Consider the following 55,614-nt stretch of genomic DNA (forward strand, 5'->3'; position numbering starts at 1 on the left):
ACCTACAGTAGCACACGCACCAGGAATCGGCTAACATGCAATCAACCAACCCCGGTTCCCTAACATTTCACTTGGTCTACAAAACGGGGGCCGCCCAACTTCAACACATGAACTCCCAAAACCAACCCACGCAACCCAATCCAGCTCCCCCCACGACACACCCGACACACCCGACAGACCCGATAGACCCGACAGCCCCGACAGACCCGATCCCCATCCCCTCCGCGGAACCCGGAACCCGGACCCCGGAACCCGAATCCCGCTCCCCAAATCGTCATACCGCCCTCGGCTCCCCCTGCTCCCCCGCCTGGGACGCTGCCCACGTCGCCAAGGTCGAAGCCGTCGAGGCCCGGCTCAACCGACGCATCTGCGGCGCGCGCAACCTCGCCGGCCAGCCCTGCACCGTTGATCCCAGCCACGAAAACGGCCGCTGTCGCTTTCACGGCGGCTTCAACCTCACCGGCGCGCAACCCGGCAACCGCAACGGCGTCATCCATGGCCTCTACGCGCGCTCCATCCAGACCTGCGGCGAACATTGCCCCATGTGGAAGTCCTGTCCCTGCGCCGGACCCGACGTGGTAAAGCTCGAGGCGCGCGAGCGCCCGCGCTCGCCCGTGTCGACGAGATGCCCCAGGCCGGCCAGATGACGCGGTACGCCGCGCACCACGTCGCGATGCTGCAGGTGATGACCATGCGCGCCGCCGGCGCCATGGCGGTCAACCCCATGGTCGACATGCAACTCGTCACCGCCAAAGACTACCGCAAGACCGACCCGAAGGTGAGCATCTACATCCAGGCCTACCTGCGTCTGTCCGCCGAACTGCGCCGGTTCATTAAGTCCCTCGAGACCAAGACCACGACCCGCGTCGAACTTCCGAAACAACATGACCACCTGCGCCGCGCCTCGCACGACACCTCCCTCCTGCCCGAAGACCAGGCGGAAATCCATGAACACCGTCTGCCGACGATGCAGCGCGCATTCCCGGTCCTTCGGGACGCGTCCTACGAGGCCCGAAACGGATCGAAGAAAAAAGCGCGTGAGCTGCTGGACAAAGCGAAACAGATCGACACGAGCTACATCGCGAATCTTCTGGATCCCCTCGGCCCCTTCTGGGACACCACCTATGAATCGCTACTACCCCTCACTAAAGGACCGTGACCCTGTGGAATACGGCGGAGCGGCTAACAGCCCGTGGCAAAAGTCCAAATACCGCAATTTGTCGCGTCCCGCTCTCTGTGGCGGGCGCGAATTTGGGCCGAACTTGGCCTCTCCGCGTTTCGCCCGGCGCGGAGACCGGGCGCTACAGGACTTTTGCCACGGGCTGCTAAACTGAGAACTCCGCTTCAGCCAATTACGTACGTGGACGACCCCCGGAATCGCCCGCTCCAATTGGAATCCCCGGCGTGGATTCGTAATATGAGTGGGGTTTGCGCGATCCAACCATAAAGACGCACGCGCGACGTGCATGAGGGAGACGTAGCGATGTCGAAGAAGCAGGATGTGACCCGCAGAGATTTCATTCGGGGGGCGGCAAAGGCGGCAGCAGGCGTGACGGCGGGAGCCGCCGCGGCGCAGACGGCGCAGGCGTCGCCGGAGGTGTTCAAACGGATTCTGCCGCAGACGATTATCGGCGCGAACGAAAAAATCCGTACGGGCCACATTGGCGTGGGCGGCATGGGCACGCGCAACCTGCAAATCGTCATGAACCGCGACGCGCAGGACATCCAGCCGATTATGGTGTGCGATCTGTTCCCGACCTATACGAAGCGCGCAGTACAGTTGGTGTCGAAGGGCGTGGGCAAGGGCGGGTTCGATCCGCCCACCGAAACCGCCAAGTTCGAGGAGGTCATTGCGAACAAGGACGTGGACGCCGTGGTCGTCGTGACGCCGGACCATTGGCACACCATCCCGACGTTGATGGCGATTGATGCGGGCAAGGACGTGTATTGCGAGAAGCCGTTGTGCGCGACGATTGAAGAAGCCATCGCCGTGCGCGACAAGGTGAAGAACTCTAAGCAGGTCTATCAGTCGGGCACGATTCAGCGCAGCGGCAAGTACTTTCAGGAAGCCGTCGAGATGATCAAGAGCGGCTACATCGGCAAAGTGGGCCGCGTCGAATGTTGGAACCACGACGAGAGCACCATCGAGGGTATCGGCAACCCGACGGATCCAAAACCCGAATGGCTCGATTGGGACAGGTATATCGGCTGGACGCCGAAAGTCGAGTACAACAAGAACCGGTACATCTACAATTTCCGCTGGTTCACCGATTACTCCGGCGGAAAAATCACGGACTGGGGCACGCACCTGCTCGATATTGCCATCTGGGCGATGGGACAGGACAAGCAGCCGAAGAACGTCACGGCGTCGAGCGGTAACCTCATCCTCGCGGACAACCGCACAACACCGGACACGCTCGACGTGTTCTGGGAGTTCGACGATTACATCCTCAGTTTCTCGAATCGCGCGTGGAGCCCGGATTGGTGGTACGACCAGGTGGGCGAGAAGAAGGTGCCGAGCCCGGGCCACGGAATCTTTTTCCACGGCACGCTGGGCACGATGCGCGTGGATCGTCTCGGCTACGCGGTCTATCCGTTCGGCGCGAACAGCAAGCTCGGCAAGGCCGAGCCGAAATCCGTGCGCGACGCGCTCGAGGGCGACATGAATGTCGCGCATTGGCAGAACTTCGCGGACTGCGTGCGCTCGCGCCAGTCTCCGATCTGCAATATTGATGTTGCGTTCCAGACCGCGGTCATTTGCCTTACGGGCAAGTGCGCCTATCTCGCGAACCAGAAATTGCAGTGGGACGCGAACGCGCTGAAGTTCGCCGGGAAGGATGCGGACGCGGTGAAGGTGGCGAATGAGTGGGCGTACCGGCCGTATCAGAACGGGTGGAGTTTGAAGGCGCCGTATATGGCGTAGATATGGGAATCTCAAATTTGAAATTTGAAATTTGAAATTAGAGATTTGAGATTTGAGAGCTTGGGGGTGCGCATCGCACGCCATGAGCGTGCACGGAAAGGCAGGGCCATGTTGAAGGTGACGTTCGGAATTGCAGTCGCGCTGATCGTTTCGCTCGCGGCGTTCGCGGAAACGCCCGCGCCGGCGGAGGCGACGGGAAAGATGTCGGCTGAGGAACAGGCGGACGGGTTCAAGCCGTTGTTCAACGGCAAGGATCTCGACGGCTGGTGGATTCGCGGGACGAACAAGGACGCGTATCAGGTGAAGGACGGGAACCTGCTCGTGACGGGCGCGGAAGGCGGGGACTGGATCTTCACGAACGACGAGTACGGCGACTTCGTGCTGCGCTACGAGTATCGTTGCGTCAGCGGCGAGGGGAATTCGGGAGTGTGTATCCGCGCACCGAAGGAAGGCAACCCTGCGTTCGCCGGCATCGAGATTCAGGTGTTGCGTCCGGGTTGGGAAGTCCCGTACCAGCGCTCCGGCTCCCTGTACCACACCGTCGCGCCGACGGTCGAGGCGGACAAGAAGTTTGGCGAATGGAACAGCGTCGAGGTGTATGCGAACGGCGCGAACATCCGCACGACTATGAACGGCACGGTGATCTACGATGTGCAGATTACCGACTTCACGAAGGAAAAACTCGAGAAGGAAGCCGTACCCGACGATTGGCGCAAGCCGCTCGACGATCGGCCGCTGAAAGGATACATCGGCTTGCAGGACCATTCCGATTCGGTCGAGTTCCGCAACATGCGCGTGAAGTCGCTCGACAAGGGCACGGTCAAGGACAAGAAGAAGGACTAACCGGGGATGCTTCATCGGGTCCAACGAGAAACTTCGCGGCTATCGCGGCGCGCTTTCTTAGGCGCGGCGGCGATTGGCTCGGCGGCCATCGGTGTTGGCGCACGCGCGGCGATCCCCACGGAACGCCGTTGGGCCGCGGTGCGCGGCGTCGTCGCAAGCGGGATAATTGGCTCGGTGCGCGTAGCCAGCGCCATCGTCCCGCTGGATGGCGACGCGGGCCTGCATGACGCGCAGCGCGAATGGCACGGGAAGCAGTTGCCGGCGGCGGTCGCCGAGTGCCTTGACGGTTTGTTCGGCGCGCTCGCACTGCAACGTCCGGCGGCGATGAACACGGCCGCCTACGCCGGCACGTTCTCGATAACGTGCGTTACGGAGGACGGGCGCCGGGTCGCAATTGCCGGGGTGGCGTCATCGCCATTCTCGATGACGGTCCGCGGGACCGCAGGCTCGCTGCGTACGAGCAATCGCAGAATCCAGATCGAATCGCAGGGACGCTGGCGGGAAGTACGGTTTTGATCGCACGACTCGCGCAGCTCGATTATTCGCAATACACAATGCTCGAGCGATCGGCCGGTTGACGATGGAAAAGCGCGTACTGCTCGATATTCTTCCGCAGCCGGACGAGACAACCTGCGGCCCGACGTGTCTCCACGCTATCTACGGGTTCTACGACGACCGCATCAAGCTGCCGGCGGTCATCAAGGAAACGACCATGCTCGAGGAAGGGGGCACGCTTGCGGCCTATCTTGCGAGGCACGCGCTCGAACGCGGGTATGACGCGGCGATCTATACGTACAACCTGCGCGTGTTCGATCCGACCTGGTTCACCGGTTCGCGGGAACAACTCATCGAGAAACTGGAGGCGCGGCTCGAATACAAACGCTCCGCCCGCAAACTGCAGCGCGCCATCCAAGCGTACATTGACGTGCTCCAACTCGGCGCCGAGATTCGTTTCGAGGACCTGACGGTGGAACTCATCGTGTCGTTTCTGAACCGATCCATCCCTATCATCACCGGGCTGAGTTCGACGTTTCTGTACCGGTGCGCGCGCGAGATGCCGGACGGCGATTACGACGACGTGCGGGGGCATTCGCAGGGGCATTTCGTAGTGCTGTGCGGCTACGATCGAAAGAAGAACGAGGTGCTGGTCGCCGATCCGCTCGAACCGAACCCGATGGGGACGGAGCGCACGTACAGTATCGACGCCGATCGCGTCATCAACTCGATTCTGCTCGGCGTGCTCACGTACGACGCAAACCTGCTTGCCATCGAACCCAAGAAGAAGCGTGGACGCTGATTCATGTCGGTACTCATAGTGGTCAACCGGCCGCAGAACTGGCCGCTCGATATCAAGGTCGGCGAAGTCGTCGCCGCGCGCGATTATCTGACCAATCCGAAGTTTTACCGCCTGCGCGGCGCGCGCGTGTTCAACCTGTGCCGGTCGTACCGCTATCAGAGCACGGGATACTACGTGTCGCTGCTGGCGACGGCGCGCGGGCACAAACCGCTGCCGAGCATCGAAACGATCCAGGACATGAAATCCGCGGCGATCATCCGCCTTGCATCCGACGAACTGGAGGAACTGATTCAGTCGAGTTTGAAGCCGATTCATTCGCGCGAGTTTACGTTGAGCATCTACTTCGGCCGCAACATGGCCAAGCGCTACGACAAATTGTGCGGGTACGTTTTCCGCCACTTCCAGTCGCCCTTTATGCGCGCGAAGTTTGTGCTTGATGACGAAGACGGCTGGCAGCTCTCCAGCCTTCGCACGATTTCCGCCAATGAAATCCCCGAGGACCATCACGATTTCGTCGTCGAGGTGACCCAGGACTATTTCGAGAACTCCCGCGTCATCGCGCCTTGGCGATCGGCCGCGCGCTACGACATCGCGATTCTTCACAATCCGGCCGAGCTTGACCCGCCGTCGAACGAGCGCGCGCTGGAGAAATTCGTCAAGGCCGCGAAACGACTCGATATGGACGCGGAACTGGTCGAGAAGGAAGACTACGGGACGCTGCCGCAGTTCGACGGACTGTTCATTCGCGAGACGACGAGTGTAGACCATCACACGTACCGCTGGTCGCGGCGCGCGCACGCGGAGGGCCTCGTCGTCATCGACGATCCGGACTCGATCGTGAAGTGCGGCAATAAGGTCTACCTCGCCGAACTTATGGATCTGCACCACGTACGCGTGCCGAAGACGCTGATTGCGCACAAGGGAAATCAGGAGGAGGTGCTCACGGAAATCGGCCTGCCGTGCATACTCAAGCAACCGGACAGCTCCTTTTCCCAGGGCGTCCACAAGGCCACGACCGAAGAGCAGCTTCACGAGATACTGGAGAGCCTTCTCGACGAATCCGACCTGGTCATCGCGCAGGAATTTCTGCCGACGGACTATGACTGGCGCATCGGCGTGCTGGACGGCAAAGCCCTCTACGCGTGCCGCTATCACATGGCGGAGAAGCACTGGCAAATCCAGCGCCGCGACGACAAAGGGAAGACGCATTACGGCAAGGTCGACACGTTGCCCATCGAGGACGCGCCGGACCACGTCGTGCATACGGCGCTGCGCGCGAGCAAGTTGATCGGCAACGGATTCTACGGCGTCGACCTGAAACAAAGCGGGAGGCGCACGTACGTCATCGAGGTCAACGACAACCCCAGCATCGAGGCGGGATTCGAGGACCGTGTCCTCAAGGACGATCTCTACCTGCGCGTCATGGAGGTGTTTCTCGCGCGCATCGAGGCGCAGAAGGAAGCGCGCGAAGACAAATGACGCATCCGCCGTCCTTCCATTTGTTCGAGCGCTACGGCGTCGAACTCGAGTACATGATCGTCGATGCCGAAACGCTCGACGTGAAACCAATTACGGACGAAGTGCTGAAAGCCGTAGCGGGGCGGTACACGAACGAGGTCGAGCGCGGCGCGGTGACGTGGTCCAACGAACTGGTCCTGCACGTCATTGAACTGAAATCGACGGTTCCGCTGGAATCGATTGACGGCGTGTTTCGCGACTACCAGGACAATGTCCGCGACATCAACGCGCTGCTCGCGCCGAGGGGCGCGCGGCTCATGCCCACGGCGATGCATCCGTGGATGGACCCGTTCACGAATACGCGTCTGTGGCCGCACGACAACAATGAGATTTACGACGCGTTCAACAAGGTTTTCGACTGCCGCGGACACGGGTGGTCAAACCTGCAGAGCGTGCATTTGAACCTGCCTTTCGCGAATGACGACGAATTCGCGCGGTTGCACGCGGCAATCCGGTTTCTCATGCCGATCATGCCCGCGCTCGCGGCGAGCTCGCCGATCATCGAGCTGCGCGCGACGGGCCTGCTCGACAACCGGATGGACGTATACCAGACGAACTGCAAGCGCATCCCGGCCGTCACGGGACTCGTAATTCCCGAGCCGGTGTATTCGCCGGAGGAGTACGAGCGCGAAATCCTGCAGCAGATGTACGGGGAGATTGCGCCGTTCGACCCGGACGGCATCCTGCAGGACGAGTGGCTCAACGCGCGCGGGGCGATCGCGCGATTCGAACGGAACACGATCGAGGTGCGCGTGCTCGATGTTCAGGAGTGTCCCGCCGCCGATCTCGCGGTTGTGTGCGCATTGACGGGGGTGTTGCGGGGGTTGTGCGAGGAGAAGTGGGTCGCGTTCGAGGACCAGAAGCGCTGGCCGACCGAAGCGCTGCACGAGATGCTGGTCGGTGTGATTCGCGGCGGCGAACGCGCGCCGATTGCGAGCCCAGATTACGGCAGGGTCTTTGGCGTGGGCGCCGGCGCGACGGTGGGCGATCTGTGGCGCACGCTGGCGGACGATTCGGCGGCGTATCGGAAAGGTATCGCGCCGGACGATTTGTCGCGCATCGGTGTCGCGCGTGTGTATGGGAGGTTGTGCGAGTGCCTCGAGCAGGGGGCGATGTTTTTGTAGGGGTGACGCGGAATTGGCTGCGCCAAAGCAGAGCTTTTCAAGAGCGCATTCCCAACTGGAAAGTTGGGAACAAGAATAAAAAATCCGGGAACGAGAAGATCGATTACGATTACGAGCACGATTACGAGCACGAGCACGATAAAGAGTGCGTGCACGGGAGATAAGTCCAATTTGAACTGATCTACTTTGGATGGCGCGGGGACAGGGAGCGGATTTCGTCTACGCTTTGCCGGGCTTCGGCGAGGGCGCTGCGTTCCGGGATGAAGGCGTAACCGCCGGTGAGCAGGGCGGTGCGGAGCGCGCGGGTTGCGCTGCGGCGCGCGGACCACGCGAAGAGGCGCGCACAGAGCGACATCGCGAACAGTTCGATTCCCAGAATGATGGCGAGCACGGCGCCGGCGTGGACGAAGTAATTGGCCGGCAACGTAACGCCGGTGAAGTAGTCGTTGACGATTCGGTAGCCGGCATAGACCAAGAAGGCGATCGGTGGCGAATCCGCGAGCAAGGTCATCGGCCAACTGGCGAGCAGTCGCGCGCGGCTGACGATGCGATCGCGCGCGGGGCCTCGAAGCAACTCCGCGAGGCGCGTTTGAACGCCATCCACGAAACGCGTGAAGCCCGATTCGTCATGCGGCAGGTCAAAGCCCACCTGCGCGAAGGCGAGCGCGACGTGGCTGTGATGGTTCGCGTAGGCCGCGCGGATCGCGTCGCTGGCAATGTCGATTTCCTCGGCGAACAGCGGCTGCTCGGTCAACAGCGCCGCCGCCTGTTTGCCGGTGGTGAAGCGAGCGCCCCAGGAGAACCATTTCGCGGCGCGCGCGGGTAGCGTGCGGACGGCTTCGAGGATGCGGTAGAGCGTGCCGACGATGCCCTTCGCGCGCAGGCCGACTTCGCGGCCCAATGCGAAGTTCCACAAATGCGGCTCCGCGAAGATTCGTCCGCTCAGGTTGTCGCACACTTCGCGTGCGACCGATTTATCGCGCTCGTCCAGAACCTCTGCAAGCTCGTCGAGTTCCGCGGAGCGCATCGCCACGCGTTCGGTCAGGGATTCGAGCGTTTTGGACAGCAGGCCATACGCGTTGGACCGTTTGATGCGCCGCGCCTGTTCGACGTTCAGCTCGTCGTGCAGAAACGATTCGAGCCGCGGAAAATCGAACTCGCTCTCCGCCGCGCCGCGCCCCGTCAGTTTTCGATCGAGGGTACGGCGCGGGCTGACGCGGAAGAACTGCGACACGGCGAATCCCTGATCGCGCATGCGGCCGAGCCAATGTTCGCGGATGGACTCGGTCTCGATGTCCGCCTTGGTTTCGACGCAGACCATGGTCCGCTCGCCCTGCAAGGGGCGCAGCAACGACCACGTCGCTTCGTCGAGATATTTTTCGGGGCTTCCGCACACGAGGACGACATCGGCCTGTTTCAATGCGGCGATGACGCTGTCGCGATGGTGCCGCACGACGGTGTCGGAATCCGGCGTATCGATAACGATCAAGTGTTCGAGCGCGGACCCGTAAATGCGCGTCCATCCGTCCAGGCCGAACGACGAACCGGGCGGCTGATACACGGTCGGCGCGGACGTACACGGGCGATACTCCGAGGTTGGCGCGAGCTGATCGCCCGCGAGCGCGTTGAGCAACGTCGATTTGCCGACGCCGGAACCGCCGACGAGCGCGACGACCAGCATGCCGTCGAGCCGTTCTTCGCGCTCGCGCAATTCGGAAATTCGCGTGCGCAACAACGGGGTTTCGTCGCGCAAGGGACGCCACGGCCCGGCGTACGCAGCGAGCGTATCGAGCCGCGAAAGGACGCTGTTCATGCTGTCGAACACTGCGCGTGAAGTCTCCGTAACTCGGCCATGATATCACCGTCGAACACGGCAAGATATTCGTTGAGGCGCGCGAGCGCGGGCCGCGTGATGTGGTCGAGCAGCGCATTCTCGAGGAGCGCGCGCTGCTCCTTGCGCCACGGCGACAGGAAATCGAACAGGGCATCGCCGAACTGATACTCGATCACCCGCGCGGCGAACTGCTCCGCCATCGGACCGCCGACGGCCAGCGCCACGTCCACGCCCATGCCCGCGGTGTGCGCGGCCATTGCGCCGGCGATCGCGGCCGGCGTGACGGCGAGGATACCGTCGAGCGTTTGGAGCGTGATGCGTTTGCCGCGATGATCGGTCCACCACGTTTCGAGTGTGCGGCACGCGTACTGCCGGAATTCGTCGGAGACGTTGTCGCTCCGCAACGTGGCCTCGCGAACGGCGCGCGCGGCGCTGTCGACTTCAATCCGTTTTAATCCATCTCGAACCAGATGTGCGGCGGGTTCGCGCAGGTTTCGCGCGGACTCGTGATAACCGGCGGCAAGATCGCGCGCAATGCGTTCGATGGTCTCGCCATGCATTTTGTTCAGCGTGGCGTCCGTGACGGGTTCGGGCGCTTCGAGGGCGGCGCGGCGCACGACGGCGCCGGAAATGGCGCGGCCTACGGATGAAACGGCATTCACAAACGCGCGGCTCACGTTTCCCATTACCTTGAACGGGAACCCGCGCTTGGACTGGACGAACTCGTGAAACAATCCGCCGACCGCCGCGCCCGGCGTGGGGTTGTATTGCATCGAGACGTGCTCCGCGCGCGCCTGGAACTCGCGCGCGGCCGCGCGAAGCCCGAGCGCGACGTCGTTCGCGTTTTCGAGGAATTCCGCCGCGCGCTGCGCCACGTGCGCGACGGTGCCCGCGTAGACGCGGCGCTTGATCTCCGGCACGTCGAGGGAATCGATGTAGTCGATCAGGGTCAGCTCTTCGTCCAGCGCTTTGATTGGCTCGATTTTCAGTTTAAAGTCGTGCGGCACGACGAAACTCGGCGTATCCGTGCCGATCAGTTCGCGGAACTCGCCCAACTGCTTGCGCGCGACCTCGTAGTGGCGATCCGGGTTCGCCTTGTTCATCACCGGCACGACGACGCGCCCCGATGCGAGCGCCTGCCGGAAGAACGCGACGACGCGGTCGTCCTTGTACTTCTCGCCCGTCAACACCGCGATCAGCACGTCGCCCGTCGCACGGATTGCGTCCGCCACCGCCCAATGCTCGCGTTCGATCGAATCCACGTCCGGCGTATCGAGCAGTGTAAGCCGGTCGGGCAAGGCGTCGTGTGTCGCGACGTAGAGCGCGTTTTTCGGGGACGTCCGTTCGGTCACGTCGTGCGCGTCGTGCAGGGGGAGCGCATCGAGTTCGGGGACAAGCTTGCCGTCGAGGCACTGTTGCGCGCGCTCGGCGTTCGCGGCGATCAACGGCCGCGCCGTCGCAGCGGCTGTTGCTACCACCGGGCTGACGGAGCGGCCCAACAGCATGTTGAACACGGTCGATTTGCCGGTATTTGTGCCGCCGGTGACCGCGACGATCAGGCAGCCCTCGCCGGCGAGGTGCGGGACAAGTTTGTGCGACAGGAGATTGGTCCACTCGTCGGCGCCGCCGAATACCGCTTCGGAAAGTTGCGCGTCGCCGGAAAGCGCCGCGCGGAATTGGCGGAGGGTTGAATCGAATTGGGATAGCATGGTGCCGATCGAATCTGGGTCGCGGCGGGGATCATTTGAGAAAGTGGTCATCATCCAAGATACTACAGGTTAGTACTCGTCCAAGCCATCGTTGAGTGTAGAATCCCACGGTGCTCGCTCCTCAAGTTCTTCGCTCCAGGCCGTCCGGTTGTGCCGCAACTTTGCGTAGGCTGCGTTCGTAGCCTCGATCAGAGATTTTCGGTCGATTTCTTGAAGATCTTTGCGCAGTATTCGATTATCAATCTTGGAGTCGCCGACTCGTTTCTTCTTTCTCGTACGGCTCTTTCTGAATTGTGACATATATTTTAGGTTCCGTCGTGGGGTAGGATATATTAGGTACGTACACAGGTCGCCACATCCTTGGCATTTCTCATGGTAGCGTTAGGACGCTCTAAACTGCGATTTGGCCTTGTCGCCGCCCTGCTGTTGGCCAGTTGTGGTAAACCCGATTTTCGGGATGTGCGCGTCTACGCCACGGATTCAGTATTGGCGCAAAAGGCACCATCGGATCTTCGCGGCACGTTTGTTTGGCCAGCAGAAAAGGAATTGGATCCGTACGAAATCGCACAGTTGGCCGCACCGTTGATTGATTCCAATCCGTCTTGGGGCGCGTACGTTGGTGTAAGTCAATCTTCCGAGAATGGAGGCGCACTCGATAACTGTTTGACTGTAGATTTAGTTTCAATAGAATCAGTTCCCCGTTTCGTCAAATTCTGCAACGGGCTGGGGTACGAGAAAGGTGTTATCCTCATTTTCACAAAGGATGAAGCCTCATTCTCTAATTGTAGGTTGACGGACATCGTAGGAGTGTACAAGGAATTGCAGAACTATCGAATGAATTGACGAGTGGAACAGTGTTAAGTTTTGGTGAAGTAAACCTTCGAGAAAGTCACTCTATGAGAAACAAAACCATCGGGTTCCTGATCGCAGTCATTCTCTTTGCCGGTTGCCAGCCGAGCGTACCTTCCGCGCCGCCGCAGCAAACGGGGGCGCCACCGAGCGAAACCGTAGCAGCTCCGGGCACAACGCCGCAGGCGGGCGGCAAACTGAAATTCGCCGTAGTGCCGAAGGGACTCACACACCAGTTCTGGTTGACGGTCAAGGCGGGCGCGGACGCCGCGGGCAAGGAGTTCGGCATCGAGATCAACTGGATCGGGCCGGAGAAAGAGACAGAGGTCGTCAAACAGATCAATTTGATTGAGGACCAGATCGGCGCGGGGGTGAACGCAATCGTCATGGCGGCGTGCGACCAAGACGCGCTGGTCGATGTCATTCAGAAAGCGCTCGACAAGAAGATTCCCGTCGTCACGATCGACAGCGGGGTAAATTCCGATCTGCCGCATTCGTTCATCGCGACGGACAACGTTGCGGGCGCGGCGGCGGCGGCGCGCGAACTTGCGAAACTCATCGGCAACGAGGGAGAAGTTGGGCTGATTCCGTTTGTGAAGGGCGCGGGTACATCCGAACAGCGCGAGGAAGGGTTCAAGAAAGGCATCGCCGAATTTCCGAATGTCAAAATCGCGGACGTTCAATACAGCCAGAGCGACGTGATTAAGGCGATGAACGTTACCGAGGACATGCTGACACGCAATCCCAATCTCAAGGGCATTTTCGCAGCAAACGAACCCGCCGCCGTCGGCGTGGTGCAGGCACTCGAAGCCGCGGGCAAGGCGGGCCAGGTGAAGCTCGTCGCATTCGACGCGGGCGATGACGAAGTCGCCGCGTTGAAGAAAGGCACGATCCAGGCGCTTATCGTGCAGAACCCGTTCCGCATGGGCTACGACGGCGTGAAAACGGCGCTCGATGTGATCAACGGCAAACAAGTCGAAAAGCGCATTGACACCGGCGTCACGGTCGTCACGATGGAGAACTTCGAGACGCCGGAGGTGCAGAAGCTGCTGAACCCGCTGGGGTAATCGGTAGAGCCGGATTGGAGTTCGGTTCCAAATCGCGCGCGTACGGGTGGGGCGAGGCTCCGTCCGGGCTGCCTGCGAAATCCGTCACATTGCGGCTCGGACGGAGCCTCGCCCCACCCCTTGCCTGAATATCGGCAAGTGCAGGTAGTGTGCGTCACATTGCGGCTCGGACAGAGCCTCGCCCCAACCCCTCACCTGAATATCGGCAAGTGCAGGTAGTGTGCGTCACGTTGCGGCTCGGACGGAGCCTCGCCCCACCCCTTACTTGAATATCGGCAAGTGCAGGTAGTGTGCGTTACGGCAGCGTCACATTCACCGATGCTTCGCCGCTTTCCGGAACGGACACCGACGCCGTTGCGTGTTTGAATGTTTGGCCGCCGGACTGTGGATCGAACGCGACGACGATGGCTGTGTATTCGCCCGGTTGTGCGCCTTCGATGGTGAATGAACCGTCCGCCTGCGCCTGTGCGCCGCCGGCCATGCGATCGGTCAGGCCCTGATACATCTCCTGCAGGTTCGCATCCGCCGGGATCTCCACAGCGCCCGTCACCAGCATTACGCTCGTCATCCAGCCCTGCGGCGCTCCGGTGACCTTTCCGTTCACGCGCGCGCCGGAATCCAGGTCGGCGTCGAGCCGCGTCGTCTCGTCGTTCACCAACTCGACGCGGAAACTGCGCGTCCGTTGCCCTGACGGTCCTCCGACGTTCTCATGGATCATCACGTTTGCCATTCCTGGCGGCAACCCTTCAAACCGGAACGAGCCGTTGGCGCCGGACTGCACGCCCGATGCTTCGTTCGTGTCACCTTCCGTTCTGATGTTCACATTCACCCACGCGCCGGAAACCGCCTGGCCAGCGCGTGTGACGCTGCCTTCGAGCACGGCGTTTCCACTGACCATATCGAAATCGACGGTGGTCGTCTGATCCGCGACGATTTCCGCCTGCTTCGATACATTTCGGTTCGTGCCGCCGCGATTGCTATACACGGTTAACGAAACCGACCCTTCCGGCAGACCGGTGAAGCTGTACTCGCCGTTGCTTCCGACATTCACGTTGTTTTGATGGCCGCCGTCCTGCGCCCAAATCGACACGCCGTAGCCGCTCGCCGGTTTTCCGTCTACGCGCACGACGCCCTTCACGGTGCCGCCGCTGCCCAGGACGATCTGAACGGACGCGGGCGCACCGCCTGCCGATGGCGTGGCGGTCGCGGTCGCCGAAGCATAGCTTTCGTGCAGCGCGTACAGCCGCACTTCTTGCGCGGGGAGCGAATCGATCCGGAACGCGCCATTCGCGTCCGTCGTCGCGGCGGAGGGCCGCTCGCGGCGCTCCCAATCGCCCATCGGCGCGCGGCCGGTGTAGATGCGCGCACCCGCGACGCGTTCGCCGGTCTTGGTGATGACGGTGCCTTCGATCGCGCCGCCCGAATCGAGACGAATATCGACGCCGGACTTGGTCTGGCCCTCCTTCGCATCGGGAATCTTGTGCGTCGCGGGGGCGTAGCCCTGCGCTTGAACGTACAGCGTCGCGCCGCCGTCGTCCGCGCGAATCTCGAACTCTCCCTGATCGCTTACAAACGTTTGCCCGCTGTTGCCCCAGTAATTGCCGGGGTCAACCCGATCGACCTGGCCCGACATCGTCATGATCGAAAACGTGCGAACGGGCTGGCCGGACCGCGCCTCCAAAACACGGCCTTTGATCGTCGCCTTGCCGCGAAGCGTGATGTTGAAGTTCGGGTTTGGCGCCTCGACCTGCTCTTGCCGGAATTGCGTGTAGTTATTGTGGTAGACATTCACCCAATGCGCGCCAGGTTGCAGGCCGACGATTTCGTACTTTCCGTCGTCATCGGATTCGTCGTTGCCGCCACCGCCACCGGTCGGCATATACGCGTTCACATTCGCGCCTTTGATCGGCTTGCCCGCGGAATCGACGACTCGGCCCGCGATCTTGGAGCCCGAATCGAAATCGACGACGACTTTGACGCCGGTCACGTTTTCGCCCTTCGCGACCTGCACGTCGTTGCCCGTCGGCGTGGGCTGGCCCCACGACCGCGGCGGGCGCGCCTGCAGTTTGTATGCGCCTTCGCTGAGCCCCTGCACTTTGAACTTTCCGCCGTCGCGGCTCCACGCGGTCTGCTGGCGCTGATCCGGCGACGCCGGGTTCGATGCGACCGCCGTGACGTACACGTCGTCCAGCGGGTTGCCTTCCTTATCGACGACGACGCCCGCGATACTCGCGCCCGCGTCCATCACGATTTCGATGTCCGTGAGTTCGTGATCGGGGATCGTGACGTTCTCCATCGGCGGCGCGGAATAGCCCGCCTTCGACGCGGTGATCGTGACGACCGTTCCGGGCGAGAAGCCGCGATGTACCCAGCGGCCTTTTTCGTCGGTCACCATCGTTTCGCCTTCGTTGTTCGTCGCGTCGGCGCTTGTCACGTTCACCATGGGAATTGGTTCGCCGGTCTTGTCCACGACGCGCCCGCGCATGGTGAGGCCGGGCGGCACGGCGAAATCGATGCCGGTCACTTCCTCGCCCAGTCCGACCGTCGCCGACTTGTCTTCACGGTCTTCTCCGTGCCGGTATCCCGCCATCCACATGCGGCGCACGGTGTACTGGCCCGCTTGCAGCCCTTCCAGCTTGAAGACGCCGTCCTCATCCGTTTCCGCGCGGATCATACCGCCCGAACCGCCGCGCGCGCTGAACTGCATTCCAACGATCGGAGCTCCGGTCTCCGCATCCGTTGCACGCCCGGAGATCGATCCGCCCATCACGACGTTCAATTGGATGTTCTCGATGCTCTTCGCGCCTTCTATGGTAATTGGCGGGACTTGGCCGGAAATCACATACGGTTGCTTGTCGAGCGCCAGTCCATAGGCGCCGTCCGCCAGATCGGGGAACACGAACTTTCCGTCGGCGTCGGTGGAGACTTTCTGTGTGCCGAGCCGGTTGTAGCGCCCGCCGGCGAGGGAAAGGATGAGACTTACATTCGGAACGGGTTTCGTCGTGTCCACCGACACGACACTGCCGGAAAGGCTCGCGCCTTTCTTCATCACGATCTCGACGTTTTCGGAATTCAGCGCGACGTCATTGACTTCGGCGACGGCGTATCCCTCCGCCTTGGCATTGATCGTCCACGTGCCGTCGTCGACAAAATTCAGCGTGAAGGATCCGTCCGGCGCGGATTTCGTCTGCGTGTTGCCGCCGTAGATGTCGCGCTGGCCGCGTTTGCCCTGGCCGAGCGCGATTAGGGCGCCCGGTATCGGCTCGCGCTGCTCATTGATCACGTTTCCGGAGATGACGCCGGAGGCGCGGAGCGACAGGTTGACGATATTGTCTTCGGGCTCGCGCGCGTTAATCGCGGTGCCGCTCACACCGGCGAGATCGTCCTTCGTCGCGATGACGATGTACTGGCTGGGCGGTAGTTTATCGACGCGATAGAACCCCTTTACGTTCGTGCGGGCGCGCCACACGTTATCGTCGTCGTAGGTTTGGATCGCCGCATCTTTGTCGGTCCAGTAGATCGAGACCTCCGCGCCCTCGACGGGTGACTCGTCCTCCTGCAAAACGACCTGGCCGCTGATCGCGTAGTTGCCGATCTTCTTGGAGGTGGTCATCTCGCGCGGCGCGGAAGGACGCGACGCTGTTGCCGTCAATCGGCTTTCGCGGCGGGTGGACGTAACGGTGGGCGCTTCGGCCGCGTCGCGCGTGGCCGGTGTTTCCGCCTTTGACGCGACTGGCGCGGAGTCCTTTGTATCGCCTTTGTCATTGCCGCGGATGAAGTAGAACAACCCGCCGACAACGACGAGTACGGCTGCGATCAGTGCGTAAAAGCGTAGGTTCTGGTTCATTGCACCCCCGCACGAATGGTTGGTTCGAATGTGTCGGCCCTTACCATTTTAATATGGCGGATGGTGCGAGGACCGATCAAGGAACAAATTCGTAGGTTGGAGTACGATCGTGAAATGGTGCTGCGGGACGCATGTTTTCGTTGAATCGTGCGGAAATTCTCGATTGCCGTTCGCGGTTTACAGTGGCGTGCCGAAAAACCGCTTCGGTTTGACCGTAGCGAGTCGCGGCGGGTATGCTATTTATCGCGTACGATGGCGAGTCGCGCGCAGAACACGAGGTAACGAAATGGCCCGTTTTTCGCAATGGATGACGGTGAGCGCGGGCGTTGCCGCATCGCTAATCGCCTTTTCCTGCAACCCATCCGGCGGGGTCGAGCAAATCGCCGAAACCCGCACCCTGGTCACGCCCAAGGAAGCCCCGAAGGAGGAGGTTAGCTCCGCAGAGCGCTTCGGAATGACTGGCGGTGGAGCGATGGCTTCGGCGACCCAGCCCGGGTTCACGTGGACGACCCCCGAGGGCTGGGACGAGTTGCCGTCTAAACAGTTCCGAAACATTAACTTACGTCCTGCCGGCGACCCCAAGGCCGAATGTTATGTAAGCACCGCTCGCGGCAGCCTTGCCGAGAACATCAACCGCTGGCGCTCGCAGATGGCGCTCGAGCCGGTGGACGAAGCGGCCATTTCGGCGCTTCCCAAGAAACCGCTGCTCGGTGGCCAAGCCGCATACGTGGAACTCGACGGCAATTTCAAAGGCATGGGCGGCGATCAGGACAATCCGGATTTCCGCATGGTCGGGCTTGTGCTCGAGCGTGTGGGCGGCGAATCGGTGTTTGTGAAGATGACCGGGCCGAAGGCGATAGTCGAACAGGAAATGGCCAAGTTTGACGCGTTTTGCGCGTCGATCGCGCCGGGTGCGTCCGATCCGCACGCGGGTATGGTCGCCTCTGCTTCGTCGTCGGACTTACCCGAAGGCCATCCCCCTATCGGCGCCGCGGCGCAGGGCGCAGCCGGTTCAAGTTCCGGCAACCTGCCCAATGATCATCCGCCCATTGGCGCGAGTGTCCCGGGTTCGGGTGCGCCGGTGGCCGCGGGCACCATGTTGAGTTGGACGGCGCCCGAGGGGTGGACGCAGAGCGCGCCGCGCGCGATGCGCGAGGTTACGTTCACGGCCGGGGCCAACGGCGAGTCGGAATGTTACGTCGCGAAACTGTCAAACCGCGGCGGCGGCGTGGAAGCCAATTTGAATCGGTGGGCGGGCCAGATGGGTCTCGATGCGCTGACTGCAGAGGCGATCGCGGCACTCCCGAAGATCAAGGTCTTGGGCAACGATTGCTCCGTGGTGGAATTCAAGGGTACGTACACCGACATGCAGGGCGCGCCGCACGCCGATTTCCTTATGCTGGGCACGATCGCCGAAGTCGGCACGGACGCATATTTCATCAAGATGGTCGGGCCGGCCGCGGACATGGAAGCGCAAAGGGCGAACTTCGCAGCGTTTTGCGAATCGTTAAAGCTGTAATTCAATGAAAGCCTTGCTGAAGCAATCGTTCGATTTCATCGCGTCGTACGGGTTCGCGTGCATCATCTTCATCCTTCTGCTCATCCTGACGTTTTTCGGCACGCTCGAGCAGGTGCACCAGGGCCTGTATGAAGTGCAGAAGAAGTACTTTGAATCCATGTTCGTGGTGCACTGGATGCCGGTCTTCGGGGACTTTTCGCTGCCGATACCGTTGCCCGGGGTGTACTTGCTCATGGTGCTGTTCACCGTCAACCTGATAGCGGGTGGCGTCGTGCGCATCCGCAAGAACAAGAACACGGTGGGGAACCTCATCACCCACCTTGGCATGCTGGTGATGGTGTTTGCGGCGTTCGTGAACTACACGTTCGCCGAAGACGGCCACATGACGCTTGCGGAAAACGAGCAGGCCTCCGAGTTCGTCAGCTACTACTTGTGGGAAATCGCCATCGCGCAGCCGGAAGAGGGCCAGGTCGCGCGGGAAATGATAGTGCCGCACGACTCGTTCGCGTACGTTTCGTACGACGACAGCCCGAAGACGTTTGCAAACGCCACGCTGCCCTTCGATTTGTCGATCACCGCGTTCTATCCGAACAGCGTTCCCGTTGGCGCGGGGCCGTTCGTTCAGCAGACGATGAAAGTCGTGGATGGGTTTGCGTTGCAGGAAATGGACCTCGACAAGGAGGCCGAGCGCAACGTCGCGGGCGCGTACGTTCTCGTGAAGGAGAAGCAAAGCGGAGCGACGCACGAAGGCATTCTGTGGGGCCTTGCGGACGCGCCGTGGAGCGTGACGATTGACGGCAAGAAGTACACTGTCGATCTGCGGCGCAAGCGCTATCCGTTGCCGTTCACGATAGCGCTCGACAAGTTCCACCAAGAGAACCACCCGGGCACGGGCATGGCGCGCATGTTCATGAGCGAAGTGACGAAGATTGAAGAAAGCGGCGCCAGGACCCCGGTGAAAATCCAGATGAACGAACCGCTGCGCCACCTTGGGTACACGTTCTATCAGGCGTCGTGGCAGCCGGCAGACCCCGTACGCGGAACGCCGGTGCGCTCGACGCTCGCCGTCGTGAAGAATCCGTCTGACCAGTGGCCGCTGTATTCGTGCATCATCATTACCATCGGCCTGACGATTCATTTTGCCGGGAAACTAGCGAAATACATCCGGTCCGAAAACCGCAAGCTGGCCACAAGGAAAGCCACATGAGCACTGCTTACTCGATCCGCGCCGCGGCCCTGACGTTGGCGATCGCCGTTGCGGCGTTTGCGCAGCAGGGCACGCCCACGCCGCTGCCGCCGCAAGAGTGGACGCCGGAAGCGATCGAATTGTTCTCGACGTTGCCGGTGCAACACGAAGGCCGGGTCAAGCCGCTGAGCACGATGGCCGGTTTTGTGATGCTCAAGCTGCACGGGTCGCGATCGATCGAAGTGCCCGCCGCGCCGAAGGACCGCACGCTTGGCCCGATGGAGTGGATGCTGGACACGATGTTCTATCCCGACGCGGCCAGGCAGTACAAGATATTCCTCATCCAATCCTCGGAAGTGGTCGACGCGATCGGCGTCAAGCACGACGACAAGAAGAAGCGCGACCGCTATTCGTACGCGGAACTCGAGCCGGGCATCGAGAGACTTTTCCAACTCGCGCAGCAATACAACATGGAATCGCAGGGCGAAACGAAGAACCTTACGCCGGTACAGGGCCAGATCGTGAGCCTCGCGAATTCGGTATTCGAGTATCAGAAGATTACCCACTACCTGGATTTCGCGCGTTACGATTTCCACATCGAGCCCGGCAGTATTCTTTCGGAGATTATTCCGGTCCCACGGTTGACCGCGGTTTTTGCGCGCGAAACGCAGCTTGGGGTGACGGCGCTGGCGCTCGAACGCGGAATCGAAGAAATCGAGAAGAACCTGACGCCCGAGCAGTCCGAGCAATTGCGCAATGCGCTGCCCGCGGCCGTGATGCAGTTGGACGCCGACGCGCGCGCGAAGGCCGCCGGCGAAATCAATACGCTCGTGCGGGACGCGCGCGCCTTGAGCGGCCGGGCGATGGGCCTTGCTCTGTTCCCGCCGCACGGCACGCCGGAGGACCATCCCGAGTGGTTCACCGTTGCAGATGCGGTCGATCACATGTCGCACGGCGACCACGTGGATGCGGAGTTGGCGGGCCAACTGGTCGATCTCGAAGAACTTGTCGTGCAGCGCGACAACCCGCCCGCGTTCCTCACGCAGTTGAACAAATTCCACGACGAAATGGTGTCCGCGGCGACGGCCCGGGGCGAATACGGCAAGATTCCGCTCGAGGTCAGCTACTACAATTGGGACTTCTTTTACAGGGCGCTCATTCTCTACGTCCTCGCGTTCGTGGCAGTGGCTTTCTCGTGGATGGCGCCCGCGAAGCGTTGGCTCGCGTATATCGGAACCTTCCTTCTCTTTCCGCCGACAATCCTGCTCGTAACGGGCATCGTCTACCGCTGCATCATCCGCGAACGCCCACCCGTAAGCACGCTGTATGAAGTCATTCTCTTCGTCACGGCGGTGTCCTGCATCGTCGCGATATTCATCGAGCTAGTGAACCGGCAGCGCGTGGCGATGTCGGTTGGCGCGTTGATCGGCGCGATGGGACTGTTCATCGCGTTCCGGTTCGAGGCGCAACAGGGCGTCGACACGATGCCGCAACTCGTGGCCGTGCTCGACACGAATTTCTGGCTCGCGACACACGTCACGACCGTAACGATGGGTTACGCCGCGGGGCTGCTCGCCGCGGCTATCGCGCACGTTTACATTATCGGCAGGTTGTTCAATTTGAAGAAAGACGATCCTCAGTTCTACAAGAACATCTACCGCATGATTTACGGTGTGATTTGTTTCGGCCTCCTCTTCTCCGTTGTCGGCACGGTGCTGGGGGGCATCTGGGCGAACGACAGTTGGGGACGGTTCTGGGGATGGGACCCGAAGGAGAACGGCGCGCTCATGATCGTGCTGTGGGAGCTGGCCATTCTTCATGGCCGCCTGGCGGGATACGTCCGCGATCTTGGGGTCGCGATGGCGGCGACGTTCAACGCGATTATTGTCGCGTTTTCGTTGTGGGGCGTGAACCTGCTCGGCGTGGGCCTTCACAGCTACGGGTTCACCAGCGGCATCATGCCGTGGCTCCTGACGTTTTACATTATCGAGTTGATCGTAGTGTTCCTGGGCGCCGTGGTGTGGTACCGCCAGAGATTCGCTGCGCCAACGCCGGCGCCGGTTGCCGGCGGCGCCGCGGCCCCGACGCGAAAGAAGCAACTTCCGGCGAAAGCGCATAAACAGTAACGGCGTTGTATTGAAGTAGGGCCGAATTCCAATTCGGCCCTGCTTTGTTTTTTGCGCCGATCCGTTTTTGAACGCGCCACCCGCGGGATTCCGGTTGAGAAATCGCGCGGTTTGCCGTAGAATTTCGCCGTCTTGGTTGTGTCCAGCACGTTACGCAGAGGGGTTAACGGAGAGAGTCACGCTCACCGGTATCGAGGGGAGCGACGCGCCGCACCAGCCGTCTGCATTACATCGAGGAGGAACTTGAATGTTGAGGTCCGAACCAGTACGCGCAATGTCAGCCGCGCTGTGCATCGTGCTTGCCATCGCGCTTGTCACCCCCGCGCAGGCGGGAATCCTGAAGAAGATCAAGGGCGGGGGTTCGTCCGAATCGTCGTCCACCGAGGCGGCGCCACCTCCCGCGGAGAAGGCCGCCCCCGCGCCCTCCGGTCCGAAAATCATTGTGTGCGTGGACGATTTTGAAGGCGCGGGCAAGCTGGGTTGGGACGAAGGCCCCGTGATGGGCGCGATGCTTTCCGACGCGCTGATGCAGAGCGGCCGGTTCCTTGTCGTCGAACGGCCGAAACTCGATAATGCAATCAGAGAGCAGGACCTCAGCGCGGCGGGCCGAATCAACCAGCAGACGGCGCGGCAGATCGGCCAGATTGTCGGCGCGCAGTTCCTAATCCAGGGCACCGTGACGCAGTTCGAGCCGGGCGAATCCGGGCAGAGCGGCCGCATCGGCGTTCCCATCGGCGGGTTCGGAAGCGTCGGAATCGGCGGCAGCAAAGTCACGTCGAAGATCGCCATGACGCTGCGAATCATCGACCTCACCACGACGGTTGTGCTCTCGACGCACAAGGCGGAAGAGACCGCCACGCACAAGTCGATCGGCGCGGACGTTTACGCGAAAGGCTTCAGCGCCGGCGGCGATCAGTTCAAGAAGACGCCACTGGGCGAGACTGCCGAGAAGTGCATCAGCAAGTGTGTTGACCACATTACCGCGACGCTCGGCAACCAGCCGTTCCGTGTCCGCGTGGCCGACTTTGACGGCAAGACCATTATTATTAACGCCGGCACGAACCGCGGCGTCGAAGTGGGCATGACCCTCAAAGCGCTCAAAGAAGGCAAGACGATCGTCGATCCGGACACCGGCCTTCCGCTTGAGGTGTCCTTCACCGAGACCGGTACCGTCAAGGTCGACTCGGTCTCCGAGAAGATTGCACGCTGCTCGCTGGTGGACGGGAAGATGCCCGCCAAGGGGGATTCGTTGGTATTACCGAAGTAACGGCTTACACAAGGTGACTTGCCGGGAGCGTCCCGTGGATGGGGCGCTCCCGTTTTTTTTTGCGGGCCCGGCCAACCCCATTCCGGCACGCGCTGCTGATAGAATTACCCAATGAGCAATTCGGGCGGTAACGGTATGCGATTCGGCGGGCTGACGAGTCGAGTGCTCGTCTGGATGATGCTGCTCGCCTTCGTGCCGATGGCGATCATGACGGGCCAGGGTTATCACTGCGCGCGTGAGGCGATTCTGGAGGAGACCAACGAGCATCTGCTGTCGTTGGCGACGTCGCGGAGCGCGTTGGTTTCGACGTGGTTTGCGCAACGCTTCAGCGAGATCGACGTCATCGCGTCGTCTCCATCGGTCGCGCGCTGCTGCGCCCACTTTGCCAACCTCTCTGAGGAAGATATTGACCGGGAAGCCACCGTCATGCTTCGCGCGGTGCTTGGCCGGGTTGACAGCTACGACGGGATCGCGGTGCTTGGCGCGGACGGGGCGGTTGTCGCACGCGTGTCGCGTGATGGGACGGATACAGGCGACGCGGGCGCATACGTTCGGACAGGCGGTATTCTTGCCGCCGACGGCGAGATCGAGATGCTGCGCCCCGAACTGGACGGTAACGGCAATGTCGTTCTGTTTATCGGCCGCCACATACAATCGGGCGGATCGCGGCAGGGACTTGTGGTTGCGAAACTGAACCTCACACGCGGCCTCGAACCGCTGCTGCACGATCGGGCCGGATTGGGAGAGACTGGACGCACGTACCTGGCTTGGGTCGATCGTTCGGCGTCTTCGCGCGCGGAGTCAAAGGACGCCGCGCATTCGGTCCAAATTCTGACGGAGCCGTTGCCGAATATGGACCGAGTTGCGATGCGGAGGCCCCTGCCCGACGCGATCGCCGCGCGCGGTCTTCCCGGCCAGGTCGAACACGTCGAGTACACGGACGAACGCGGTAAAGCCGTATGGGCCCGGCTCGCCGCCGTTGCATTGTTCCCGATGGAGGTCATTGTCGAACAGGACGTGGACGAGGCGTTGGCATGGATCGACGTGCTTCTGCGCCGCGTTGCCGTGACGGGCGCCGTCACGTTTCTGGTAATCCTGGTGGTGGCAGTGTGGACATCGCGCAAACTGGGTGAACCCCTACGCGTGCTCGCCCGCGTCGCGCAGAACGTGACCACGGGCAACGCACAGGATCGCGTCGGGCCACTGAGCGGCACGGAAGCGGAAGACGTGCGCAAGGCATTTAATACGATGCTCGACGAGCTGGCCGCGCAACAGCGCGAGCTGGTCCGCACGGCGACCTTGGCGTCGGTCGGCGAACTGAGTTCCAGCATCGTCCATGAGATGCGCAACCCGTTGTCGTCGATCAAAATGAACCTGCAATCGCTGCTTCGGACGGTCGAGTCCGATCCCGGGTACCGCGAACTCGCCGATATTGCGATTGCGCAGGTAGCACGCCTCGAACGTATGTTGAACGATTTGTTGCAGTACGGGCGTCCGGTGGAAATCCGCCGTCAGCCGATGCGCTTCGATGACCTGGCGCGTTCGGCGATCTCCTTGACCGTTGACCAGGCGTCGAAGAACCGGGTCCGTGTCGTGGTGGAAGACGAATTGAACGACACGGCGCTTTTCGTCGATTCCGAACTCATGTGCAGGGCCTTGACCAATCTCGTGCTTAACGGCATCGAGGCGGCGCCTCAAGGCGGGTTGGTCACGGTGCGGGGCCGCAGAGACGCGGACGAGCGCGCGATCGTAGAAGTCATTGACACGGGCAGCGGAATATCCAGCGAAACGCTCGATCAGGTGTTTCAGCCGTTTTTTACGACCAAACCGGCGGGAACGGGGCTTGGCTTGGCGAACGTCAGGAAGATCGTCGAGCTTCACGGCGGGTCGGTAACTGCCGGCAACGGGAACGGCGGCGGCGCCGTGTTTGCTATTCGCTTACCCCTGACAAGGGAAAACATCGCATGAAGATACTCGTCATCGACGACGACGCGGCGTTGTGCCGATCGCTCCAGATTCATCTCGAGCGGGACGGTCATTTTGTACGATCGTGCCATACCGCGCGCGAAGGAATGTCGCTACATGCCGAAGGCGGGTTCGATCTAACATTCGTCGACTTGAAGCTCCCGGACGGCTCGGGCTTGGACGTGCTGAAGGCCATTCGGGACGCCGAATCGCCCGGTCTGGCGGTGATGATAACGGGCACGCAGGACATGAAGGCCACGATCGAGGCCGTGCGACTGGGCGCGTTCGATTACATCCGAAAGCCGCTCGATCTCGAGGCCGTACTGATCGCCGTGGAGAAGGCGGCCCAGGAACAGATTCGGGCCAAGTCGAAACGCCGCGTCCCCCTCGAACAGGCGTTTCATCCGCGGGAGATCGTCGGCGCGAGCCGCTCGATCGTCGAGGTCATCAAGCAAGTTGGCGTGCTGAGCCAGAACCGAATCCCGGTGCTAATCGAGGGTGAAAGCGGCACCGGGAAGGAGCTTGTCGCCCGCGCCTTACACGAGGCCACGTCGCCCGGCAAACCGTTTGTGGCGATCAATTGCAGTTCCGTGGTCCCGACGTTACTGGAGAGCGAACTGTTTGGGCACGTGCGCGGCGCATTCACGGGCGCAGACCACGACAAGGTGGGCCGGCTCGAGCATGCCGGCGAGGGCACGGTGTTCTTCGACGAGATTGGCGATATGGCCGTCGATCTTCAGGCGAAACTGTTGCGGGCGATCCAGGAGCGAAGCTTCGAACCTGTTGGAGGCGTGAAGTGCATTCCGCTGCGCGCGCGAATCGTCGCGGCGACCCACCGCGACGTCGAGTCCATGGTTGCGTCTGGCGCGTTTCGCGGAGACTTGTACTACAGGCTTGGAGTATCCACGATCCGTGTCCCTCCGCTGCGCGAGCGGCGCGACGACATTCCGCTATTGACGTCGCATGTGCTGGCCCGCGTGAGCCAGGAACTGCATCGCTGCGTGTCGCACGTTGACGACAAGGCGATGCGCTGCCTGCAAGCCTACGACTGGCCGGGAAACGTGCGCGAACTGGAGAATGTGCTCACGCGGGCGGTGCTGCTCGCCCGCACCGATACGCTGCTCGAGGACAATGTGGCCGCTTCCATCGGCGACCGGCCCGCGGCATACGCTGGTCCGGAAGCGCCGGTGAAGACACTTCGCGACGCGGAACGCGATCACGTCGAAAGGGCCTTGCGCTCGACCGGCTGGAACGTGACGCAGACGGCGGCATTGCTCGATATATCGCCGACGACGTTGCGAAAGAAAATCCACGACTACGAATTGAACGCTCCGGCGGACAAATAGCGAATCGAAAATCCGGTTGCCCTGCAAGTACGAAGACCGATCGATCTTTTGTGCTCGTGCTACTCTTGAAGCAATCGATCTCGTCCCTCGTCGTCTTCGATCTTTGGCCTCCGCCAATTCCAATCCGCGCGCACGGGCCACCGGATAAATCGCGCAACCGCAGAGCAGGGACGCTTTTGCGTCCCTGCTCTATTGTGGAATTCGACGTTGCGATTGTAAGAGCATATTAAGAAACGTCGTCCGGTATGTCCCGTAGATTTCGGTGCAAATCGAGTGTGCGATTACGAGCACGAGAATATAGAGTATTTCAAGGTCGGCTGCACCGCGTGCTCGTGCTCCTGCTCATCATCGTACTCGATCTTATCGAGGATCGAGTGCGAGTACGATGACGACTCACGAGCAGGAGCACGAAACAGACGGTGTGCTCAAACTTGAATTGCTCTAGCTACGCAATAGCTCCGATTGCTTTAATTTGGGAAGACATGCTTGTGTTTGTAGTGGTCAACGACGCGCGTGCGCGATGCCGTTGTTGCCCGCGGCGACGCGGAGGGCTTGGCGGACTCGTCGTTGTAGATCTTCGTCACGAACCGCCCGTGGCGGACATACTTGCCGAGGTCGCCCTTGTCGTAGATGACGCGGGTGTCTTTCGCCGCCGTACTTGTGCTTCCGTGCGTTGGGTCGAGGTCGCCGGACACCGCACGCCACACGAAGCGCCCTTTTCTTACGAGGTCGCCGCTGTCCGCGAAGGCGCTCGATGAAACGAACATAATCGCGAGCAATGCCGCGCCGATTACCGCTGTCCGATGCTTGAAGGTGATGTACATGGTTTCGATCTCCTGTTGAGCCGGATTTGTCCATCGCGGTAATGGCGGCTCCTGCCATTACGCGCTCTTTGTCGGCGTCCGCGGTGTATGCCCGGCCGCGGGTCGTTTCCGACGTCGTCCGCCACCTAAAGAGCATCCGGCGTGCCGAGTGGCCACGCTGCTCACAGTCATGGACTTACGACAAAACAGGGGGAGTCGAGCCAATGAATGTTCGCCAGAAACCCGCGCGTATCCGGTCAGGTTCTGGTTGGTCGCCGCCCGGTCCAAAAGGGGCGTTGATTGAACAGGATTGTCCCGCCTGCGAGGGGCCGCCGCGTTGCCGGGCACGGCGCCCGCGTGCTATCCTTTTTCGTTCGCAAGCACGATTCTGGGCTGGCGTCACGCATGCGCGGCAGGCCGCGTCCGACGCCAAAGGAGTAGAGGTGTCCGTTTCATGATCCAAGACGCGATGCGCAAGCACAAGCGCCTGATGCTCGGTATTCTGTTGGTCCTGATTATCGGGCCGTTTGTGTTGTGGGGCGGCAGCTTCGGATACGGTTCGGATCCGTCCATGGTTGAAGGGGGCGGTGCCGTAGCGGTCGTGGGGGATACGCCGATTTCGGCGGAATTGTACCGGCGGGACCTCCAGATGCAGCGCCAGCAGATGGCGCAATTCGGCGGGCAACCTCCCAGCCCCGAGCAGATGCTGAGGGATGGCACGGCGATGCGCGTGCTTGACATTCTCGTCGGCCGGGAACTGCTGGCGAGCCAGGCGAAGAGCGGGGACTACCAGTTCGACCGTGAGTATCTCGTCGAGAAGATTAAAGAATGGCCCGCATTTCAGGACGAGGCGGGCAATTTCGACGCGAAACGCTGGAACGAGGTCGTCCGCCAACGGCAAAACTGGAACGTGTTTTACGAACAGGAACGCTTGGATACGGCCTATCAACTGGTCGTGCAGCGCGCCGCTGCCTCGGCCCGCGTGCTGGACGAGGACATCCGAAAGCAATTCGAGGAGCAGAATACGTCGTACGAACTGAAGTACGTCGCGGTCGCCCCGAAGATCGAACCGTCGGAAGAGCAGATTAAGGAGACGTACGACCAGAACACGGAAGCGTACGCCTTGCCGGAAAAGCGGAAGGCGGAGTTTGTCGCGTTTTCGCTCGTCCCGCCGATGCCGCAATTGGCCAACGACCTCGTGACGCGCGCGCGCGGCGGCGAAGACTTCGGGAAACTTGCCACCGAGAATTCCACGGCGCCGAGCAAGGACAAAGGCGGCGATCTCGATTGGTTGACGGAGGGCCCGGTGGTGAGCCCGCATCGCAAGCCCTTGTTTGCGCTGCAAAAGGGGCAGGTGAGCGATCCCGCCTACGGCCCGAACGGATACTACATTTACAAAGTCGAGGACGAACGCACCGATCCGACAACGAACGCGCGCGAAGTGAAGGCGCGCGAGATTCTCGTTTCCGCGGTGTTGTCCGAGGAAGAGTATAAGGCGGCGCAGGACAAGGCGAAGCAGCTTCAGGAGAAGGCCAAGTCGAATGGCGACTTGCGCGCGGCAGCCTTGGAGGCGGGCCTCGAGGTGCAGACGACCGGCCAGTTCTCCATCGAATCGCTCAATATCGAAAACCTGCCGGACTCGGACGCGCGGCAGTTCCGGTCGCGCCTCGCGACGGTGGCGCTGAACGAAGTCGCGGAGCCGCTCGAAGCGCAGCGCAACATCTACGTCGCGAAGGTAATCGAACTCGAGGCGGCGGTGCCGCAACCGCTCGAGGCGGTACGCGAAAAGGTCGTGCAAGACACGATCGCGCGCATCGGCGGTTCGCCGGAGTACCGCAAGCAGACGGAAGACCTGGCGCGATCAATTTTGGAATCGGCGAAGTCGCTGCAGGACGTCGTGACGCAGCACCCGGAGCTCAACGCAATAATCGAGACGATTCCGTCGTTCACCACGAAGACGTACGACTTCCAGAAAGGCCCGATGTGGAACCCGCGCGACGTGTTGGAGACCGCCAAGACGAAGGAGCCGGGCGCGTTTTTCGGGCCAATTACGGACTTCATGGGAAAGACGTACTTCGTCGAACTCGTGAGCAAGACGCCGCCCGACGAAAAAGCGTGGGCGGAACAATGGCCGAAGGAAGAGAAGGCCCTGCGTGAGCAGGCCCTGATGCAGGAACAGCGCCGGCGCTTGGATGACTACGTCGCGTACCTTCGCGAAGATTTGGTCGCGAAAGGACACTACCAGATCGATACAGCGGCGTTTAATCGCGCGCTTGGGATCGAACAGGAAACGCCCGCCGAAGCGGCGCCGGAATCGACGGCGCCAGTTGATGCGGCCGCGCCGGCAACCGAGGGCGCCGCTACGGATGCTGCCGCTGCGCCTGCGCCTGCGGAACCGGCCCCAGCGACTGCCGAGTCAACCCCGGCGCCGAGCGAACCCGCTGCGGCCCCTGCGGAAACTCCAGCGCCCGCGCAGTAGCCTGCGTACGACGGACTACGGCACGCGCTGTTGCCCAAGCACAACCGCGATCGCGCCGGCATCGTTGCCGTATCGCGCGTTCGCATACACGCGATACCATTGGGCCAGATCGGGTTGGCGTTCCTGATCCGCGCGATCCGCGAACCGGTTCAGCGTTTCGCTCGGGCCGCGCGACAACCCCAGCTTCGCCGCTTTCCGGTCCATCGCGCGCAACCGCCGGTTCATCGCCAGGGCGGTTGGATCGGTCCCCAACGCGGCGACCGCCGCGCGACGTTTCGCGGCAATTCGCTTGATCAAGATTGCGGCGACGCCAACGAGTACGATTGCGCCGATCCACGGCGACCAGCGGATCAGGAGTCGTACGGCTGCATTGGCCAGTTCGCGCGCGTTCATATTTCGAATCGCGGCAATCGCGGACTTCGTCCTGTGTACGGCGTATTCCCAGAATTCCGCCAACTTCTGTTTCTGTTCGCGTTGGGGTACGCCGTCCGCCGGAGTCGCTTCGACGATCGTCCACCCGCTCCCTTCGATGTACGCCTCGACCCACGCGTGCGCGTCTTTATTGCGCGCCACCCAATACTCGCCGTAGCTGTTTTGCTCGCCCGCGACGAAACCGGTGACGTACCGGCATGGCACGCCCGCGCACCGCAACAGCATCGCCGCGGATGTGGCGAACAGTTCGCAGTGTCCCGCGCGGCTCTCGAGGAGAAACGCCGAAAGCGGATTGTCGGATACGACCGGCGGCGGATTGAGGCTATACGTACAGGTAGCGTTCAAGTAGGCCACAACCGCGTGCATTCGCGCTTCGTCGTCGGCGCAATTGCGCGTGATCGCGTACGCGATGGCGCGTATTTTGGGATCGACGCCGTTCGGCACGATGGTCAAGCTTTCCCGCTCATCGGCGGTCAGCGGCGCGTCCGCCGCGCGAACACCCGCCACCCGGTATGGCGCTCCAGGTTCGATTTGTCCGGCTTCGACAATGCGATGCGCGTCGACGGACAACGTGCGCCGCGGAATTCCCACGCGCGCCGATTCCAATTGCGTGAAGACCGCGCCGCGTAAGGAGGAAACGGGTTCCACGAGCATATGTTCCGAATCGCCATTCTCCCCGCCCGGCGCTAGTGGAAACCACGTCGTGTCGTTTTCGCGGCCGTCGGCCATTTTTATGGGTTGTACGTCCTGCGACGGCGCCACGCTCGACCAGCGGCGTCCGTCAAACGTATCGAACGCCTTCCCTCGCAGATATCCGGGCATGGCCGCGCTCGTAACGTGCAGTGCAATTGCGTTGCTGTTCATACTCTTGAATTGATTGACGCGGTCGAGGTGCCCTTCGCCGGAAAAGCCCGGCGACGTTGGCAGGCTGCGGTCGCGCATGAGGTCGACCAGCAACAGGTCGAGGTCCTGTCCGCGACTCTGCAGCAGCCTTCCCAATCCCCACCCGAGCGACAGCACGATTGCCAAGACGAGGATATACGCGTTTCGCCGCGCGCGCCGCGCGTGTTGTGGCTCGACGTAGCGCGATTGTGCATGAACAACGAAATACGCTCCACTCGTCAACGCTAATGCCAGCGCCGCGGTCTGGTATGCGGCGCCGCTCCACGCGCCCAACGCTCGTGGGGGCATCGTTCCGGCGAGAATAACGACAAGGGACGGATACAGTGGCAAGGTGAACGGAAGCGCGCCGCCGCGCCGCAGAAAAAGCAGCAGCACCATCCAGAACAGCAGCGCCTGCGCGATGGGATAGGCTTGCGCGTAGTCCAGAATGCCAATCGAAATGAACTGCACGCGAGCCGACCCGAACGCCGGTGCGGGAAGCAGCCACCGCAGCGCAAACAGGACCGCTACGCCGGCCGCGAGTCGTGATTCCGCTTTCCTGGAAACCGTAATTCGATACCGTTCCGTCCACCCGACGACGGCGGCCAGGCAGATTGCGGCCGGATACAGGATCTGCATCGACATCATGCCGAGCGTGCCGGACGCAATCAGGCACAACATCACGGCAAGTATCCGCGTCGCATTCGTCATAGCGAATCGATCGCCCCTGCCGTCACATCGGCCGATGAAAACACAAGCGCGGGCGTGTTGGCGATTGCATCGGCCCGCGAAATCGGTGCGGTGGTAGCCGAATCGCGAACGATAATCACCTTCACTGCACACCCCGAGTCGACGGCAGCGCGCACGAGTCGCTCGCGCGTCTCGTCCCAATCGAGAAACACGCAGATAACCGTCGAGATTCGCGCGAGTTCGTCGGTCAATGCCGGCGCGATGGTGTCAAACGGATTGGTGCGGCACTCGTCGACGCACGCAAGAATCTCGAGCACATTCTCGAAATGCGCGATGCTCCGTCCCGAGCGAAACACGTACAGTTCCGGCCCTGCGGCAAAGATGTCTATCAGGTACTCGCCCCGCGCCAACGCATCGGCAATCGCGGCGGCCATACTGACCGCCGCTTCGAACTCCGGGAACCCCGTCGCGGGCCGCCAGCGCCGTCCGGGGACGTAGGTGTCCAACACGAGCGCGATGCGGCAGTAAAATTCCTCCTGGTATTCGCGCACAACGGGCCGCGCGAGCCGTGCCCACGAACGAAAGTCGATCCGCCGTGGTGGGTCGCCGGCGCGATACTCGCGATTGCCGATGTATTCCGGCGATTCGCCGACGTCCGACGTCAGGGAAATTCCCCCGGGCTGATGGCGCCGCGATGCGGGCACATCGATGGACGCGAGCGGGTGAAACCGCGGCGCAACGAGCAACGGCCCGCCGAGCGGCGCTGAGCGTCCGCTGCGGCAGATCGAAAACGGAAACGTCGTGAACACGCGCACGGGCGGGAGGCGATACAGCCCGCGCCGGTTCGGCATAATCGTGATCGGCAACGACGCGTGCGCGCCGGGAGCAAGCTGCGTACGCGCCCCTCGCGAGTCAATCACGCGCAGCGAGCGGCCAATGCCGATCAGGCTTGCGTCAAGTTCGAGGATGGACCAGCGCCCGGTGTTGCCAACGCGAAACCAGCCTGTCACCGCCTGACCCGCGCAGGCGAGTTGCGGAAAACTGCCGCTGATGGTGAGCCTCGGACGCAACGCCGAGTTCACAACCAGCGCCGTAAAGCCCAGCGCAAACAACGAGCACAGCGTATAGAAGATCGGCAGCTCGAGTGTATAACCGAGCAGACCGGCAACCAGCCCGAGGACGATTAGCGAACGCCCCGCGCTGGTCAGCTTGTACTGCAAGAGATAGCGCGCGAACCGCTCGAAGTCGCTCGGTCCCCGCCGCTTCACGTCGGCACCCTGATGGAAGCAATCACCTCCGTAATCACTTCCGCCTTGCCATTGCCGCCGTATTTGGCCTTCGACGTAAGCACAACACGATGCGCCAGCACGGGGACCGCGAGCCGCTGCACGTCGTCGGGCAACACGTAGTCGCGGCCCGCGCAGAACGCGCACGCCTGCGCCCCGCGGAACAGCATCAGCGATCCGCGCGGACTGACGCCCACTTTCAGCCGCTCGTCGTTTCGCGTCGCATTGACGATCTGCACGATGTAGCGCGACACGGGTTCGCTGACGGTTACGCCGCGGATGCGCGCCTGCAGTTCGACGATCTCGTCGCGCGCGACGACCGGCGACAACGAATCCACCGGGTGCGATTGCGCCTGCGCATGGAGTATCGCCACTTCCGCGTCCGGCGGCGGGTATCCCAGATTGATTTGCATCAGGAACCGATCCAACTGCGCTTCGGGCAAGGGATATGTGCCATGAAACTCGATAGGGTTTTGGGTCGCGATGACGAGGAAGGGCTGCGGCAACGCGTGCCGCTCGCCTTCGATGGTCGCCTGCCACTCGTTCATCGCTTCGAGCAGCGCCGATTGCGTACGCGGCGACGCGCGGTTGATTTCGTCCGCCAACAGCACATTGCAGAATATTGGGCCTTTGCGAAACTGAAACGAGCCGTCCTTCGGGTTGTACACCGACGCGCCCAGAATGTCCGCAGGCAGCAAGTCGGGCGTGAACTGCACGCGGTTCATTTCGGCGTCGATCGATCGGGCGAGCGCCTTCGCCAGCGTTGTCTTCCCCACGCCCGGCACGTCCTCCATCAGGACGGAGCCGTTCGCGGCGAGTGCCATCACCAGGAGGTCGATGCTCTCCTGCTTGCCCTGAATCACGCGTCCAAGATTGGATTTCAACTGATCGATAAGCGTAGCGAGCGGCTTCGGGTCCGGCATTCGGGCCTCCTGTTTCTATCGCGTACGATGTAACCGCGAACCTGTGACTATCGTAAACGGAAGACGAAAAGAAGTGTAACCGGACGGAGAACGCCGGTATCATTCGCGGGAAGCGCCACCACGATGCGACGGATGGAGACTTGTGTCATGAAACGCAGTTACACCCTGGCGTTCCCGCTGATCGCGTGCCTGGCAACCGGATTCACGTCCACGGGTCAGGAGCCTGCCGGAGAGAGCGGACCGGATATCATCGTGATCGCGGAGGGGACAACTCCGAAACCCGATACGCTGCCCGCCATTCGGGTCGTGAAAGAAAAACTGTGGGGGAAGTACTACCCCATGGTGTCGATGCGGTTTCCGAACGTGCCCGATTTCCAGTGCGACGCGTGGTGCTACGAGGCCGCGGTGGAATTCGTCGATGCGCGGCCGCTCGATGACGGCGTCGTGGAGATGCGCCATCGCGATCAAGCCAATCCGCAGGAACTGGTGATAACGACAATCACGCCGCGCCAAGGATCGGTCGAGATTGTGGCGCGCGTCGCGCTGGATGCGGAAAACCACGCCGGCAAGGAGTTGCCCGGATCGCCGCCGGGGCTGAATCTCTGCTGGCAGTTGCGCCATGCGCCCGCGTTCGCGAGTGCGCCCGATCGCTATCCTCAGTTTGTCGAGCGCTGCTTCATATTCACGAACGACGGCTTCACGTACTTGAAGGACACGCAACGCACAAAGATTCCGGTACAACCGCCGGACCACGAATACAACTCGCCGCCCTGGGTGCAGAGCTACATGGCGGCTTCGTTGTACGTGCCGGTCACGCAGCCGACGGCATGGGCGGGCTACAGTACGGACCGCTATCTCACACCCGTCATCGGCGCGGTATCGCGCGACAGGAAATATCTCACCGCGATTGCGAATGACTCAACCCTGTCCATGGCGCAGGCTTGGCACGATTGCATGCACAACAATCCGCTGTGGCTCCCCGCGGACGCGCCGGTCACGGACCAACGCTGGCGCATGGTCGTGTATGCGATGGAAAACGACGCGAAAACGTTGATGGAGCGCGTATCCGCGGACTTTCCAAAGGAGAAGCGCGTTGCCGCGGCGGCGAATCCGCCCGCGCCGCGCGATGGTTGGAAGCGGCACGCCACGCGCGCGGGCTGGATCGAAGTGCCCGACTGCGTTACGTGGCGCAACGATCTCCCGCTCGGACCGTTCGTGCGCACGGGCGATGGCGGCGTGCTCGGGATTCACGACAACACCGCCATTATCAGCCGCGACGAAGGCGCTACGTGGGAAGCGCATTCACTGACCGCGAATGCGGGGCGCGCGTTTGTCGTTCGGCCCGAACGCGCGATGATTCGCACGGCGGCCGGCGCGATTGTGCTCGCGTTCATGGACGATACGCAGCAGCAGTGGAAATGGAACGCGGAAAAGCGGCTTCCCGAGCCGGACGCGCACCTGCCAACCTGCTCGATCCGCAGCCTGGATGACGGAAAGACGTGGACCGATTTCCAGATCATGTACGATGGTTACAGCGGCGATATCCACAGCATGATCCAGACGCGCGCGGGCACGATCGTCGCGCCGGTGCAGGAGTTGATGTACGAGGACGGCCGCCACGCGTTGCGCCCGCGCCACTCGACGGACGATGGCAAGACGTGGCAGCGATCGAATCTGCTCGATATCGGCGGACGCGGCCACCACGACGGCCTGATCGAGGGCACGCTCGCGGAACTCGAGGACAGGCGCGTCTGGTTGCTGTGCCGCACCAACCTCGGCAAATTCTGGTCCGCGTACTCCGACAACGACGGCGAAGACTTTCGCGAGTTGCGGCCTTCGTCCATCGACGCCAGCAGCGCGCCGGGCACGTTGACGCGCACCGCGAGCGGACGCCTTATGCTCGCGTGGAACCGGCTGTATCCCGACGGCGAGACCACCGCGCCGGACGAGGTCTATGTTGGCGGCGACGGCCAATGGTCCGACGTGCGCGCGAACAACTACCGCGCGGAGTTGTCGATTGCGTTCTCGACCGACAACGGCGCGACTTGGACCAAGCCGTTCGTTGTCGCGCGCCGCGTCGATGGCGTCGGCGCGTCGCTTGCCTACACGTACGTCTTCGAACACAAGCCGGGCGAGTTCTGGCTGACCACCATGCAGGGCGATCTGCGGCTCGCGTTTCGCGAAGGAGATGTCGCCGGGTGACTGCCGTACCATGGCTCCTGTTGCTGGTGGGCCTTGCGATTCTGACCGCCGGGGCCGAATGTCTCGTCCGCGGCTCGTCGAAACTCGCTGCCGCCGCCGGCATTTCGCCGCTGGTTATCGGGCTCACGGTCGTCGCCTACGGCACAAGCACGCCCGAATTCGCCGTAAGCGTGAAGTCCGCGTGGGCCGGTCAATCGGACATTGCCATCGGCAACGTCGTCGGCAGCAACATCTGCAACGTTCTGCTCATCCTCGGCGCGTGTGCCGCGTTGTTTCCGCTTCGCGTCAATGTTCAACTCATTCGCCTCGATGTGCCCATCATGATCGGCGCGGCGCTGCTCGTTCCTGCGCTGGGATACGACGGCCGCATCGGACGAATCGAGGGTTTGATATTGTTCGGGATGATGGCCGCGTACACCGCGTTCGTAATTCGCAAGAGCCGTAAGGAGACCCGGGCCGCACAGGAGAAGTTCGCGGCGGAGTTCGCCGCGCCGGAACGGGTGACGGCCGGTTTCGTTCTTGCCAACGCCGCGCTCGTTGCGCTGTCCCTGGTGCTGCTCGTTTACGGTGCGCGCACGTTCGTGAATGCCGCCGTCGAACTCGCGCACGCGTTCGGCGTCAGCGAACTCGTCATCGGTCTCACCATCGTCGCCGTCGGCACCTCGCTCCCCGAAGTCGCCACGTCCATCGTCGCCACGATTCGCGGCGAGCGCGACATCGCGATCGGCAACGTGGTCGGCAGCAATATTTACAACGTGCTCGCCGTGCTTGGCGCGACGGCCATCGTAAAACCGGTCGCGGTCTCGGCCCAGGCGCTCGCGTTCGACATACCAATCATGGTCGCAATCATGGTCGCGTGCCTGCCAATTTTCTTTACGGGACTGGCCATCAGCCGGTGGGAAGGCGGGCTCTTCCTGGGGTACTACGCGGCGTACACCGCGTACCTCGTGATGCAGTCGCAACTGCCCCAGGTGCCGCCGGGATTCAGAACGGCAATGCTCTACTTCATCATGCCGCTCACCGCCGTAACCATCGTCGTCCTGTCGATGTGGGAACTGCGGCGGCTGCGCAGGGACCGTATGTAGCGCCGGATTGCGCGTCTCACGGCCGGCTGCGCCGCGTGCTCGTGCTTCTGCTCGTCATCGTACTCGATCGTTTCGAGTATCGAGTGCGAGTACGATGACGAAGCACGAGCACGAGCACGTAAAAGACGGTGCGCTCGATGGTTTACTCGTGAGCGTTTTCCGCCGCACCGAAGGATTTTACTTCCACCGCGGCGTCGTGGGGCGGCGGGAAATGCGGGATTGCGCCGGGCAATCGCAAATCCGAAACGGCGTTACGCCGGTGGACTGGATTCGCTCGCGAGCTTCGCATGCAGGCGTTCCGCGTCACGGCGAATGAAAAACAATGCGCCCAGCATCAGGATCACGCCCGCGGCGATATATACGCCCGACGTCAGCGCAATCGCATAGCCCAAATCGTACTGGTCCGCAATTCGGCCCACGATGATTGGCGCCGTGCCTGCGCCCGCGAGCCAGCCTATGCAGTTCATAAGGCCCGCCGCGGTACCGCGCGCGTTGGCCGGGATGACGTCGTAGATGGACGCAAAGATGTTCGCGTCGTACAGGCCCTTACAGAATCCCCAGCACGCCATGACAACGACCAGCGTGGAGAGCGTAGAGGTGGTGCCCGTTGCATACACAAACGGCGCTCCGAGGAATACGCCGGTCGCTTGCACGAACATGCGGCCGCCAAAGAACCTCCCACGCAGATTGTCCGCCAGCCATCCTCCCAACGGCGACGCACACATGCTCGCCACCTGCAAATAGACGACCGCCTCGAACCCGGCGCGCGTGAGGCTCAGATTGAATTTCTCATGTAACAGCGAGGGCATCCACGAAAGCATGACCGCCGCAACGAAGTTTGCGCACAGAAAGGCGCCCAGAAGAAACAAGGTCGTCGGCGTCGAGAAGATCAACTGAGCCGTGTCCAACACCGACATGCCTTGCACCGGCCCCTTCGTCTTGACACCCGAATCCGCGAAGTCCGCCGCGCCGCGTTGGGGTTCCACAACCAGACGATGCAGGACAATGCCGAGCAGAATGCCCAGTCCGCCAAATATGATGAACGACCATCTCCATCCGTAGTACTCGCCGATCATGCCCGCGAAGAATCCGCCGCCAATAGTCCCCGCGTATACGCTTGTTTGATGTAGTCCCATTGCTCGCGACCGTGTTCTTTTGCCGTGATAGTCGCTCACAAGTGACATGGATGCCGGAAAATAGAAGGTCTCTCCCACGCCTTCCGCTGCGCGAAAGAATATGAGGTGCGAAAGTTTTGTGGACATTGCCGTCGCCATGCAGATTACGCTCCACGCGTACAGCCCTGCGAGAATCGCTGTTTTGCGCTTGACGCGGTCGACTATGTAGCCGGCAAACGGCGCGCCAAGCCCGTACACCCACGCAAAAGCGGCGACAATAAAGCCTTGCTGCTCCTTATTGAGGCTGAACTCTTTTTCGATGAGCGGCAATACTGACGCAAGGGCCTGACGGTCGGCATAGTTGAAGAACGCCATGAACCACAGCATCCCCACGATGTACCACTTGTAGTTCGGCGACCTGGAAAACGCAGGACGTCCGTCGTCGGTTTGCATGATTGCTTCTCCAGCCCATAGCCGCAGTGAGGGAAGCGGTATAATTCCGAATTCGTGCGGCGAAATGCAAGGCCCACGTCCGCTTCAACCGGCGCGGCCGCCCACGGGCATACGAAACAGGCTATTGGAGAATTGCCATGAAGACGATCGTGATCAGCGCGCTTGTGGGTTTTGCCGCGGCGATACTCGTCGGCAATGCGGGGATTGCATCAGGCCCAGCCATCGTCGACCTCGCCGAGCCTGGAGAAGCGCTCTTGATTCGGCTCAACGGAAAACCCGCGGGTGGTCTCCGCGTGGACGCGCAAGGCAGGCTCGGAATCTTCGGTCCAAACCACACTTCAACGATCGTCACCATCGACGCACGGGACCGCGTGCAGATCGACCCCCATCCGGTCGATTCGCCTGCGCCGCGGCTGACCATCGATCAAGACGTTTGGCTTACCGGCGTCCTTCGCGTCGGGCGCGCGGACGCCTTCGGCGACGCGCCATTCGACCCGAATGGCGCGGTTCAGGTGGGACGCAACCTGCCTACCGCGCAGCCGATGGCCCTTCTCCGCGCCTTCGCCCAAGGCAAGGAGTCCTTCCGCCTCGGCGCAGACGCCGACGGAAACGGGTACTGGAGCGATGGCGCGCACGATACGCCACTGGTGACGTTTCAGCCCTCTGCCGCCGGTAACCCCAAATCTGGCAAGGTTTTGGTTTACGGAGCGCCAATTAATTATTGAAATATCATCTGTGTATGATGATATTTCAATAATTATTTGATATACTTTCCTCATGATCGCCCGGCCCGCAGACTCCCAACGACTTAGGTGGCTACTGGGCGCCTTCCCAGTCACCGCGATTCTCGGTCCCCGCCAATCGGGCAAGACTACGCTTGCGCGGGAACTCGCCTCCGACCATTTTTTTGACCTCGAAAACCCGCGTGACGTGGCGCTCCTCGCCCAGCCGCAGCTCGCGCTTGAACCCTTGTCGGGCCTGATAGTGATCGACGAAATCCAGCGCGCGCCGGAAATCTTTCCGCTGATTCGTCACTTGGTCGATACGCGCACGGAACAGCGTTACCTGATTCTCGGCAGTGCATCGCGAGACCTAATCCAGCAATCGTCGGAATCGTTGGCCGGACGCATTGCCTACCATGAACTTGGTGGGTTCCGGCCGGATGACGTTGGCCGGGAGAATTGGCGCGCGCTTTGGCTGCGCGGCGGCCTCCCGCGGTCGTACGTTGCGTCCTCGGACAAGTTAAGCCAAGTATGGCGCGAACAATACATAGCGACGTTTCTCGAGCGCGACATCCCGCAGTTGGGAATCTCGATTCCAGCCAATACGCTGCGCCGATTCTGGACGATGCTTTGTCACTACCACGGCCAGATAATCAACTACGCCGAATTCGGCCGTTCGTTCGGCATATCGGACATGACGGTTCGCCGGTATCTTGACATACTCGAAGGCACATTCATGGTGCGTTTGCTGCAACCGTGGCATGCGAACACTCGAAAACGGATCGTCAAACGACCGAAGATTTACATTCGCGATTCCGGGCTGTTGCATACGCTGTTGTCGATTCAATCCGATCGCGATCTCGCCGTACACAACAAACTGGGCGCATCATGGGAAGGGTTCGCGTTGGAATGTGCCGCGCGCGCTATCGGGAAGCGCAACGAGGAACTTGCGTTTTGGGCCACTCACTCGAGCGCTGAAGTCGATCTCATCTGGCAGGAACACGGCAAGAATTGGGCGATTGAAGCGAAATACACCGACGCCCCTAAGCTTACGCGGTCGATGACCAGCGCGTTGAACGATCTCGATCTGGCCCATTTGTGGGTGCTGTATCCCGGGGATCGAGCGTATCCCATTGCGCGCGGCGTAAGCGCGCTGCCCCTGGCAAGCATGGGCGCCAACTGGAGCTATCCAAACGATTGAGCCGCTCCGGCGGCGGTCCGGCCACTACTTTGGTAATAGCACGACGTACAGCGGCAGGCCCACGTATTCAAAATTGGCCAGCACGTCTTTCGCGGGGGACGATTCGGGGTCTTCGGCCTGGTACTTGATCTTGACGAAGTTCTCGAGCCGCTTGAGGACGGCTGGGTCCTTGAATGTGGTTTCGTTCATGTACAGGCAGTTCTTGCACCACGTCGCCCAGAAGTCGATCAGCACCGGTTTCTTTTCGCGCCTGGCCTGTGCGAGGCCTTCGTCGAGCGAGGTGACCCATCCTTCTTCCGCGCTGGTCTGCGCGCTGGCCAGGACCGCGCTCTTGTCCACGAGATAGCGCGCGCTGAACTGTCCGTAGGCCTGATACCCGTAGTACGCCGAGAACAGGAGGATGAACACGCCAAACGCCTGCTTCACGCGCACCATCCACATGCCCGGTTTCGGCAGGTGGGCAAGGCCGGCGCCGGCAAACGGCCACGGCAGCGCCATGCCCACGCCGAGCAGGAACGGCAGCGCCAGCGCGATCGCCGCCCCGCGCGCATACGCATCCTGCGAGTACAGGACGACGGCGATTACGACCGGCGCCACGCAGGCGCCCGCGAGCAGCGCGTTCACCGCGCCCATAATGAACGCGAACAGATAATTGCCGGAATCCTTCCGGATGCCGAGCTTCGATTGGTACTTGGTGAAATCGATGAGAATCACATCGAACATCGCGAGCGCCAGCACGACGAAGACGAGTGCGATTGCCGCGTTGAACCACCATTGCGCGTTCAGTGAACCGAAACTCGCCGCGCCGAGCACCGCGACCAGACCCAGCACGCCGTACAACAGCGCGGTGCCGAGTCCGTACATGCCGCCGAGCAGGAACCCTTTCGTGCGCGATCCGGCCCTTACGCCCGCGCCGATGATCGCGAGGTTCACGGGAATCAGCGGCAGCACGCACGGGGTCAGGTTCAGCGTGATTCCGCCAATCAGCGTCAGCAGAATGACCAGCGGGAGGCCCAATCCCTTCAACGTGAATCCGCCCGTCGCAACGCTGCCCGTCAGACCAAGCAGCCCGCCGGATTGCGGAGCCGCTTCGCCCTTCTCGGAGCGATCAATCCACTTCAAGAATTCTTCCGTGCTGACAAAACCGGATTGACCCGCGATTTCAAACTGCGGCAACAACTCCTGCCACGTTTGGGCCGCGGCAGGTTGCGTTGTCTTTACCGCAGACGCAGACTCAACCACGGCTGGCTTTGCAGTTGCTTCGGCGGGCTTGGTTTCGCTGTACTTGTCGATCGCCGCAAATAACTCGGCTTCCTGCGCTGCTGGCGTTTCGCCGGGAGCGAGGACCTTAATGGGAACCTCAAACTTAATTGTCGACGGCCCCAAACATGACTTGTCGTCGCAGGCCTGGATGCGCAGCGACCCCTTCAGCGTGAGCGTGCCTGTGGCAACGGACTGGGCCACCTCCAGTGGAACGCCGATCGCCGTTTTGCCTTCGTACACCGACACCAGGCCGTCCGAGAATGCGAGTTTGATCTCTTCGCCGGGCGGATAGGCGAATTCGCCCGCGGTGACGCCTTCCAGCGGCTCGAGTTTCAGCACCGTCGCGATAAGGTATTTGTCGAGTGGCTTGTGGCTGTTGGTGTGCCAGCCGTCCTGAATCGCGATGACTACGGCGGCGCGAATCTTACCGCCGGGCAGCACACCGGAATGATCGGTAACGGCCGAAACGGTTACGACGTCGCTGGTCGCTTTCGCGTTTGCCTCGACAGCGGCAAACGCGGCGCACAGCGCCACCGCGCACAATCCCCAACGTGAGAACCGCACCATATCTACTGCGCTACCTTCTTTCCGCCCAGCGCCTTCACGAGGTCTTCGGGCGTTGTCACGGGCATCTGACACGCATAATTTTTGCACACATAGGCCGCGCTTTTCCCGCCGACCGGCGCCTTGTCAACTAACAGCGGAATCCGCTTGCCAATTTCGCCGTCGGCCTTCGCCGTGTCTGCGAGCGCGACGACTTTGTTCGGAACGAACTGCGCGTGCAGCGCCGCGAGTAGCGCGCGGGTTTCGCCGGAACCCGCGGCGCCGGCAATCGCAACCTCTTTCGGGGCGTTCAGTTCGAAATCCACGGCGCACAGCATTTTCATGTACGCGCGCGGCGAGCTTTCCATGTTCGCGCTGTTCGCCTTGAGCACCTGCGCCGCCTTCTCCGCGTACTGCTTGTTGTCGCGCAATTTCGCGAGACGTTGCAGCGCGGTCACCGCCATCGAGTTGCCGGACGGCTCCGCCCCGTCGTACGTCGGTTTTGTGCGCGCGATCAAATGCGCATGGTCATCCGTGGTCGAGTAGAACCCGCCATCGCTTGCGTCCCAGAACATGGCGATCATCCCGCCCGCCAGGTCGTCTGCTGCGTTCAACCACTGCTCGTCGAACGTCGCCTCGTACAGATCGATCAGGCCGATCGCGGTGAACGCGTAATCGTCGAGATACGCGAGCAACCGGCTCTCGCCTTTGCGGTGCGTGCGCAGCAGCTTGCCGTCCTTGCGCATGTCGGTGAGCAAGAATTTCGCCGCGCGTTCCGCCGCGTCGCGATACCGTGCGTCGCCGAGCACCTGGTATCCCTGCGCCAACGCGGAAATCATCAGGCCGTTCCACGACGTGAGAATCTTGTCGTCCAGTCCCGGCCGCACGCGCGCGCCGCGCACCGCAAGCAATTTGGCGCGGCACTCCGCGAGCTTGTTCTCGAAGTCCTCGACGCTCATGCTGAATTCCTTCGCGACAGCGTCCGCGGGCCGCGTCACGTGCAGGATGTTTTGTCCGGCGTGGTATTTTTCGTGCGAACTGAAATTGCCGCCGGGCCGTACGTTGTAATACTGGCAGAACAGGTATCCGTCCGCGTCGCCGAGAATCGACATGATCTCGTCCTGCGTCCAGACATAAAACTTGCCCTCCTGCCCTTCGCTGTCGGCGTCCTCGGTGGAGTGAAATGCGCCGTTCGCGTCCTGCATGTCGCGCAGTTCGTAGTCGAGAATCTCGCGGGCCGCGCGCGCGAACAGTTTTTCGCCCGTCGCCTGATACGCCTCCAGATACACGGGCGCGAGTTGCGCGTTGTCGTACAACATCTTTTCGAAGTGCGGCACAAGCCATTGCGCGTCCACCGAGTACCGATGGAACCCTCCGCCGAGATGGTCGTACATTCCGCCGCAATACATGCGCGTCAGCGTAAACGCCGCCATCTCGAGCGCAATCGTGTCGCCGGTGTTGTAGTGGTGGCGCAACAGCAGCGCAATCGACGGCGCCGATGGAAACTTCGGCGCGCCGCCAAACCCGCCAAACGAGTGATCGTAGCTCGCGCTCAATTCGTCTACGGCATCCTTTATCAAATCGTACGAAAGCGCGCCCGTTTCGCCCATGCGGGCGGACGTGCTCTGCTTCACGTACTGCGTGAGTTGGTCGGCGCTCTTGTCCACGTCGGCGCGCCGTTCATTCCACGCCTGTGCTATTGAATTCAAAACGGTCTTGAAACCAGGTCGCCCGTACGCGTCCTCCGGCGGGTAATACGTGCCGCCGTAGAACGGCTTCAGGTCCGGCGTCAGCCACACCGACATCGGCCACCCCCCGCTCTGCGTCATGATCTGCACAGCGGTCATGTAGATTTCATCGAGGTCGGGGCGCTCCTCGCGATCGACTTTGATGCACACAAAATCTCGATTGAGAATCTCCGCGACACTCTCGCTTTCGAACGATTCCCGCTCCATCACGTGACACCAATGGCACGCCGAATACCCGATGGAAAGGAAGATCGGCTTGTCCTCCGCCCGCGACTTCGCGATTGCTTCGTCCCCCCACGGATACCAATCTACCGGGTTGTGCGCATGCTGCAACAGATACGGACTCGTCTCGTTTGCAAGCCGGTTTGTGTGCTTCGGGACCGCCTCGGAGCGTATGGCCATCAGGGGTTCCTTCTCGGAATGTTTCGGTTCTTGCGCGGTCACGGCGAGCACGACAGTTATCAGGAAAAGTGCTCGAGCCGCGGCGTTCAGTGCGTTCCGTTTCATGTGCCCTTCCAGATACCGAACAGATTACACGCGAGCGGCATTCCGAATCAGCCGCATCGAACACGGCTGGCGCATCATCGAGGTCCGAGTTCAGAAACTGGACAAATCGCAGTCCCGATTCTGGAATCTGGACTCGCCGCGCAGCCGAAACGTCTGTCGTAGTGCGCCAGCCCTTTCGTCGCAACCCTGTTTACCGCATTGGCTTGTGAATGCAGTTTCACGTTTGCGCCTGCTCTGGCACTCTTCTTGTTATGTCCCTATACGTCACTGAGCGGTGTCTATAAGACACAACCCATCGAGTAACGCGAGCAGCCCCGCTTCGCGTGAACCCGAGGCGGGCGCCTGGCACCACACCCAGGCGCCCGCCTTTTACGGGTTTCGACTCCTCTAACTTGATGGCAAATCCAGATACTGAACAATCGGTCGTCCCGATTCTGGAATCGGGACGACACTCCGTGTTCAAACTTGTGATGGATGGTGTAAATCTCGGCTTGTAACGTATCTCGTAGAAATACTTTACGTATGCACATCCCTTTGCCTCTTGTCTTGGCACAGCAAATGCTTTCACCCCAATTGGGATGGGGGTCAAACGCAATCCCCCGCGACGCTCCCACTGGGAGGAACGCTGACCATGAGCACCGCCAGACAGAAAACTCTCACCACGAAGACCAGCTCACTTCGCGCTAAACGCACACTTCGAATCGCGGCGTTCGCGCTTGCCTCATTCGCCGCGACGAAGGCTCTGGCCGAACCCGTCCGCTTTTACTGGTCGGTACCCGAGCCAAGGCACCGCATTTGGACGATCATGGTGCCTGGGCACCAAGTGTGCGAGTCAGGAGATATCGACGGAGACGGCAACCACGATCTAATCGGGTTCCTAAGCGGTTGGCGGAATCGCGAATGGCCTACTTACCCCGCTGAAAAGATCGCGGATGATGCCATCGTGATTGAATATGGCGGCCCCGATCGGCGCGGATTGGCGAATCAAAAGGTTGTTCCAGGAAACCCGGCACTGGATGAGACCCACTTGGCGGAATTCTCGCATGACGACGAGCTTCCGGGTACGGATTACCCTCGCCATCAAATGACCAAGCTGGGCATCGCCGTCGCATGCGATGATATGGATTTGGACGGATTCGACGACGTCATATTCCTGGCAAACGACAGAGACCCCTCACGATATGGCACTGAGCTGTACATTTACTTTGGAGGTCCATGCGCGCGCGGCAAGTTGTTTAGATTTGAGGATGAGAGCGAATCATCTCGTTTCGCGCGAATTATCCTCGACGACCCGGCGTATGGTGAGGATATCGCAACTTGGCCGGGAGACTCATCCGACGTGCCATCGCCAATAAAGCGGGCCGATCTCTGTACCGTAGACTTAAATGCCGACACACTGCCGGATATCGCCGTGACGATGTATCGCACATGGCAGATGCCGGAGATTGTAATCATCTATGGGCAGACAGACTTCCGAGGCACAACACGCGCGATGAGCAGATCTGGAGACCTACAAATCACAAAGATTCTATGTGAGTACCGCGATCCCAAATGGGAATGGGATCGGCCACGAGAGTATCCGTGGACATATCTCCCCGGTGATTATGCACCCTCTCTCTCGAGCGGCGACATGAATGGTGACGGAATTGACGATTTGGTCATTGGCGACGAATCCGTCGATCGCGACATCACGGAGTCCAGCGCTAAACTGAGCGAAGACGGTCATCCTCTTGATCGTCCTGGAGCGGTCTATGTGCTTTATGGGCCGTTAGATTCGTCGATTGCCACACTAGACTTGGCTACGCCCGTTCCAGAGGCAGGCGAAGTGGTGATGTTCGGCGCGCGCGAAGGCTGGCCATATAATGGCGGCAACGCGAATGGGATTGGTCGCACCGTCGCACTGGGTGATGTGAATCAGGACGGCTATGACGAGCTCATGTTCGGAGCGACTTCCCAAAACACGGCATTGGACTGGGCGATTCTGTACCAATTCCCTGGTTCGCCGTTCAAACCCGGAATCCCTACGGGAAACGGATCATTCGTGCACCTCGACCCATTGATCGCGCCTATCGGCTCTTGGAACGAGACCCGCCTTGGTTGGCACGAAGCGCCCACGGATGGAACGCGGAAGGGCGACGCTGCGTGGGGTGACGTTTCGGGTGACGGTCGGGATGACTTTGTCGATAATTTTGCCTACGTCCTTTTAGGCTATATGGGGGGATTTCGCGTAGTTCCCACCCCCGAAATCGCCCCAGGCGAACGTCTTCTACCCCCGACGTTAGTAGAACCGCATTCGCTCGGAGATAGCCTCATAGAAAGTACGGGGGGGAGTGTAGATAAATACATATCGCAACAGGATATTGATGGCGATGGCGAGACTGACGTGGTTTTGTGCAACGGACCGGCACCTGCATGGTTTCTCGTCGCGTTGAGCGACGGCGGTGCACCGTCGGCGATGGCCGTCGAGCGATACACAGGCGGGAAGACGGCAATGCGCGGGTTTGGCGGCAGATTGTCTCCCGTGCTGCGCGTGAACATTGGATTCGAGGACGGTCAAGCGGGCGCGGTAACTGCCACGCTGAACAAGTCCGGGAATGGCATTACAAACATTCCGGAAGTCTATGTTGGCCCTACCGATTGCTACTGGCACCTGACGACGGATCGAGTCGGGTATACGCAGGCCAATCTTCTGTTCCGCTATATCGAGTCAGACCTGCTTGGCCTGCCGGACGATGCGCTTGTCCTGTTAACGGCGCCGACCCTTGCGGGTCCATGGAATCCGGTAGCTCGCCAGCAACTGAATGCGTACGGCCGGCGCGTTTCCGCGCAAGTATCCAGTCTCGGCTACTTCACGCTTGCGTACCTCGCAGCCGACGAAACGGACGCCGGTCCTCGCGTGAAGGAGATTGCCTGCGACACGTGCACGGACAATCCAGATAACCCGGGCGAAGAGACGATGACAGTACGGTTCGCGCAGGCCGTGACGGGTGTGGATGAGAGCGACTTTGCAGTCCACGCGCCCGCAAGCGTGGGCGGAGAGATTCTCGAGGTACATGGAACAGGAAAGGAGTACAAAGTACGCGTTGCGCTGGGTATAGGTGTTGGACCTGTGGTATTCGAGGTGCTCGACGACGATTCGATTCGCGACATTCGCGATCGGCCGCTGGGCGGACCCGGCGCGGGCAACGGTTCCGCTCAACGCGAAACCTGCGCGGAAATCAACATTCCCGTCTCGGTGGATCGCATCGACGCAGACGATCCGAGCCCAAACGCGTTGCCGATCGTTTCGTATACGGTCCATTTCACGGCCCCGGTCAGTGGCGTGGATATCGCCGACTTTGAGTTGGATGTGAATGAGCTGGATCGAGTGTTCTTTGAGAGTATTAGTGGGACGGGCGATACGTATCACGTGGGGGTTTATACCGGGAAGGGTAGCGGCACGATAAGGTTGAGATTGCGAGACGACGACACGATTCTCGACGCGAGCGGCACGCCCTTAGGCGGCCAAGGCACGGGTAACGGCGATGCGCAGGGCCCCACATACGTGATACTGCGTGACGAAACCGACCTTGTTCCACCGACTGTGCGGGGGATCACGCGCGCCAGCGTGAGTCCCACGTCGGCGGTGTCCGTCGACTTCTACGTCGAGTTCACCGAGGATGTTGTCGGCGTAGAACTTTCCGATTTCGAGGTGGTCACGACCGGAGGAATCTCGGGCGCGGCGATCACCGGGATTCGCGGGGACGCGCTGGTCTCAGTTATTACCGTCTCCACCGGCGACGGCGACGGCACGATTCAGCTTCGCCTGCATGATGACGACAGCATTGTCGATCTCGCGAGTAATCCGCTCGGTGGCGCGGGTATCGGCAACGGGGACTTTCTCAACGGCCACGTGTACACCATTTACAAGAGCGACCCCGGTGCGCTGCCGCCCGTTGTTAGCTCCATCACGCGGCTCGATGCGAGTCCGACGGACGCCTTCACGGTGCGGTACCGCGTGCGCTTTAGCGAACCGGTCACCAACGTGGACGCCGGCGATTTCGTTACAACCACGGCCGGATTGCTTGGCTCATCCGTGGACAGCGTCACCGGTGCGGGAGACGACTATACCGTCACGGTGGACACGGGCAATGGCGCGGGAACGCTGCGGCTCGACGTGCGCGATAACGATTCGATCTTCGACGCGGACCGCAATCCGCTCGGCGGTATTGGCAACGACAACGGCCACTTCACTTCCGGCGAGGTTTACGAGATTCTCCGCGAGACGATGATGAGCGTCCGGTCGGTGAAGAATAATGCCACCGTGTTGCCCGGCGGACCGTTGAAGGTCAAGTGGACTTCCGGACCCATAGGCAACCATGTTCGCATCGAGCTGTGGAAGAGCGGAGAACGCGTCGCCATTCTCGAGAAGAAGACCAAGAACGACGGCTCGCAGAACGTAGCCATTCCCGGAAACGTCGCGGAGGGTGGCGGCTACATCATCCGAGTGGTCTCAACGTCCAACTCCGCCTACTTCTCAAACATGAAGAAGCCGTTCACCATCGAGTAACGCGAGCAGCCCCGCTTCGCGTGAACCCGAGGCGGGCGCCTGGCACCACACCCAGGCGCCCGCCTTTTTGGCTCGCTCTGCCGTGTTCAGTCCGTTAACACGGTGTGTTCAGTTACTTAATTCGTAGCGGCCGAATCTTGGGGGTGGTTGTGCGGGCGCGATTTGGCGGGTACGCGTAAGCGGCAGTTGCATCTAGGCTTGCGACAGGGCTGCACGCGTCAAACGTGTTTGGCACTGATCTTGTTCCCCAAGACCCAAGTCCGCCACCTTCTGCAGATGCAAGGAGGTTTGCGGATGCGGTTGTTCGTTGGAGCGAGAAATGTTTCGCGCTGCGATTGCATCCGCGTCGCTTCGCCGTGCAGACACGGGAAGGGGGGCGTACTCCTGACTACGCGGGGCTCCGCCGTCCGCGGTGGACAGGGGCGGGCGCTTGGAACCACACCCAAGCGCCCGCGAATTTCAAATGAAAAGGAGCACGGGCTCGCACCCGTGCTCCTTTCTTAATAAATGGGTCCGGATCGGTTCGCGAGGGATTATACCGCCGCCGCGACCGCGCCCGTCTTGTACAACTTCTTCATGTCGTCGAGCGACATCTGCGAGTAATCGCCGGCGTGGCCCGCCGTGCCGAACGCGACCATGCGCTTGATGTACACCTGCTTGGCGGCTTCGCGCGCGGGCCCGAGCCAGTCGCGCGGATCGAATTTTTCGGGATGTTCGGCGAACACTTTGCGCGCGGCGCCGGTCATTGCGAGGCGGCTGTCGGTATCGACGTTGATCTTGCGCACGCCGTGTTTGATGCCGTCCTGAATCTGTTCGAGCGGAATGCCGTAGGTCCCCGGCATTTTGCCGCCGTATTGGTTGATAACATCGACCAACTCTTGCGGGACGCTCGACGATCCGTGCATCACCATGTGGCAATTCGGCATGCGCTGGTGGATTTCGTGGATGCGATCCATCGCCAGCGCGGGCGGCAGCATCTGGCCGGTCTTCGGGTCTTTGCGCAGCGATTTATACGCGCCGTGGCTCGTGCCGATTGCGACCGCGAGCGCATCGAGACCGGTCTGCGCGACGAAGTCCTCCGCCTGCTCGGGGTCGGTGAGGTGATCGGTGTCGTCCGCGGCGATGCCGGCGCCGTGGCCGTCTTCAATTCCGCCGAGGCAGCCGAGTTCGCCTTCGACCGTCACGCCGAGCGGGTGCGCGAGTTCGACGACCGCGCGCGTGACTTCGACGTTTTTCTCGTAGCTGTTCGGCGTCTTGCCGTCTTCGCCGAGGGAGCCGTCCATCATCACAGACGTGAAGCCCAGTTCGATTGCCTGCTTGCACGTGGCGACGCTGTTGCCGTGATCCAGGTGCAGCGCGACGGGAATGTCGGGATACTCGATCACCGCCGCTTCCATCAGCTTCTTCAGATAAATCATCCGGCTGTACTTCAACGCGCCGCGGCTCGCCTGGATGATCACCGGGCTCTTCGTCTCGTTCGCGGCCTCCATGATCGCCTGAATCTGTTCCATGTTGTTGACGTTGAATGCGCCAACGCCGTAACCGCCCTTGGCGGCCTCGTCGAGAATCTGTCGCATGGGTACAAGTGGCATAAAAGCTCTCCCCTGGTCTATTGCGCTGCGGGCGGCGTTCCGCACAAAAAGCGCCCACGGAGCATGACTGAATAAACAGGCCTAGCATACCATTTCGGCGCACGATGCCGCAAAAAAGCGGCGGCGCGTTTAGCGGCGTTGCCACCGCGTGTGCCCGACGGCCTGGCGGTCACACGCCCGAGTATCTTCATGCGCGGCCGGGACAGGGAAAGCCGTCGCGTCTTGTGGCGGCAGTAGTCCTTCCGTGCGACGGGGACACTCGTCGTCCGGATGATGGCTCCTGTTTATTAGTCCATTGTGTTGCACTCGGCGGGAAGGAGGCAGGAGGTAGGAGACAGGAGTCAGGAGTCTGGAGTCAGGAGCCAGGAGTCAGAAGTCAGAATGCGTCGGAGAATCGTGAGCGGTGGCAAGTGAGAATGAACCACCTCTGTTTGGTTGACAAATTGTGGAGGGGCAAAGCGAAGACCCGGGAAATCGCGGTCGTTGCGTCTTTTGCGAAACGAGGGGTTTTAATGGAAAGGCGCAAAATCATCCGAAGCATGTCAATAAAGAACGTCTAACCACAGATTTCACGGATTACGCAGATTAAAATCCGAAGTCGGGATGGACGGGGAAGGGAGCGGGGCGACGAGTGGTGAAAGCTACACTGAGATAGTGTACACTATATTCGTGTGTATGTTGGGTGCGAGGAACATCATGAGAAACATCACCTTGAGCGCCGACGAGAACGTGATTGAGGCGGCGCGAGAACGGGCCCGTGGAGAGAAGACTACGTTGAACGAGGCGTTTCGGCGCTGGCTTGCATCATACGCCGGTCAGCGGTCACGTGCTTTAGAGGCCAAGATGCTCATTCACGAGCTTCGCTCTCGTGTGCGTACGGGCGGACGAAAGTTCACGCGAGATGAAATGAATGAGCGGTGAGTTTATCGACACCAACGTGTTCATCTACCTGTTCGACGAAACGGCCCCCGATAAGCAGCGGATAGCGGATCAGATCGTATTCGGCGCCCTTGAAACCGCGTCCGCGTGCACCAGTTTCCAGGTGGTTCAGGAAACGCTCAACGTGCTTACGCGAAAAGTTGAGAAGCCCATGTCCGCCGGGGAGGCACGCGATTTTTTGGATGCCGTGCTTGTTCCGTTGTGGCGGGTAATGCCATCGCCAACGTTGTATCGCCGCGGTATCGAGTTGCAGTCGCGCTACCAGCACGGCTTCTACGACGCGCTTATCATCGCCGCCGCACTCGATGGCGGGTGTTCCGTGCTTTACAGCGAGGATTTGCGGCACGAGCAACGGATTGAGGGGTTGACGATACGGAACCCGTTTGTGGACTAGGCGACGCAACGTTACTCGGGCGACCAAAGCAGAGCTTTCCGAGCGCGTTCCCAACTGGAAAGTTGGGAACGAGTTTATGATGGGACCGTTGGGAACGAGTTAACGATGGAGTAGTGAGAGTCACCTGGTATTTGCTCTTACTTCCTACTCACCGTTCAGAATTCCGCGGTCATGGTTGGGCTGGCGTTGGAGACGTTTTGGAACCAGAGCAGCGACCATTCGCCGTTGGAATCGATCAGGAGGCGTTTTGGGTCGGCTGCATCCATCGTAAACAGGGCGCCAAGGGTTGGGTTGTTGTAGAGGTCCGGGTCCTGGTCGGGCAGGTCGGCGTCCACCAACCGCACGTCGTCATGGCCGTCGTTGTAGATCCCTTCCGCGACGTACCACACGGCCAGCCCGTCTTCGGGAAAATCGGCGTCGTAGTTTCCCGCGGATTGTGCGCGGTTCCGGTTTTCGACGACCCAGTACTCGAAGGGCCCGTCGCCCGGATCGTCGTTGAACGGTTTGACCAGGATGAGCGCGGCTTTGCGGTTTTCGGAACTCGGGAAACGAAGCACCTTGCCCAAATGCGCGTTGAGAATCTTCGGTTGTATCCATCCGATCTTGATCTTGTCGTGCATGGTCATGTGCATCCAGTTCCGATCGAGCACCATGATGTCGTACTGCCCGTTCCCGGAATTGGCGTCGTACCGGTCGGGGAAGTTGAAAAAGGCGTGGTTCATTTCGTGGAGAACGGACGAGTGGTACCGGATCGGGTTCGTGGTGCTGTCGACGGCGCCTCTCGCCATCAGACTGAAAAACACGATGGGCCGGGTCCCGAAATCGAAGACGCCGTCCGGTGTCGCGGACCCGCCCAAGATTATGTTGCGGACACTTGCGTAGCCGGTGGTATAGGTGCCGTTTGGAATGAGCAGCACGATCTGCGCTTCCGCGCGCGAAATCGCGTCGTCGCCGTCGGTATCCAACGCGCTCCAATCTACGTTGGCGATGCGCAGGGCCTCGCGCGTGAAGAACGGGTTCGATTCGATGTCCCCGAAATTGGACAGGGGCGCGCCCAACGTGATCCATGCGGGCACTCCGCCCGACGTCGGCTTAAACTGCCCATACGAATTCTCTGCGTAGTACCCGGCAACGGACCTTGCTGGAGGTTTCCTCGGGTCACTCGACCCAAAGAAAATCTCGGTGATGTAGCCGGTCGTCGCGGCAGTATTGCGAAGCCAATCCGTCGTCGCCGCCCGAATGACGACGATCTTTCCCGATGGATAGTCGGGATTCGGCTGGAGTTGGTTCCCGGGGTCGGTCAGTTGGTACTTGCCAATGATGGCGCCCGAATCCCAGAGAATGCGGTTTTTGATGTCCTGTGCCACCGCCGCATCGTTCACGTCGCGCACGTCCATGCTCTCGGTGCCGGGGGTGGGACATCCCATGCAGAACAACGAAACGACCGTCAGCACGGTCGCGCATGTCCCTGTGCGCCAGTTATTGGGACGCCGGGTGTATGTAGTCTTGCGGAACGAATTGGCAACCATAGTGCCTCCGACTTGCCCGCCCCGTAAGTGTTGACCCCCGTGCAGCAGATCGCTTATGTCACTCTACCGAGCACTTCCGAATTCGTTATTCGATCGCGGTCGGATTCCTTTGCAGCAGTTTTCGCGCGCGCCACACCGCCGTCCTCCACGCGCGAACCGCCGAGCGCGCATGCCCACAGCCCTATTGGAGCGTACAGCGCACTACTTATGCGCCCCCACACCTTTACAGTACGATACGCGCAAGTCGGGGAATTGGCAAGAGGCTTTTGGGATTTGATTGGTGGCGCGCGCAGCCGGGGATGACGATACGGGCGATGCGTGGCACGGGAACATGCGTACGCCATCCGCGGGCACGATGCAAATAACAGGTGGCTGTCCCTAGTTAATTCTGCGCCACCGCCGCATCGTTCACGTCGCGCACGTCCATGCTCTCGGTGCCGGGGGTGGGACATCCCATGCAGAACAACGAAACGACAACCAGCAAGGTCTCGCATGTCCCTGTGCGCCACGTTTTGTCACGCAATCGAGCTACCTATTCACAGTTCGTCACTGGCAATGAATATGTCTACTAACCGCCTTGATATGCGGTCATGCTTCTCCGAATACAGCAAATGATAGACCACCTGTTGTCCATCGTCCGAGACGGCTGGCAATATGAGCACACAGCAGTCGAAGGGCTTCATGTTAAAACTAAAGCCCATACCCTGTTCGTGCTTTGCCTCAATGACAAATCGCGTGATTTTTGTTTCCGGTGCGGGTCCCGAAAGAACAGATGCCTCTCTTACGGCAACGTTTTCCATAAGAACCAACCCATCGGTCTTTCTTTGCACGCCCAGTAGCCTGCACTGCGATACATCAATAGTCCATTTGATAGTACTGCGATTCTTTAACTTCACGCACATTGCTGTCGGTCTCGATTGGCTGGACTTGGGTCCGAACAGCATGGAGCCGAAATCCATATCCGGCCCGGGCAAGACTTCCAAGTCTTTATCGCTGAGCTCGTGCCCATCCGAATACTCAGTCAAACTGACCTTGACCGCTCTTATCTTAAGTACGGTCATTTCAGTGCACCCGAGAGACGCAAGGAGTAGCAGTGAAACCGCCGTGAAGGTATGGCGCACAGTAGTCACTCCGTTGCCTAAGAACTACATAGCCCTAGTCTGCCGATACACACGAATATTACGCAGTGACTAGCAATCGCCAGGCCACTGCCGACGGAGCTGATCTTCCGAGCAGACTTGTCCAGTTGCATATAAGCAACTAAATGCGTATAGTATAACCAGTATAACCAGGGACAGCCACCTGTTATTTGCGGTCATTTCGTGGTCTTCTTTATAATCAGGGACAGCCACCTGTTATTTGCGGTCATTTCGTGGTCTTCTTTGCCTTGGCGGGCTTCTTGCGCCAGCCTTTGGGGCGGCCCGGTGGGAGCGCGCGCAGGCGGCGGCCGAGTTTGGTTTCGAGTTTGCTGAGGAAGGTGTCGCCGGCCAAGGGGCGCCCGGTCTGCGTGCGGACGCGTATAACCAGGGACAGCCACCTGTTATTTGCGGTCATTTCGTGGTCTTCTTTGCCTTGGCGGGTTTCTTGCGCCAGCCTTTGGGTCGGCCCGGTGGGAGTGCGCGCAGGCGGCGGCCGAGTTTGGTTTCGAGTTTGCTGAGGAAGGTGTCGCCGGCGAGGGGGCGCCCGGTCTGCGTGCGGACGCGGAGTTGGCGGACCATACCGGGGTCGAGCCGTTCGACGAGCGCGGCCTGCCAGTTTGTCGCGTCCCTCTTGCGCGCCCAGGCGGTCAGGTCGAGCAGGCCCGACGCGTCGCCCTGCCCCAGGTGTGCCGCGGCGCTTGACCACGGGTAGCGCCAC

The 55,614-nt window shown here is 61.0% G+C and carries 37 protein-coding genes; 21 read left to right on the forward strand and 16 right to left on the reverse strand.

The genetic code is table 11. The features are described from left to right. Nucleotides 1–544: 544 nt before the first annotated feature. The 7 genes from HUU46_23620 to HUU46_23650 all read left to right on the forward strand — a co-directional run bounded on the left by HUU46_23620 (nt 545) and on the right by HUU46_23650 (nt 7,705). Complete coding sequence (locus tag HUU46_23620) at nt 545–1,159, forward strand: hypothetical protein (GenBank protein NUM56627.1); 615 nt, start codon at nt 545–547, stop codon at nt 1,157–1,159. 324 nt (nt 1,160–1,483) lie between these two features. Continuing rightward, nucleotides 1,484–2,923: a Gfo/Idh/MocA family oxidoreductase gene (locus tag HUU46_23625; protein NUM56628.1), complete on the forward strand. Its 1,440-nt coding sequence runs from the start codon at nt 1,484–1,486 to the stop codon at nt 2,921–2,923. Nucleotides 2,924–3,031: 108 nt separating this feature from the next. Continuing rightward, nucleotides 3,032–3,766, forward strand: a complete 735-nt coding sequence (locus HUU46_23630; protein ID NUM56629.1) for a DUF1080 domain-containing protein — start codon at nt 3,032–3,034, stop codon at nt 3,764–3,766. A gap of 6 nt (nt 3,767–3,772) precedes the next feature. Then, the gene (locus HUU46_23635) at nt 3,773–4,282 is read left to right on the forward strand and encodes a twin-arginine translocation signal domain-containing protein (GenBank protein ID NUM56630.1); all 510 of its coding nucleotides are present in this window, start codon (nt 3,773–3,775) and stop codon (nt 4,280–4,282) included. Between the two features lie 64 nt (nt 4,283–4,346). Beyond that, nucleotides 4,347–5,063 carry a hypothetical protein gene (locus HUU46_23640; GenBank protein ID NUM56631.1) on the forward strand — a complete coding sequence of 239 codons (717 nt, stop codon included), beginning with the start codon at nt 4,347–4,349 and terminating at the stop codon, nt 5,061–5,063. Between the two features lie 3 nt (nt 5,064–5,066). After that, nucleotides 5,067–6,542, forward strand: coding sequence for a RimK family protein (locus tag HUU46_23645; protein NUM56632.1), 1,476 nt, complete (start codon nt 5,067–5,069; stop codon nt 6,540–6,542). After that, nucleotides 6,539–7,705, forward strand: coding sequence for a glutamate--cysteine ligase (locus HUU46_23650; protein ID NUM56633.1), 1,167 nt, complete (start codon nt 6,539–6,541; stop codon nt 7,703–7,705). Before HUU46_23645 ends, HUU46_23650 begins: the two co-directional genes overlap by 4 nt. A 181-nt stretch (nt 7,706–7,886) precedes the next feature. On the opposite strand, the gene HUU46_23655 is transcribed toward HUU46_23650, so the two are convergent. Both HUU46_23655 and HUU46_23660 read right to left on the reverse strand, forming a co-directional pair. Next, nucleotides 7,887–9,518 (reverse strand): 50S ribosome-binding GTPase, encoded by a 1,632-nt coding sequence (locus tag HUU46_23655; protein ID NUM56634.1) that lies wholly within the window; start codon nt 9,516–9,518, stop codon nt 7,887–7,889. Further along, nucleotides 9,515–11,248, reverse strand: a complete 1,734-nt coding sequence (locus tag HUU46_23660; GenBank protein NUM56635.1) for a dynamin family protein — start codon at nt 11,246–11,248, stop codon at nt 9,515–9,517. Before HUU46_23660 ends, HUU46_23655 begins: the two co-directional genes overlap by 4 nt. 372 nt (nt 11,249–11,620) lie before the next feature. On the opposite strand from HUU46_23660, the gene HUU46_23665 reads away from it, so the two are divergent. Together HUU46_23665 and HUU46_23670 are read left to right on the forward strand one after the other, a co-directional pair. Next, complete coding sequence (locus HUU46_23665) at nt 11,621–12,091, forward strand: hypothetical protein (GenBank protein NUM56636.1); 471 nt, start codon at nt 11,621–11,623, stop codon at nt 12,089–12,091. 53 nt (nt 12,092–12,144) lie between these two features. Then, on the forward strand, nt 12,145–13,164 hold the full coding sequence (locus tag HUU46_23670; protein NUM56637.1) for an ABC transporter substrate-binding protein: 1,020 nt from the start codon (nt 12,145–12,147) through the stop codon (nt 13,162–13,164). 295 nt (nt 13,165–13,459) lie between these two features. On the opposite strand, the gene HUU46_23675 is transcribed toward HUU46_23670, so the two are convergent. After that, nucleotides 13,460–17,011, reverse strand: coding sequence for a carboxypeptidase regulatory-like domain-containing protein (locus HUU46_23675; protein ID NUM56638.1), 3,552 nt, complete (start codon nt 17,009–17,011; stop codon nt 13,460–13,462). Nucleotides 17,012–17,297: 286 nt separating this feature from the next. Between HUU46_23675 and HUU46_23680 the strand changes: the two genes are divergently transcribed. From HUU46_23680 to HUU46_23705, 6 genes are all read left to right on the forward strand, one after another. Beyond that, the gene (locus tag HUU46_23680) at nt 17,298–18,530 is read left to right on the forward strand and encodes a hypothetical protein (protein ID NUM56639.1); all 1,233 of its coding nucleotides are present in this window, start codon (nt 17,298–17,300) and stop codon (nt 18,528–18,530) included. 4 nt (nt 18,531–18,534) lie between these two features. Beyond that, nucleotides 18,535–19,737, forward strand: coding sequence for a cytochrome c biogenesis protein ResB (locus HUU46_23685; protein NUM56640.1), 1,203 nt, complete (start codon nt 18,535–18,537; stop codon nt 19,735–19,737). Continuing rightward, nucleotides 19,734–21,842 carry a cytochrome c biogenesis protein CcsA gene (gene ccsA, locus HUU46_23690; GenBank protein NUM56641.1) on the forward strand — a complete coding sequence of 703 codons (2,109 nt, stop codon included), beginning with the start codon at nt 19,734–19,736 and terminating at the stop codon, nt 21,840–21,842. The genes HUU46_23685 and ccsA overlap by 4 nt, the downstream gene beginning before the upstream one ends. A 247-nt stretch (nt 21,843–22,089) precedes the next feature. Next, entirely contained in the window at nt 22,090–23,109 is a 1,020-nt protein-coding gene (locus tag HUU46_23695) for a hypothetical protein (protein ID NUM56642.1), read from the forward strand. A 111-nt stretch (nt 23,110–23,220) separates the two neighbouring features. Further along, nucleotides 23,221–25,077 carry a HAMP domain-containing protein gene (locus HUU46_23700; GenBank protein NUM56643.1) on the forward strand — a complete coding sequence of 619 codons (1,857 nt, stop codon included), beginning with the start codon at nt 23,221–23,223 and terminating at the stop codon, nt 25,075–25,077. After that, entirely contained in the window at nt 25,074–26,420 is a 1,347-nt protein-coding gene (locus HUU46_23705) for a sigma-54-dependent Fis family transcriptional regulator (GenBank protein NUM56644.1), read from the forward strand. The genes HUU46_23700 and HUU46_23705 overlap by 4 nt, the downstream gene beginning before the upstream one ends. Nucleotides 26,421–26,887: 467 nt before the next feature. Here the strand turns inward: HUU46_23705 and HUU46_23710 are convergent, their stop codons facing one another. Then, the gene (locus HUU46_23710; GenBank protein ID NUM56645.1) at nt 26,888–27,244 is read right to left on the reverse strand and encodes a hypothetical protein; all 357 of its coding nucleotides are present in this window, start codon (nt 27,242–27,244) and stop codon (nt 26,888–26,890) included. A gap of 433 nt (nt 27,245–27,677) precedes the next feature. On the opposite strand from HUU46_23710, the gene HUU46_23715 reads away from it, so the two are divergent. Further along, a complete protein-coding gene (locus tag HUU46_23715; GenBank protein NUM56646.1) occupies nt 27,678–29,702 on the forward strand; it encodes a SurA N-terminal domain-containing protein in 2,025 nt (674 codons plus the stop codon). A 15-nt stretch (nt 29,703–29,717) separates the two neighbouring features. On the opposite strand, the gene HUU46_23720 is transcribed toward HUU46_23715, so the two are convergent. Genes HUU46_23720 through HUU46_23730 form a run of 3 tightly spaced genes read right to left on the reverse strand, consistent with a single transcriptional unit; the run spans nt 29,718 to nt 33,915 of the window. Further along, nucleotides 29,718–31,727 carry a transglutaminase domain-containing protein gene (locus tag HUU46_23720; protein ID NUM56647.1) on the reverse strand — a complete coding sequence of 670 codons (2,010 nt, stop codon included), beginning with the start codon at nt 31,725–31,727 and terminating at the stop codon, nt 29,718–29,720. Beyond that, complete coding sequence (locus HUU46_23725; protein ID NUM56648.1) at nt 31,724–32,974, reverse strand: DUF58 domain-containing protein; 1,251 nt, start codon at nt 32,972–32,974, stop codon at nt 31,724–31,726. The genes HUU46_23720 and HUU46_23725 overlap by 4 nt, the downstream gene beginning before the upstream one ends. Further along, nucleotides 32,971–33,915, reverse strand: coding sequence for a MoxR family ATPase (locus tag HUU46_23730; protein NUM56649.1), 945 nt, complete (start codon nt 33,913–33,915; stop codon nt 32,971–32,973). Before HUU46_23730 ends, HUU46_23725 begins: the two co-directional genes overlap by 4 nt. Nucleotides 33,916–35,888: 1,973 nt before the next feature. Between HUU46_23730 and HUU46_23735 the strand changes: the two genes are divergently transcribed. Then, complete coding sequence (locus HUU46_23735; GenBank protein NUM56650.1) at nt 35,889–37,202, forward strand: calcium/sodium antiporter; 1,314 nt, start codon at nt 35,889–35,891, stop codon at nt 37,200–37,202. 251 nt (nt 37,203–37,453) lie between these two features. Here HUU46_23735 and HUU46_23740 read toward each other — a convergent pair whose 3' ends face one another. Continuing rightward, nucleotides 37,454–38,770 carry an MFS transporter gene (locus HUU46_23740; protein NUM56651.1) on the reverse strand — a complete coding sequence of 439 codons (1,317 nt, stop codon included), beginning with the start codon at nt 38,768–38,770 and terminating at the stop codon, nt 37,454–37,456. 137 nt (nt 38,771–38,907) lie between these two features. Here HUU46_23740 and HUU46_23745 point away from each other — a divergent pair, with 137 nt between their 5' ends. Further along, complete coding sequence (locus tag HUU46_23745; protein NUM56652.1) at nt 38,908–39,495, forward strand: hypothetical protein; 588 nt, start codon at nt 38,908–38,910, stop codon at nt 39,493–39,495. A 52-nt stretch (nt 39,496–39,547) separates the two neighbouring features. Then, entirely contained in the window at nt 39,548–40,693 is a 1,146-nt protein-coding gene (locus HUU46_23750; protein NUM56653.1) for an ATP-binding protein, read from the forward strand. A gap of 24 nt (nt 40,694–40,717) precedes the next feature. Here HUU46_23750 and HUU46_23755 read toward each other — a convergent pair whose 3' ends face one another. Then, nucleotides 40,718–42,523, reverse strand: a complete 1,806-nt coding sequence (locus HUU46_23755; protein ID NUM56654.1) for a thioredoxin family protein — start codon at nt 42,521–42,523, stop codon at nt 40,718–40,720. A gap of 2 nt (nt 42,524–42,525) precedes the next feature. After that, nucleotides 42,526–44,649 (reverse strand): thioredoxin domain-containing protein, encoded by a 2,124-nt coding sequence (locus tag HUU46_23760; GenBank protein NUM56655.1) that lies wholly within the window; start codon nt 44,647–44,649, stop codon nt 42,526–42,528. A gap of 1,735 nt (nt 44,650–46,384) precedes the next feature. Between HUU46_23760 and HUU46_23765 the strand changes: the two genes are divergently transcribed. Then, complete coding sequence (locus HUU46_23765) at nt 46,385–49,303, forward strand: hypothetical protein (GenBank protein ID NUM56656.1); 2,919 nt, start codon at nt 46,385–46,387, stop codon at nt 49,301–49,303. 533 nt (nt 49,304–49,836) lie between these two features. Here HUU46_23765 and HUU46_23770 read toward each other — a convergent pair. Further along, complete coding sequence (locus tag HUU46_23770; GenBank protein NUM56657.1) at nt 49,837–50,895, reverse strand: fructose-bisphosphate aldolase class II; 1,059 nt, start codon at nt 50,893–50,895, stop codon at nt 49,837–49,839. Nucleotides 50,896–51,805: 910 nt separating this feature from the next. Here HUU46_23770 and HUU46_23775 point away from each other — a divergent pair. Beyond that, a complete protein-coding gene (locus tag HUU46_23775) occupies nt 51,806–52,228 on the forward strand; it encodes a PIN domain-containing protein (protein NUM56658.1) in 423 nt (140 codons plus the stop codon). A 155-nt stretch (nt 52,229–52,383) separates the two neighbouring features. Here HUU46_23775 and HUU46_23780 read toward each other — a convergent pair whose 3' ends face one another. The 5 genes from HUU46_23780 to HUU46_23800 form a co-directional block, all read right to left on the reverse strand. Beyond that, a complete protein-coding gene (locus HUU46_23780) occupies nt 52,384–53,682 on the reverse strand; it encodes a hypothetical protein (protein NUM56659.1) in 1,299 nt (432 codons plus the stop codon). Between the two features lie 457 nt (nt 53,683–54,139). Then, nucleotides 54,140–54,280: a hypothetical protein gene (locus HUU46_23785; GenBank protein NUM56660.1), complete on the reverse strand. Its 141-nt coding sequence runs from the start codon at nt 54,278–54,280 to the stop codon at nt 54,140–54,142. 13 nt (nt 54,281–54,293) lie between these two features. Continuing rightward, nucleotides 54,294–54,818: a hypothetical protein gene (locus HUU46_23790; protein NUM56661.1), complete on the reverse strand. Its 525-nt coding sequence runs from the start codon at nt 54,816–54,818 to the stop codon at nt 54,294–54,296. Nucleotides 54,819–55,122: 304 nt separating this feature from the next. Beyond that, nucleotides 55,123–55,311 (reverse strand): hypothetical protein, encoded by a 189-nt coding sequence (locus HUU46_23795; GenBank protein NUM56662.1) that lies wholly within the window; start codon nt 55,309–55,311, stop codon nt 55,123–55,125. Then, the coding region (locus HUU46_23800) for a hypothetical protein (protein ID NUM56663.1) at nt 55,308–55,614 on the reverse strand (307 nt) is incomplete at its 5' end. The genes HUU46_23795 and HUU46_23800, both read right to left, overlap by 4 nt.

The organism is Candidatus Hydrogenedentota bacterium (assembly GCA_013359265.1).
Lineage (GTDB): Bacteria > Hydrogenedentota > Hydrogenedentia > Hydrogenedentales > SLHB01 > JABWCD01.

Excerpts from the sequence above, each read along its gene's own strand:
- HUU46_23625 (NUM56628.1), top strand. The coding sequence starts at position 1,484 with ATGTCGAAGAAGCAGGATGTGACCCGCAGAGATTTCATTCGGGGGGCG.
- HUU46_23630 (NUM56629.1), top strand. The coding sequence starts at position 3,032 with ATGTTGAAGGTGACGTTCGGAATTGCAGTCGCGCTGATCGTTTCGCTC.
- HUU46_23635 (NUM56630.1), top strand. The coding sequence starts at position 3,773 with ATGCTTCATCGGGTCCAACGAGAAACTTCGCGGCTATCGCGGCGCGCT.
- HUU46_23640 (NUM56631.1), top strand. The coding sequence starts at position 4,347 with ATGGAAAAGCGCGTACTGCTCGATATTCTTCCGCAGCCGGACGAGACA.
- HUU46_23645 (NUM56632.1), top strand. The coding sequence starts at position 5,067 with ATGTCGGTACTCATAGTGGTCAACCGGCCGCAGAACTGGCCGCTCGAT.
- HUU46_23650 (NUM56633.1), top strand. The coding sequence starts at position 6,539 with ATGACGCATCCGCCGTCCTTCCATTTGTTCGAGCGCTACGGCGTCGAA.
- HUU46_23655 (NUM56634.1), bottom strand. The coding sequence starts at position 9,518 with ATGAACAGCGTCCTTTCGCGGCTCGATACGCTCGCTGCGTACGCCGGG.
- HUU46_23660 (NUM56635.1), bottom strand. The coding sequence starts at position 11,248 with ATGCTATCCCAATTCGATTCAACCCTCCGCCAATTCCGCGCGGCGCTT.
- HUU46_23665 (NUM56636.1), top strand. The coding sequence starts at position 11,621 with ATGGTAGCGTTAGGACGCTCTAAACTGCGATTTGGCCTTGTCGCCGCC.
- HUU46_23670 (NUM56637.1), top strand. The coding sequence starts at position 12,145 with ATGAGAAACAAAACCATCGGGTTCCTGATCGCAGTCATTCTCTTTGCC.
- HUU46_23675 (NUM56638.1), bottom strand. The coding sequence starts at position 17,011 with ATGAACCAGAACCTACGCTTTTACGCACTGATCGCAGCCGTACTCGTC.
- HUU46_23680 (NUM56639.1), top strand. The coding sequence starts at position 17,298 with ATGGCCCGTTTTTCGCAATGGATGACGGTGAGCGCGGGCGTTGCCGCA.
- HUU46_23685 (NUM56640.1), top strand. The coding sequence starts at position 18,535 with ATGAAAGCCTTGCTGAAGCAATCGTTCGATTTCATCGCGTCGTACGGG.
- ccsA (NUM56641.1), top strand. The coding sequence starts at position 19,734 with ATGAGCACTGCTTACTCGATCCGCGCCGCGGCCCTGACGTTGGCGATC.
- HUU46_23695 (NUM56642.1), top strand. The coding sequence starts at position 22,090 with ATGTTGAGGTCCGAACCAGTACGCGCAATGTCAGCCGCGCTGTGCATC.
- HUU46_23700 (NUM56643.1), top strand. The coding sequence starts at position 23,221 with ATGAGCAATTCGGGCGGTAACGGTATGCGATTCGGCGGGCTGACGAGT.
- HUU46_23705 (NUM56644.1), top strand. The coding sequence starts at position 25,074 with ATGAAGATACTCGTCATCGACGACGACGCGGCGTTGTGCCGATCGCTC.
- HUU46_23710 (NUM56645.1), bottom strand. The coding sequence starts at position 27,244 with ATGTACATCACCTTCAAGCATCGGACAGCGGTAATCGGCGCGGCATTG.
- HUU46_23715 (NUM56646.1), top strand. The coding sequence starts at position 27,678 with ATGATCCAAGACGCGATGCGCAAGCACAAGCGCCTGATGCTCGGTATT.
- HUU46_23720 (NUM56647.1), bottom strand. The coding sequence starts at position 31,727 with ATGACGAATGCGACGCGGATACTTGCCGTGATGTTGTGCCTGATTGCG.
- HUU46_23730 (NUM56649.1), bottom strand. The coding sequence starts at position 33,915 with ATGCCGGACCCGAAGCCGCTCGCTACGCTTATCGATCAGTTGAAATCC.
- HUU46_23735 (NUM56650.1), top strand. The coding sequence starts at position 35,889 with ATGGTCCGACGTGCGCGCGAACAACTACCGCGCGGAGTTGTCGATTGC.
- HUU46_23740 (NUM56651.1), bottom strand. The coding sequence starts at position 38,770 with ATGCAAACCGACGACGGACGTCCTGCGTTTTCCAGGTCGCCGAACTAC.
- HUU46_23745 (NUM56652.1), top strand. The coding sequence starts at position 38,908 with ATGAAGACGATCGTGATCAGCGCGCTTGTGGGTTTTGCCGCGGCGATA.
- HUU46_23750 (NUM56653.1), top strand. The coding sequence starts at position 39,548 with ATGATCGCCCGGCCCGCAGACTCCCAACGACTTAGGTGGCTACTGGGC.
- HUU46_23755 (NUM56654.1), bottom strand. The coding sequence starts at position 42,523 with ATGGTGCGGTTCTCACGTTGGGGATTGTGCGCGGTGGCGCTGTGCGCC.
- HUU46_23760 (NUM56655.1), bottom strand. The coding sequence starts at position 44,649 with ATGGCCATACGCTCCGAGGCGGTCCCGAAGCACACAAACCGGCTTGCA.
- HUU46_23765 (NUM56656.1), top strand. The coding sequence starts at position 46,385 with ATGAATGGTGACGGAATTGACGATTTGGTCATTGGCGACGAATCCGTC.
- HUU46_23770 (NUM56657.1), bottom strand. The coding sequence starts at position 50,895 with ATGCCACTTGTACCCATGCGACAGATTCTCGACGAGGCCGCCAAGGGC.
- HUU46_23775 (NUM56658.1), top strand. The coding sequence starts at position 51,806 with ATGAGCGGTGAGTTTATCGACACCAACGTGTTCATCTACCTGTTCGAC.
- HUU46_23790 (NUM56661.1), bottom strand. The coding sequence starts at position 54,818 with ATGACCGTACTTAAGATAAGAGCGGTCAAGGTCAGTTTGACTGAGTAT.
- HUU46_23795 (NUM56662.1), bottom strand. The coding sequence starts at position 55,311 with ATGACCGCAAATAACAGGTGGCTGTCCCTGGTTATACGCGTCCGCACG.